Origin of the sequence: Nocardia sp. CA-136227, assembly GCF_050955695.1 — a bacterium.
Lineage (GTDB): Bacteria > Actinomycetota > Actinomycetes > Mycobacteriales > Mycobacteriaceae > Nocardia.
Map to the genome: position 1 here is coordinate 5981885 of NZ_CP192081.1, position 55425 is coordinate 6037309.

59 protein-coding genes, 1 tRNA gene and 2 pseudogenes (1 of these 62 running past the window's edge) are annotated in these 55425 nt (G+C 67.2%); 29 read left to right on the forward strand and 33 right to left on the reverse strand.

Annotation, left to right across the window (positions count from 1 at the left end):
- Positions 1-37, forward strand: the end of a protein-coding gene (locus ACQP06_RS27700; protein ID WP_357086616.1) for a putative quinol monooxygenase. It extends 248 nt beyond the left edge of the window; 37 of the gene's 285 nt are visible here — the last part of the coding sequence; the start codon falls outside the window, past its left edge; the stop codon is at positions 35-37.
- A gap of 9 nt (positions 38-46) precedes the next feature.
- Here ACQP06_RS27700 and ACQP06_RS27705 read toward each other — a convergent pair whose 3' ends face one another.
- From ACQP06_RS27705 to ACQP06_RS27755, 11 genes and pseudogenes are all read right to left on the reverse strand, one after another.
- A complete protein-coding gene (locus tag ACQP06_RS27705) occupies positions 47-580 on the reverse strand; it encodes an SRPBCC family protein (RefSeq protein ID WP_433667440.1) in 534 nt (177 codons plus the stop codon).
- Positions 581-629: 49 nt separating this feature from the next.
- Positions 630-1307, reverse strand: coding sequence for a slipin family protein (locus ACQP06_RS27710; RefSeq protein ID WP_433667442.1), 678 nt, complete (start codon positions 1305-1307; stop codon positions 630-632).
- Between the two features lie 362 nt (positions 1308-1669).
- Positions 1670-1742, reverse strand: a tRNA-Glu gene (locus ACQP06_RS27715).
- A gap of 115 nt (positions 1743-1857) precedes the next feature.
- Positions 1858-2178, reverse strand: coding sequence for a MazG nucleotide pyrophosphohydrolase domain-containing protein (locus ACQP06_RS27720; RefSeq protein WP_433667444.1), 321 nt, complete (start codon positions 2176-2178; stop codon positions 1858-1860).
- Positions 2179-2620: 442 nt separating this feature from the next.
- Positions 2621-4465, reverse strand: a pseudogene (gene recQ / locus ACQP06_RS27725) (DNA helicase RecQ); the annotation flags it as partial.
- A gap of 84 nt (positions 4466-4549) precedes the next feature.
- On the reverse strand, positions 4550-5455 hold the full coding sequence (gene ftsX / locus ACQP06_RS27730; RefSeq protein ID WP_433667446.1) for a permease-like cell division protein FtsX: 906 nt from the start codon (positions 5453-5455) through the stop codon (positions 4550-4552).
- On the reverse strand, positions 5455-6144 hold the full coding sequence (gene ftsE / locus ACQP06_RS27735; RefSeq protein ID WP_433667447.1) for a cell division ATP-binding protein FtsE: 690 nt from the start codon (positions 6142-6144) through the stop codon (positions 5455-5457). Before ftsE ends, ftsX begins: the two co-directional genes overlap by 1 nt.
- Before the next feature lie 57 nt (positions 6145-6201).
- A complete protein-coding gene (locus ACQP06_RS27740; protein WP_433667449.1) occupies positions 6202-6378 on the reverse strand; it encodes a hypothetical protein in 177 nt (58 codons plus the stop codon).
- A complete protein-coding gene (locus ACQP06_RS27745) occupies positions 6356-7204 on the reverse strand; it encodes a mechanosensitive ion channel family protein (RefSeq protein WP_433667451.1) in 849 nt (282 codons plus the stop codon). The genes ACQP06_RS27740 and ACQP06_RS27745 overlap by 23 nt, the downstream gene beginning before the upstream one ends.
- Before the next feature lie 138 nt (positions 7205-7342).
- Positions 7343-8461 carry a peptide chain release factor 2 gene (prfB, locus tag ACQP06_RS27750; RefSeq protein ID WP_433667453.1) on the reverse strand — a complete coding sequence of 373 codons (1119 nt, stop codon included), beginning with the start codon at positions 8459-8461 and terminating at the stop codon, positions 7343-7345.
- A 63-nt stretch (positions 8462-8524) separates the two neighbouring features.
- On the reverse strand, positions 8525-9382 hold the full coding sequence (locus tag ACQP06_RS27755) for a helix-turn-helix transcriptional regulator (RefSeq protein WP_433667455.1): 858 nt from the start codon (positions 9380-9382) through the stop codon (positions 8525-8527).
- Positions 9383-9527: 145 nt separating this feature from the next.
- Between ACQP06_RS27755 and ACQP06_RS27760 the strand changes: the two genes are divergently transcribed.
- Both ACQP06_RS27760 and hisN read left to right on the forward strand, forming a co-directional pair.
- Positions 9528-10124, forward strand: a complete 597-nt coding sequence (locus tag ACQP06_RS27760) for an NADPH-dependent FMN reductase (protein WP_433667457.1) — start codon at positions 9528-9530, stop codon at positions 10122-10124.
- Between the two features lie 116 nt (positions 10125-10240).
- On the forward strand, positions 10241-11026 hold the full coding sequence (gene hisN / locus ACQP06_RS27765; RefSeq protein ID WP_357086635.1) for a histidinol-phosphatase: 786 nt from the start codon (positions 10241-10243) through the stop codon (positions 11024-11026).
- Between the two features lie 97 nt (positions 11027-11123).
- On the opposite strand, the gene ACQP06_RS27770 is transcribed toward hisN, so the two are convergent.
- Positions 11124-11378 carry a hypothetical protein gene (locus ACQP06_RS27770; RefSeq protein WP_433667459.1) on the reverse strand — a complete coding sequence of 85 codons (255 nt, stop codon included), beginning with the start codon at positions 11376-11378 and terminating at the stop codon, positions 11124-11126.
- A 234-nt stretch (positions 11379-11612) separates the two neighbouring features.
- Between ACQP06_RS27770 and ACQP06_RS27775 the strand changes: the two genes are divergently transcribed.
- A complete protein-coding gene (locus ACQP06_RS27775; RefSeq protein WP_379094446.1) occupies positions 11613-13001 on the forward strand; it encodes an acyl-CoA dehydrogenase family protein in 1389 nt (462 codons plus the stop codon).
- A gap of 27 nt (positions 13002-13028) precedes the next feature.
- On the forward strand, positions 13029-14264 hold the full coding sequence (locus ACQP06_RS27780; RefSeq protein WP_357286757.1) for an acyl-CoA dehydrogenase family protein: 1236 nt from the start codon (positions 13029-13031) through the stop codon (positions 14262-14264).
- A gap of 92 nt (positions 14265-14356) precedes the next feature.
- On the opposite strand, the gene ACQP06_RS27785 is transcribed toward ACQP06_RS27780, so the two are convergent.
- Together ACQP06_RS27785 and ACQP06_RS27790 are read right to left on the reverse strand one after the other, a co-directional pair.
- Positions 14357-15601: a tyrosine-type recombinase/integrase gene (locus ACQP06_RS27785; protein WP_433667460.1), complete on the reverse strand. Its 1245-nt coding sequence runs from the start codon at positions 15599-15601 to the stop codon at positions 14357-14359.
- 118 nt (positions 15602-15719) lie between these two features.
- Positions 15720-15893, reverse strand: coding sequence for a hypothetical protein (locus ACQP06_RS27790; RefSeq protein ID WP_433667462.1), 174 nt, complete (start codon positions 15891-15893; stop codon positions 15720-15722).
- A gap of 3 nt (positions 15894-15896) precedes the next feature.
- Between ACQP06_RS27790 and ACQP06_RS27795 the strand changes: the two genes are divergently transcribed.
- Entirely contained in the window at positions 15897-16091 is a 195-nt protein-coding gene (locus ACQP06_RS27795) for a hypothetical protein (protein ID WP_433667464.1), read from the forward strand.
- 394 nt (positions 16092-16485) lie between these two features.
- Here ACQP06_RS27795 and ACQP06_RS27800 read toward each other — a convergent pair whose 3' ends face one another.
- A complete protein-coding gene (locus ACQP06_RS27800; protein ID WP_433667466.1) occupies positions 16486-17025 on the reverse strand; it encodes a uracil-DNA glycosylase in 540 nt (179 codons plus the stop codon).
- Between the two features lie 567 nt (positions 17026-17592).
- Between ACQP06_RS27800 and ACQP06_RS27805 the strand changes: the two are divergent.
- The 3 genes and pseudogenes from ACQP06_RS27805 to ACQP06_RS27815 form a co-directional block, all read left to right on the forward strand.
- Positions 17593-17691: pseudogene (locus ACQP06_RS27805) on the forward strand (hypothetical protein); the annotation flags it as partial.
- A gap of 138 nt (positions 17692-17829) precedes the next feature.
- A complete protein-coding gene (locus ACQP06_RS27810) occupies positions 17830-18537 on the forward strand; it encodes a methyltransferase domain-containing protein (RefSeq protein ID WP_433667468.1) in 708 nt (235 codons plus the stop codon).
- 86 nt (positions 18538-18623) lie between these two features.
- Positions 18624-19145, forward strand: a complete 522-nt coding sequence (locus ACQP06_RS27815) for an O-acetyl-ADP-ribose deacetylase (protein WP_433667470.1) — start codon at positions 18624-18626, stop codon at positions 19143-19145.
- Between the two features lie 41 nt (positions 19146-19186).
- Here the strand turns inward: ACQP06_RS27815 and ACQP06_RS27820 are convergent, their stop codons facing one another.
- The 3 genes from ACQP06_RS27820 to ACQP06_RS27830 are packed head-to-tail and all read right to left on the reverse strand — an operon-like array spanning position 19187 to position 20721.
- Positions 19187-19549 (reverse strand): VOC family protein, encoded by a 363-nt coding sequence (locus tag ACQP06_RS27820; protein WP_433667472.1) that lies wholly within the window; start codon positions 19547-19549, stop codon positions 19187-19189.
- Positions 19550-19557: 8 nt separating this feature from the next.
- Positions 19558-20154, reverse strand: coding sequence for a GNAT family N-acetyltransferase (locus tag ACQP06_RS27825; protein ID WP_433667474.1), 597 nt, complete (start codon positions 20152-20154; stop codon positions 19558-19560).
- A gap of 54 nt (positions 20155-20208) precedes the next feature.
- Positions 20209-20721: a hypothetical protein gene (locus ACQP06_RS27830; RefSeq protein ID WP_433667475.1), complete on the reverse strand. Its 513-nt coding sequence runs from the start codon at positions 20719-20721 to the stop codon at positions 20209-20211.
- A gap of 221 nt (positions 20722-20942) precedes the next feature.
- Here ACQP06_RS27830 and ACQP06_RS27835 point away from each other — a divergent pair, with 221 nt between their 5' ends.
- The gene (locus ACQP06_RS27835) at positions 20943-21890 is read left to right on the forward strand and encodes a serine hydrolase (RefSeq protein WP_433667476.1); all 948 of its coding nucleotides are present in this window, start codon (positions 20943-20945) and stop codon (positions 21888-21890) included.
- Positions 21891-21899: 9 nt separating this feature from the next.
- On the opposite strand, the gene ACQP06_RS27840 is transcribed toward ACQP06_RS27835, so the two are convergent.
- Both ACQP06_RS27840 and ACQP06_RS27845 read right to left on the reverse strand, forming a co-directional pair.
- Complete coding sequence (locus tag ACQP06_RS27840) at positions 21900-22706, reverse strand: SDR family oxidoreductase (RefSeq protein ID WP_433667478.1); 807 nt, start codon at positions 22704-22706, stop codon at positions 21900-21902.
- Positions 22707-22876: 170 nt separating this feature from the next.
- Positions 22877-23671, reverse strand: coding sequence for a helix-turn-helix transcriptional regulator (locus ACQP06_RS27845; RefSeq protein ID WP_433667480.1), 795 nt, complete (start codon positions 23669-23671; stop codon positions 22877-22879).
- A 99-nt stretch (positions 23672-23770) separates the two neighbouring features.
- On the opposite strand from ACQP06_RS27845, the gene ACQP06_RS27850 reads away from it, so the two are divergent.
- The 6 genes from ACQP06_RS27850 (at position 23771) to ACQP06_RS27875 (ending at position 31681) form a co-directional block, all read left to right on the forward strand.
- Entirely contained in the window at positions 23771-24607 is an 837-nt protein-coding gene (locus ACQP06_RS27850; protein ID WP_433667481.1) for an SDR family NAD(P)-dependent oxidoreductase, read from the forward strand.
- Positions 24608-24957: 350 nt separating this feature from the next.
- Positions 24958-26613 carry an acyl-CoA synthetase gene (locus ACQP06_RS27855; protein WP_433667483.1) on the forward strand — a complete coding sequence of 552 codons (1656 nt, stop codon included), beginning with the start codon at positions 24958-24960 and terminating at the stop codon, positions 26611-26613.
- A 228-nt stretch (positions 26614-26841) separates the two neighbouring features.
- Complete coding sequence (locus ACQP06_RS27860) at positions 26842-28497, forward strand: acyl-CoA synthetase (RefSeq protein WP_433667484.1); 1656 nt, start codon at positions 26842-26844, stop codon at positions 28495-28497.
- Positions 28498-28573: 76 nt separating this feature from the next.
- On the forward strand, positions 28574-29149 hold the full coding sequence (locus tag ACQP06_RS27865; protein WP_433667486.1) for a hypothetical protein: 576 nt from the start codon (positions 28574-28576) through the stop codon (positions 29147-29149).
- Between the two features lie 230 nt (positions 29150-29379).
- Positions 29380-30852 carry a PepSY-associated TM helix domain-containing protein gene (locus ACQP06_RS27870; RefSeq protein ID WP_433667487.1) on the forward strand — a complete coding sequence of 491 codons (1473 nt, stop codon included), beginning with the start codon at positions 29380-29382 and terminating at the stop codon, positions 30850-30852.
- Between the two features lie 133 nt (positions 30853-30985).
- Positions 30986-31681 carry a hypothetical protein gene (locus ACQP06_RS27875; protein WP_433667489.1) on the forward strand — a complete coding sequence of 232 codons (696 nt, stop codon included), beginning with the start codon at positions 30986-30988 and terminating at the stop codon, positions 31679-31681.
- Between the two features lie 59 nt (positions 31682-31740).
- On the opposite strand, the gene ACQP06_RS27880 is transcribed toward ACQP06_RS27875, so the two are convergent.
- The 3 genes from ACQP06_RS27880 to galK form a co-directional block, all read right to left on the reverse strand.
- Positions 31741-33030 (reverse strand): MFS transporter, encoded by a 1290-nt coding sequence (locus tag ACQP06_RS27880; protein WP_433667491.1) that lies wholly within the window; start codon positions 33028-33030, stop codon positions 31741-31743.
- A 134-nt stretch (positions 33031-33164) separates the two neighbouring features.
- Positions 33165-33644, reverse strand: coding sequence for a hypothetical protein (locus ACQP06_RS27885; protein WP_433667492.1), 480 nt, complete (start codon positions 33642-33644; stop codon positions 33165-33167).
- A 43-nt stretch (positions 33645-33687) separates the two neighbouring features.
- Complete coding sequence (galK, locus tag ACQP06_RS27890) at positions 33688-34791, reverse strand: galactokinase (protein WP_433673444.1); 1104 nt, start codon at positions 34789-34791, stop codon at positions 33688-33690.
- A gap of 282 nt (positions 34792-35073) precedes the next feature.
- Between galK and ACQP06_RS27895 the strand changes: the two genes are divergently transcribed.
- Positions 35074-36591, forward strand: coding sequence for a diguanylate cyclase domain-containing protein (locus ACQP06_RS27895; protein WP_433667494.1), 1518 nt, complete (start codon positions 35074-35076; stop codon positions 36589-36591).
- A 76-nt stretch (positions 36592-36667) separates the two neighbouring features.
- Here the strand turns inward: ACQP06_RS27895 and ACQP06_RS27900 are convergent, their stop codons facing one another.
- Together ACQP06_RS27900 and ACQP06_RS27905 are read right to left on the reverse strand one after the other, a co-directional pair.
- Positions 36668-37336, reverse strand: a complete 669-nt coding sequence (locus tag ACQP06_RS27900; protein WP_433667496.1) for a DUF6319 family protein — start codon at positions 37334-37336, stop codon at positions 36668-36670.
- 324 nt (positions 37337-37660) lie between these two features.
- Entirely contained in the window at positions 37661-38038 is a 378-nt protein-coding gene (locus ACQP06_RS27905; RefSeq protein ID WP_433667498.1) for a hypothetical protein, read from the reverse strand.
- A 215-nt stretch (positions 38039-38253) separates the two neighbouring features.
- Between ACQP06_RS27905 and ACQP06_RS27910 the strand changes: the two genes are divergently transcribed.
- Entirely contained in the window at positions 38254-40218 is a 1965-nt protein-coding gene (locus ACQP06_RS27910) for a molybdopterin-containing oxidoreductase family protein (protein ID WP_433667499.1), read from the forward strand.
- Positions 40219-40222: 4 nt separating this feature from the next.
- Here ACQP06_RS27910 and ACQP06_RS27915 read toward each other — a convergent pair whose 3' ends face one another.
- Together ACQP06_RS27915 and ACQP06_RS27920 are read right to left on the reverse strand one after the other, a co-directional pair.
- Positions 40223-41107 carry an SGNH/GDSL hydrolase family protein gene (locus ACQP06_RS27915; protein ID WP_433667500.1) on the reverse strand — a complete coding sequence of 295 codons (885 nt, stop codon included), beginning with the start codon at positions 41105-41107 and terminating at the stop codon, positions 40223-40225.
- A gap of 94 nt (positions 41108-41201) precedes the next feature.
- Entirely contained in the window at positions 41202-43658 is a 2457-nt protein-coding gene (locus ACQP06_RS27920) for an MFS transporter (RefSeq protein ID WP_433667502.1), read from the reverse strand.
- Between ACQP06_RS27920 and ACQP06_RS27925 the strand changes: the two genes are divergently transcribed.
- Positions 43651-43866: a hypothetical protein gene (locus ACQP06_RS27925; RefSeq protein ID WP_433667504.1), complete on the forward strand. Its 216-nt coding sequence runs from the start codon at positions 43651-43653 to the stop codon at positions 43864-43866. The two genes, ACQP06_RS27920 and ACQP06_RS27925, sit on opposite strands and share 8 nt — an antisense overlap.
- Before the next feature lie 54 nt (positions 43867-43920).
- On the opposite strand, the gene ACQP06_RS27930 is transcribed toward ACQP06_RS27925, so the two are convergent.
- Complete coding sequence (locus ACQP06_RS27930) at positions 43921-44580, reverse strand: phosphate signaling complex PhoU family protein (protein WP_433667505.1); 660 nt, start codon at positions 44578-44580, stop codon at positions 43921-43923.
- Between the two features lie 195 nt (positions 44581-44775).
- Between ACQP06_RS27930 and ACQP06_RS27935 the strand changes: the two genes are divergently transcribed.
- Entirely contained in the window at positions 44776-45936 is a 1161-nt protein-coding gene (locus ACQP06_RS27935) for an AI-2E family transporter (RefSeq protein WP_433667507.1), read from the forward strand.
- On the opposite strand, the gene ACQP06_RS27940 is transcribed toward ACQP06_RS27935, so the two are convergent.
- A complete protein-coding gene (locus tag ACQP06_RS27940; protein ID WP_433667509.1) occupies positions 45933-46811 on the reverse strand; it encodes a DMT family transporter in 879 nt (292 codons plus the stop codon). The two genes, ACQP06_RS27935 and ACQP06_RS27940, sit on opposite strands and share 4 nt — an antisense overlap.
- Before the next feature lie 442 nt (positions 46812-47253).
- On the opposite strand from ACQP06_RS27940, the gene ACQP06_RS27945 reads away from it, so the two are divergent.
- Complete coding sequence (locus ACQP06_RS27945; RefSeq protein ID WP_433667511.1) at positions 47254-47838, forward strand: esterase/lipase family protein; 585 nt, start codon at positions 47254-47256, stop codon at positions 47836-47838.
- A gap of 24 nt (positions 47839-47862) precedes the next feature.
- On the opposite strand, the gene ACQP06_RS27950 is transcribed toward ACQP06_RS27945, so the two are convergent.
- Positions 47863-48282, reverse strand: a complete 420-nt coding sequence (locus ACQP06_RS27950) for a MarR family transcriptional regulator (protein ID WP_433667513.1) — start codon at positions 48280-48282, stop codon at positions 47863-47865.
- Positions 48283-48475: 193 nt separating this feature from the next.
- Between ACQP06_RS27950 and ACQP06_RS27955 the strand changes: the two genes are divergently transcribed.
- The 4 genes from ACQP06_RS27955 to ACQP06_RS27970 are packed head-to-tail and all read left to right on the forward strand — an operon-like array spanning position 48476 to position 50442.
- Positions 48476-49366, forward strand: coding sequence for a helix-turn-helix domain-containing protein (locus tag ACQP06_RS27955; protein ID WP_433667515.1), 891 nt, complete (start codon positions 48476-48478; stop codon positions 49364-49366).
- Positions 49359-49565 carry a DUF397 domain-containing protein gene (locus ACQP06_RS27960; protein WP_433667517.1) on the forward strand — a complete coding sequence of 69 codons (207 nt, stop codon included), beginning with the start codon at positions 49359-49361 and terminating at the stop codon, positions 49563-49565. Before ACQP06_RS27955 ends, ACQP06_RS27960 begins: the two co-directional genes overlap by 8 nt.
- A 50-nt stretch (positions 49566-49615) precedes the next feature.
- Positions 49616-50077, forward strand: a complete 462-nt coding sequence (locus ACQP06_RS27965) for a hypothetical protein (RefSeq protein WP_433667519.1) — start codon at positions 49616-49618, stop codon at positions 50075-50077.
- Between the two features lie 29 nt (positions 50078-50106).
- Positions 50107-50442 (forward strand): DUF4265 domain-containing protein, encoded by a 336-nt coding sequence (locus tag ACQP06_RS27970; protein ID WP_433667520.1) that lies wholly within the window; start codon positions 50107-50109, stop codon positions 50440-50442.
- 18 nt (positions 50443-50460) lie between these two features.
- On the opposite strand, the gene ACQP06_RS27975 is transcribed toward ACQP06_RS27970, so the two are convergent.
- Both ACQP06_RS27975 and ACQP06_RS27980 read right to left on the reverse strand, forming a co-directional pair.
- Positions 50461-50727, reverse strand: a complete 267-nt coding sequence (locus ACQP06_RS27975) for a hypothetical protein (RefSeq protein ID WP_433667522.1) — start codon at positions 50725-50727, stop codon at positions 50461-50463.
- An 8-nt stretch (positions 50728-50735) separates the two neighbouring features.
- Positions 50736-50915, reverse strand: coding sequence for a hypothetical protein (locus ACQP06_RS27980; protein ID WP_433667524.1), 180 nt, complete (start codon positions 50913-50915; stop codon positions 50736-50738).
- A gap of 103 nt (positions 50916-51018) precedes the next feature.
- On the opposite strand from ACQP06_RS27980, the gene ACQP06_RS27985 reads away from it, so the two are divergent.
- From ACQP06_RS27985 to ACQP06_RS28000, 4 genes are all read left to right on the forward strand, one after another.
- Positions 51019-51417, forward strand: coding sequence for a hypothetical protein (locus ACQP06_RS27985; protein WP_433667525.1), 399 nt, complete (start codon positions 51019-51021; stop codon positions 51415-51417).
- 5 nt (positions 51418-51422) lie between these two features.
- The gene (locus tag ACQP06_RS27990; RefSeq protein ID WP_433667527.1) at positions 51423-52094 is read left to right on the forward strand and encodes a TetR family transcriptional regulator; all 672 of its coding nucleotides are present in this window, start codon (positions 51423-51425) and stop codon (positions 52092-52094) included.
- Between the two features lie 267 nt (positions 52095-52361).
- Positions 52362-53486 (forward strand): hypothetical protein, encoded by a 1125-nt coding sequence (locus tag ACQP06_RS27995; RefSeq protein WP_433667529.1) that lies wholly within the window; start codon positions 52362-52364, stop codon positions 53484-53486.
- Positions 53487-53876: 390 nt separating this feature from the next.
- On the forward strand, positions 53877-54824 hold the full coding sequence (locus tag ACQP06_RS28000) for a hypothetical protein (protein WP_433667530.1): 948 nt from the start codon (positions 53877-53879) through the stop codon (positions 54822-54824).
- A 165-nt stretch (positions 54825-54989) separates the two neighbouring features.
- Here ACQP06_RS28000 and ACQP06_RS28005 read toward each other — a convergent pair whose 3' ends face one another.
- A complete protein-coding gene (locus tag ACQP06_RS28005) occupies positions 54990-55193 on the reverse strand; it encodes a cold-shock protein (RefSeq protein ID WP_433667531.1) in 204 nt (67 codons plus the stop codon).
- Between the last annotated feature and the right edge of the window lie 232 nt (positions 55194-55425).

The following is a 55425-nucleotide window of genomic DNA, read 5'->3' on the forward strand; positions in this document are numbered from 1 at the left end:
GGTGTGGGAACAGAACCACACCACAGCCCTGGCCTGATCCCCCGCTCTACCCGGACCGGCCGTCGAGTGCGCGTTCGGCACGCAACTCGGAGGCCGCGTCCTGGTGGGACGGGGCGGCGCCGCCCGCTGCCGGGTTGGGCTGTCCCGTACCGGTATTGATCAGGTTACGGAGGCTGCCGCCGAGGTACCCGCCCCAGGCGTTCGAGCACACGTCGTAGCACTCGTACTGCGGCACCAGGCCGATGTGGGTGAAGTGAACCTCTGCCCCGCCGCCCTTCTCGGTGATCTCGAAGATGATCTCGGTGCCTTTCCATTCGGCCTGGTCTTCGATGAAATTGAAGTAGTTGTCCACGACGAGCCAGGCCACCCTGCGGCCCGGCACCAATTCCGTGACGCGGACCGTGCAGCGATGCACGTCCTGATAGCGGTGGACGAACTCGCCGCCGACCCGATCGGTGACGCCCTCGGCATCCTCGGACCACCAGCCTCGGACATTGACGATGCCCTCGAAGGCTTCCTGAGGAGACCGATCCACCGAGAACGTGGTGGTGAAGTTGCGCGCCGATTCTGCTTGCATCATGAAAGTGAGCTTAAGCGCATTCGATTTCATGATGCAAGCAAAATCACCGTCAGGCTTCCTCACGCACGTCGAGAACGACCTTCGCGCCCGGCGATGCCGCGACCTGCAGGGTGCGCAGGCGCAGCAGGACGGGGTTGTCGGCGAGCAGCTTGGCCGTGTTGGCCAGCGACCGCAGTGCGGCCGCCTCGGCGCGGGCTCGCTCCAGCTCGGCGCGGCCGCGCTCACGGGCCAGGACCGTCTCGAGGGCGGCCTTGCGGAGCTCGCCCGGGAGCATGAGGTCCTTGGCGCGCACGGCGTCGACCCGGATGCCGAGCCGCTCGACCGCGGCCGCGACCGTCGCCGTCCCGGAACCGAGCAGTGCGCGATCGGCGACCAGCTCGTCGAGGGTGTGCGCGGCCACCAGGTCGCGCGCGACCTCCTGGACCGCGCCGTACAGCACCACTTCGGCACTCTGCGCCGCGACCGTGAACGCCACCGGATCGGTGACCGCCCAGTCCGCGGCGAAGCTGACGCGCAGCGACAGGCCGTCCGAGGTCAGCAACTCCTGGCCGACGACCTGGAGCATGCGCGGGCGCATATCGACGGTGACGAGCTTGCAGCGCTTCTCGTCGTAGCGGTGGCGGCCCGGCTCCAGCGTCCGCTCCAGGACACCGTCGCGGTACAGCAGGGTGCGCTGCCAATCCATGACAGTCGCATACGTCTTCGTGAACATCGTCTTCGTGAACATCCCAATCTCCTTCCCTCGCTTGGCATCGGGCACGACCGGACACGCCCTGACCGATCACGGCACGCGGCGGGAGCCTCCCCCGTCCGGGGACGGAGAGCTCGCAGAGCCGCGATACCGCCCACGACCGGTCAGGGCGCATCACGTCAAGGAGTCGAACCTCGGCAGATGGAATCTGCGTCACCAGTGAGTAGCCACCCCCGATGCGGGGAACGCGGTCCGGAGATTCCGGTGCGCCCCTGAGTAGCGGCCGAGATAAAGGTAGCCAGCGCATCGCGATGCGCGCCAACGATTTTCCGGCGGCGGGAAGAACGGCCGTGAAATGCGAAAAGGCCCTTCAGTTTTCACTGAAGGGCCTTTCACAGTAGTCCCGACGGGATTTGAACCCGCGCTACCGCCTTGAGAGGGCGGCGTCCTAGGCCGCTAGACGACGGGACCAGGTCGCTCGCTGCGATCCGTGGACCGCGGCAGCTCCGAAAGCTTATCGTGCCGCCGCCCAGCAACCAAATCGCCTGTTGACAGGCCTGCGGAGCGCTACGGGGCCCGCCCGGGATCAGCTCTCCGGGACCTCGTCACGCCAACCGCGATCGAAGATCACCGCGAGCTTGTCCGCGATCGCGGCGTCGAGATCGATGCCCAGCTCCTCGGCGGTCAGCCACGCGCAGATGACCACGTCCGCCAGCTCGGCCCGCATCTCCTCGAATGTGCCTGTGCGGCGGGCCTGTCCGGACCAGCGGCGGTACGCGCCGACGAACTCGCCTGTCTCCTCGGCCAGGGCGAGCACTTGCCGGTTCTGCGAGCCCTCGGCCGGGAAGCCGGCCGCCCGCAGGTGCGCGAGGATCTCTGCCGCGACCTGCGGCATGTCGTGTCTCATCGGAACGCCCGCCCGATCAGTAGTCCGGCGGCAGGTCGTCGAAGTCCGGCGGGGCCTCATCGGGCCAGGGGATGTCGTCGACCGGAGCGAAGGCGGACGGCGCGGGATTCGAGCCCCTACCCGCGCCGGACGGCGCACCGGAGCCGGACGTACGCCGCGATTCAGGCGTGGTCGAGCGCTGCGCGGGGCCGCGGGTGGCCGCCCCGGCCTGGCGCGTGCCACTGCTGCCCCGTGAACCGGTGTCCGGCGTGGATCCCGTGGCGAACCTCGAACCGCTTGCCGCCGCCTTGGAAGCCGTTGCAGAACTTGCCGTTCCCGTCACGCCCGAGGAACGACCATCCGCGACAGCACCCGTCGCGCCGCCCCCGGCCGAGGCATCGGCGGCGATCCTCGGCGAATCACCTTGTGCGGCACCGGCAGAGCCGCTCGCGCCACCATCGCCTGCCACCACCTCGAGCACGCCCTCGCCGTACTTGGCGCGCTTGTTCTCACCGATGCCGGAGATGCTCGCGAGATCGGACATCGTCGCGGGCTTGCGGGTGGCGATGTCGCGCAATGTCGCGTCGTGGAAGACGACGTAGGCGGGCACGCCCTGTTCCTTGGCGGTGGCCGCACGCCACGCCCGCAGCTTCTCGAACAGGTCCGTATCGGACTTGCTGAGGTCGCCGGCGGCGAGGCGGGAACCCTTGGCGGGCTTCGAAGTTCGGGCCGCCTTGCTGCGTTCGGGCTCGCGCCGCAGCATGACCTGCCGCTTCTCGAACAACACCTGGTTGCTGGATTCGGTGAGCGTCAGGACCCCGTAGTCGCCGTGTACGGCGAGCAGCCCCTGCGCCAGCAGCTGGCGGATCACTCCGCGCCATTCGATATCGCGCAGCTCGGTGCCGATGCCGAAGACCTTCAGCTCGTGATGGGCGTGCTGCTCCACCTTGGGATTGCGCTTGCCGATCAGGATGTCCACGATGTGCCCCGCGCCGAAGCTCTGCCCGCGTTCCCGCTTGAGCCGCAGCACGGCGGAGAGCACCTTCTGCGCGGACACGGTGCCGTCCCACGCCTCGGGCGCGTTGAGGCAGGTGTCGCAGTTGCCGCAGCGCTCCCCCTGCTGCCCGAAGTAGGCGAGCAGCTGGACCCGGCGGCACTGGACGGTCTCGCACAGCGCGAGCATGGCCTCCAGGTGCAGTTGCAGTTGACGGCGGTGCATGGCGTCGCCGTCGGAGGAGTCGATCATCTTGCGTTGCTGCACAACGTCACTGAGGCCGTACACCATCCACGCGGTGGACGGCTGCCCGTCACGCCCGGCGCGGCCGGTCTCCTGGTAGTAGCCCTCCACCGATTTGGGCAGGTCCAGGTGGGCGACGAACCGCACGTCCGGCTTGTCGATACCCATGCCGAAGGCGATGGTGGCGACCACGACCAGGCCGTCCTCGCGCAGGAACCGCGACTGGTTGGTCGCGCGGGTCCGGTTGTCCAGACCGGCGTGGTACGGCACCGCTTCGACACCGTTGGCGGTCAGGAACGCCGCGGTCTTCTCCACCGAATTGCGCGACAGGCAGTAGACGATGCCCGCGTCGCCGGCGTGCTCGTTCTGGATGAACGAGAGCAGCTGATGCTCGGCCCGGTTCTTGCCCTCGATCCGGTACTGGATATTGGGCCGGTCGAAGCTGGCCACGAAGTGTTTGGCCCCGCGCCCCTCGAGCAGGTCCAGCCGTTCGGCGATCTCCTTGCGGGTGGCCTCGGTGGCGGTGGCGGTGAGCGCGATGCGCGGCACGTCCGGCCAGCGTTCGTGCAGCATGGACAGGCCCAGATAGTCGGGCCGGAAGTCGTGGCCCCACTGCGACACACAGTGCGCCTCGTCGATGGCGAAGACCGAGATCTTGCCCCGGTCCAGCAGCTGGGCGGTGGATTCCAGCCGCAGCCGCTCGGGTGCGAGGTAGAGCACGTCCAGCTCCCCCGCCACGAATTGCGCCTCGACCGTGCGCCGTTCGTCGGGGAACTGCGTGGAGTTCAGGAACCCGGCCCGCACGCCCACCGCGGTGAGCGCGTCGACCTGGTCCTGCATGAGCGCGATGAGCGGCGAGACCACCACGCCGACGCCCGGGCGCACCAGCGCCGGGATCTGATAGCACAGCGACTTGCCGCCACCGGTGGGCATGAGCACCAGGGCGTCGCCGCCGGAGATCACCTGTTCGACGATCTCCCGCTGCGGCCCGCGAAAATTGTCGTACCCGAACGTCTTCCGCAAAACCTGGTGTGCCGGATCACTTCCGGCATCACCCAGGTTCCCGTCAATGGTCTCGACCTCCGGCGCACTCACGACGGCAATCCTACGGACACCATCCGACGACCAGTGCCCGCTCGAGAACTTCGCACCCCGTCACTCGCGCACGTAGTACCGCAAGGCGACATACGCGGTGAGAGCGGCGAATCCGATACCGATCGGTGTGACGACCATGGCCACGGCCGCGATGTCGTCGCCGGTGATCCGCGGCAGCACCTGATCGTTGAACAGCGACCCCAGCGCCCGGTTGATCACCAGCGGCTGCGCCACGAACAGACCGCCCACGGCCAGCACCGATCCCACCAGCGCCGCCAGCACGGCTTCCAGCAGGAACGGCAGCTGCGTGTACCAGCGCGTGGCGCCGACCAGTCGCATGATGCCCACCTCGGTCCGCCGGGCCAGCGCCGCGACCTGCACCATATTGGCGATCAGCATCAAAGCGGCCAGGGCCTGCAGCGCCGCCAACCCGAAGGCGGCATTGCGCAATCCGACGAAGAAGCTGACCAGCCGGTCCACGATGTCCATGTCATTGAGCACGGTCATGACGCCGGGCCGCTTGGAGAAGTCGTCGTAGATGGACCGGTACTTGGTGACGTCGTCGAGCTTCACCCGGAACGAGGCGGGCAGTCCGTCCTTGCTCACCTCGTCGGCGAGTCCCGGCTGATCCTTGAAGGTGGTCTCCTTGACCTCCTTCACCGCGTCCGCGCTATTGATGAACTGCACGTTCGCCACATAGTCGTGCTTCTTCAGATCCGCCATGAGCGAGGCGCACGGCTGCCCGGTGCAATCCGGGTCCGTCTTCGACACCTGGTCGTCGAGGTACAGCCGGATCTCCACGCGCTGGACGTAGTAGTCCTGGATCTTGTCCGCCATCCGGACCGCGAGCAGGCCGCCGCCGAGCATGGTCAGCGACACCGCGGTGGTGAGGATCATGGCGATGGTCATGGTGACGTTGCGGCGCAGGCCGGTGAAGACCTCGCTGAACAGGAATCCCGCGCGCATTATCGGCCCACCCCGTAGACGCCCATCTCGTCGTCGCGCACGATGCGTCCGCGATCGAGTTCGACCACGCGCCGGCGCATGGCGTCGACGATGGTGTTGTCGTGGGTGGCCATGACCACCGTGGTTCCGGTGCGGTTGATGCGTTCGAGCAGCATCATGATGTCCTGACTGGTCTCCGGGTCGAGGTTGCCGGTCGGTTCGTCCGCCAGCAGCACCAGCGGCCGGTTCACGAAGGCGCGGGCGAGCGCGACGCGCTGCTGCTCACCACCGGAGAGTTCACCGGGCAGGCGGTCGGCCTTGCCCGCGAGTCCCACCATGTCGAGCGCCTCGGGCACCGACCGATTGATGAATGCTCGCGATTTGCCGATCACCTCCAGCGCGAAGGCGACATTCTGTTCCACCGTCTTCTGCTGCAGCAGCCGGAAGTCCTGGAAGACGCACCCGATGCGCTGGCGCAGCTTGGGAACCTTGCGCCCCGGCAGCCGGTCGACCCGGAAGTCGGCGACCCACACCTCACCGGTGGTCGGTTTCTCATCCTTCAACAGCAGCCGCATGAACGTGGACTTTCCGGAGCCCGAGGGCCCGATAACGAAGACGAACTCGCCCTTTTCGATATCGACGGAGACATTGTCCAGCGCCGGCCGCGTCGAGGTCTGATACGACTTGGTGACGTTGCGCAGGGTTATCACGGGGAGCCAGTGTAGCCAGCACGACCGCGCGGCCGACTACACCGCGCGGACGCGGGGTCAGCGCTGGGTGTGCTCCGATGTGTTTGGCAGATAGTTGCTGAGCACGGTGTTCACCATCGGCGGGGCGTTCTTGGGCTCGTGTCCGGCGGGCTTGACGAGTACGTAGAGCGCGAAGGTGGCGACCCACACGGCCATCAGGATCGCGGTGGACTTACGGATTCGCTTGATCGGCACCGACACCCATACCCTCCCGGCGCAGTGCCGCGGCCACCCGCACACGGAGCTCACGCCCGACTTCGAACTGTTTGCCCGGGAGCGTCCGGGCCACCATCTTGATGTTCATCTGATTGACGGTGAGATCTTCGACACCCATCACGCTGGGCTGGTCCAGCAGCAGGGCCTTGAGCTTGCGATCGGAGAACGCCTTGGCCCCGACATCGCGCAGGACTTCGTTGACCTTGTTGATGTCGGATGTGGCGGGCACCGGCACATCGATGGCGGCGCGCGCCCAATCCTTGGACAGGTTGGTCACTTTCACGATCTGACCGTTGGGAACGATGACCACTTCGCCGTCCGCGCTGCGCAAGGTGGTGATGCGCAGCGTGACGTCCTCCACCGTACCCTCGGCCTCCGCGGAGTTCCCGCTGACCGCGATCCGCACGACATCGCCGAAGCCGTACTGCCTTTCGGTGATGAGGAAGAATCCCGCGAGCAGATCCTGCACGATGCGCTGCGCGCCGAAACCCAGCGCGGCACCCAGCACGGCGGCCGGGGCGACCAGTCCGCCCAGCTCGAAGCCCAAGCGCCGCAACACTTCCAGCGAGACCAGGAAGTAGACGATGGACAGCACCACCCAGGTGATCACCTGGGCCAGCGCGTGCCGATGCTTGGACGCCTCCGATCGCACCAGCGAGTCACTGCTGCGGAATCCGGCGTCGATGCGCCGGGTGATCCGGTCCCGCACGTAGTTCGCGCCGCGGCTGAAGAGCATGGTGCCCACGATGAGCAGCACGATCTCCAAACCGCTGGACCGCAGCCAATTCCCGAATTCTGTGTCCAATTTGCCTCCGCTCCGCTCCGGCGGTTCGCGGCCCTCGTAACCCCGGTCTTCCCTCCTCCGCTCCTCCGCTTCGCTCCCCCGCTCCGTCAGTCCAGACCGGGGCGGGCCGCGAACACCGAAGGAAGCAGCAGGATCGGCCTAATTCGCCGACTGCTCTCGCATGCGCCAACGAATTCCGGCTTCGATGAAAGCATCGATGTCGCCGTCGAGCACGGCGGAGGGGTTGTTGACCTCGTAGTTGGTGCGCAGATCCTTGACCATCTGGTACGGGTGCAGCACGTAGGAGCGCATCTGGTTGCCCCAGGACGCGCCCTCGTTGGTCTTGAGCGCGTCCATCTGGGCGCGCTCTTCCTGCCGCTTGCGCTCGAGCAGCTTGGCCTGCAGCACGCGCATGGCCGAGATCTTGTTCTGCAGCTGCGACTTCTCGTTCTGGCAGGTGACCACGATGCCGGTCGGGATGTGGGTCAGGCGGACCGCGGAGTCGGTGGTGTTGACCGACTGGCCGCCCGGGCCCGAGGAGCGGTACACGTCGACGCGGATCTCGCCCTCGGGGATCTCGATGTGGTCGGTGGTCTCGACGACGGGCAGCACCTCGACCTCGGCGAAGGAGGTCTGGCGGCGGCCCTGGTTGTCGAACGGGCTGATACGGACCAGTCGGTGCGTACCCATTTCGACCGACAGCGTGCCGTACGCGTAGGGCACCTTCACCGCGAAGGTCGCCGACTTGATGCCCGCTTCTTCCGCGTAAGAGGTGTCGTAGATCTCGACCGGGTACTTGTGCCCCTCGGCCCAGCGCACGTACATGCGCATCAGCATCTGCGCCCAGTCCGCGGCGTCCACGCCACCCGCGCCGGAACGGATATTGACCAGCGCCTCACGCTTGTCGTACTCGCCCGAGAGCAGGGTCCGGACTTCCATCGCCTCGATATCGGCGTGCAGGGAGGACCGCTCGGCATCGGCGTCGGCGAGCGCCGCGACCTGGTCCGCGCCCTCCTCGGCCTCGGCCAGCTCGTAGAGCACCGGCAGGTCCTCGAGCCGCTGCCGCAGATCCTTGACCCGCCGCATCTCGGCCTGCGCGTGCGACAACTCGCTGGTCACGCTCTGCGCGTGCTCCTGGTTGTTCCACAGCTCCGGGTCGGCCGCCTGGTGTTCCAGCTCGTCGATGCGGCGAGCCAGCTCGTCGATATCGAGCACCGACTCGATGGTCTTCAGAGTCGTGTCGAGTTCGGCCAGATCAGCGGAGACGTCAGGATGCACGGTGTTCCAATCTACCGGGGCGGTCCATTACTCCGAAACTTCGGCGGCTCGTGGCCGCGCTGCTCACCCCGCGACGGCGCGCAGGCCGCCGGGGCGACGGCCGACGAGGCGGTCCACGGCGGTCGCGGTGGCGTCGTCGGCGGGGAGGTAGACGATGAGGGTCTGGTCGTCGTCCGCGGAGAAGTGCAGGGTTTCGTAGGCCAGGCGCAGTGACCCGGCCTCGGGGTGTTCGAGGCGGCCGACGCCATTGGTGTCGGGCAGGCCGGGGATGGTGTCGAGCCGGTCGGTGAATTCGGGGCCGAGGGTTTCGGCGAGTTCGTCGAACAGGGCGTTCACGTGCGGGTCGGCGCGGCCGGGTCCCTGTTTGAGGGTGGCGACCACCTTGTCCGCCTTGTGTTCCCAGTCGGGGTAGAACTCCCGGGCGCGCGGATCGGACAGCACGTAGCGGGCATAGTTGCCGGGCAGTCCGTCGTCGAGCATGCCGATCGGCCCGAACAGGGCGCGGTAGCCGTCGGTCACGGCGAGGATCTCGGTGAGGCGGTTCATCACCGCCGCGGGCGCGGGCTCGAGCTGATCCAGCATGGCCTGCACGGCCGGGCGGATGCGGCGGTTGGGCCCGGATGCGCCGCGGCAGTTGAAGTTCGGATCCCCCGCCTTCGCGAAACCGAGCAGGTGCACGCGCTGCGCGGGGGTCAGTCGGAGCGCGTCGGACAGCGCGATCAGCACCGGCGAGGACGGATGCCGGTCGCGGCCCTGCTCGAGCCGGGTCAGGTATTCCACGGAAACACCCGCGAGCGTGGCCAATTCGGCCCGGCGCAGTCCGGGCGTGCGCCGCCGCGGACCGGTCGGCAGGCCCACCTCAGCGGGTGTGACGGCCTCGCGGCGCAGGCGCAGGAACAGTCCCAGCTCGTTCTCACTCACGTTTTCGACGGTAACAACCAAGGCGGCCGCTGAGGGTGTCCCTGCCACTACCACCCTCAGCGTGGTCTCCCTACCGGTCTTGCGAACTCGCAGAGTTGATCCCGAGCGGCCGACCGGCCGCACCGGATCCCCCAAGGAGACCCTCATGACCAGCACGTCCCTGCGCCTCGCGGTGATCATCGGCAGCGTCCGGGAGGGACGCTTCGGACCGGTGGTGGCCGACTGGTTCGCCGCGCGGACCCGCGTCCACGGCGCGTTCGAGGTGGATGTGATCGATCTGGCCGACTACAACCTGCCGCACGAACTGCCCGCGATCCCGATGGCGATGGAGCCGAATCCGGCCCGCCCCGGCAATGGCGACGAGCTGGCGGCGCGGCTGGCAGCGGCGGACGCGTTCGTGGTCGTCACGCCCGACATCAACCGCAGCTTCCCGTCGTCGCTCAAGACGGCTATCGACTGGCATGTCACCGAATGGGATCGCAAGACGGTCGGATTCGTCGGCTACAGCGGCGGGTCCGGCGGGCTGCTGGCGATCGAGGGGCTGCGCGCGGTGTTCAACGAGTTGAACGCCCACACGGTGCGGAACTACCTCTCGTTCTCCCGCTACTACCTGCTGTTCGACCAGTCGGGCACATTGATCGAACCCGCCGAGTACGAGGAGGCCGCCGACCGGCTGCTGACCCAGCTGCACTGGTGGGCAACCGCGCTCAGCACCGCCCGGCAGGACGCTGTCAGCGCCTGACCGACCGGGTGGCACACCGACCGGCGAATTCGCGGCCGCTCCCGGCACCGGTGTGCCACCGGTCGTTGGGGATGTGGGACACCCGGTGTTAACGGGGGAGGACTAACGTGCTCGGGGTGACCGGATACTCCGCTGACCTGGAACTTGCGCTGAGGCTGGCCGACGCGGCCGATGTGATCACCCGTGAGCGGTTCGGGGCGCTCGACTTGAAGATCGATTCGAAACCGGATCTGACGCCGGTGTCGGACGCGGATCTGGCGGTCGAGCGGATGGTGCGGGAGGTCCTCGCGGCCGAGCGTCCCGACGATCTGGTGCTCGGCGAGGAATTCGGCGGGGACGCCGAGTTCACCGGGCGGCAGTGGGTGATCGATCCGATCGACGGGACCAAGAACTTCGTGCGCGGCGTGCCGGTGTGGGCCTCGCTCATCTCACTGCTCGAGGACGGCGTGCCGGTGGTGGGCGTGGTGAGCGCGCCCGGCCTGTCGCGGCGCTGGTGGGCGGCGTCGGGCCACGGCGCGTGGAGCACCTTCGAAAAGGGTGAGCCCAAGGCGATTTCGGTGTCCGCGATCGCGGAGCTGGGGGCGTCCAGTCTGGCGATCTCGAGCCTGTCCGGCTGGCGGGCCATCGGCCGCCGCGCCAAGCTCATCGCGCTCACCGACGAGGTGTGGCGGGTGCGCGGATACGGCGACTTCTACGGCTACGCGCTGCTGGCCGAGGGTGCGGTGGACATCGTCACCGAGCCGGAGCTGTCGCTGTGGGACATGGCCGCGCTCGACATTCTGATTCGCGAGGCGGGCGGCACCTTCACGTCGCTCGACGGCAATCCGGGGCCGCACGGCGGTAGCGCGGTGGCGACCAATTCGCATCTGCAGGACCAGGTTCTGGCGGCACTGCAGGCCTGATTCGAAGTTCTTCGAGGGGTACCCGGCGCGGGCTGCGGTCCCGCTACCGGGCGCGTCACTGCGCCTGCTCATGCCGGCGTGGCGACGCCTGGGGGTATCAGCCCAGCGGAACGCAGACCGAACCGAGGTCGAGGAACGGGCCGCCGGGGATGGACGAGCCGACGCCGACCGAGCCGAGGCCGATCTCGGTGCCGACGCCGGTGCTGCACCCGCTGGTGCCCGAGCCGGTGCCGATGCCAGAGCCGGTGATGCCGATGTCGATGTTCTGCAGCGGCACTTCGGCATTCGCGGCGGGGGCGGTGAGGAAGAGACCGGCGGCGACGAAGCCGACCGTTCCGAGCGCGATCTTCATTATGTACGAGCCTCCATCAGGATCGGGTTATGCGCCGACACCTTAGCCCAGCTCGCCGTCGTTTGAAGTGTGTTTGTTTCACTAGATTCGGGTTACGTCATCGGCACGTTCGAGCCACCGCTCTGACCTCGCGATTCGACAACACTCGACGACAGTTCTTACTCTGAAGTAAGATAGTCTTACTCAGGAGTAAGATTGCTGGGCGGGATCACCCACCTCCTCGATAGAAACTTGGTGATTATGAGCACTCGAGACACCGCAACGAAGCGGGATACCTCCGCCGTTGGCCTCAACCCGGTCAAACGCGACTGGATGGGCGCGGCGATGCGGGTCATGACGACCATCACGGGGTCCGACCTGGCCGAGAAGTACAACCTGCGCAAGCCGATCGAGCGTCTCACCTATGAGGGCACCAAGACCGGATTCCGCACCCTCGGTGCCGCGACCCGCGCGTTCGAGAAGGTCGCCGGCGGTGGCGCTCCGAAGCGTCTGCCCGCCAACGAGTCTCGTAAGAAGGACTACTTCGACCTGACCCCGACCGACGAGCAGCAGATGATCGTCGAGACGGTGCGCGACTTCGCCGGCGAGATCCTGCGCCCGGCCGCGTACGAGGCTGACAACTCGGCCAAGGCGCCGCGCGACCTGCTGGAGCGGGCCGCCGAGCTGGGCGTCACGCTGATCAACGTGCCCGAGGAGCTCGAGGGCGCGGCCTCCGAGCGCGGCGCGGTCACCAACTCGCTGGTCGCCGAGGCGCTGGCGTACGGCGACATGGGCCTGGCGCTGCCGATCCTGGCGCCGAGCGGTGTCGCGGTCGCGCTGTCGCAGTGGGGCACCGACGCGCAGCAGAAGAGCTACCTGGGCGCCTACGCGGGCGAGAACGTGCCGCAGTCCTCGGTGGTCATCGCCGAGCCGCAGGCGCTGTTCGACCCGTTCGCGCTGAAGACCAAGGCCACCCGCTCCCCCAGCGGCTTCCGCCTCAACGGTGTGAAGACCCTGGTCCCGGCCGCCGGTGACGCCGAGCTGTTCATCGTCGCCGCCGAGCTGGACGGCCGCCCGACCTTCTTCATCGTCGAGTCCGACACCGAGGGCCTGGTCATCGAGGCGGACCCGAGCATGGGTATGCGGGCCGCGGGCCTGGGTCGCCTGATCCTGAACAATGTCGCGGTTCCGGCCACCGCCCTGCTGGGCGACTCCGAGGGCGCGGTGCGCGCCGAGGAGTACGCCGACGCGGTGCGGCTGGCCCGTCTGGGCTGGGCCTCGCTGGCCATCGGCACCGGTCAGGCCGTGCTGGACTACGTGATTCCGTACGTGAAGGAGCGGGAGGCGTTCGGTGAGCCGATCGCGCACCGGCAGGCGGTCGCGTTCATGGTCGCGAACATGGCGATCGAGCTGGACGGTCTTCGTCTCGTGACGCTGCGGGGTGCGTCTCGCGCCGAGCAGGGTCTGTCCTTCGCCCGCGAGGCCGCGCTGGCCAAGAAGCTGGCCACCGACAAGGGCATGCAGATCGGCCTCGACGGCGTGCAGCTGCTCGGCGGCCACGGCTTCACCAAGGAACACCCGGTCGAGCGCTGGTACCGCGATCTGCGCGGTGTGGGCGTCGCCGAGGGCGTCGTCCTCCTCTGACCCGACTTCTCAACGGAGAGACCACTCATGATCAATCTCGAACTCCCCAAGAAGCTGCGGGCCAGCGCCAACCAGGCCCACCAGGTCGCGCAGGAGATCTTCCGTCCCGCGTCGCGCAAGTACGACCTGGCCGAGCACGAATACCCGGTCGAGCTGGACACCATGGCCGCCATGGTCGAGGGCCTGTCCGACTCGGGTTCCGCCGACGTCTCCGGCGCCACCGGCGGCCGTAAGGCCGGCGAGTCCACCGAGGGCGACAAGCACGCCACCGAGCTGCTCGGAAACACCAACGGCGGCAATATGTCCGCGCTGATGAATGCCCTCGAGACCTCCTGGGGCGACGTCGGCCTGATGCTGTCGATCCCCTACCAGGGTCTCGGCAACGCCGCCATCGCCGCGGTCGCCACCGACGAGCAGCTGTCGCGTTTCGGCAAGGTGTGGGCCGCCATGGCCATCACCGAGCCGTCCTTCGGCTCCGACTCCGCGGCGGTCACCGCCACCGCCACCCTCGACGGTGACGAGTGGGTCCTCAACGGCACCAAGATCTTCGTGACCGCCGGCTCGCGCGCCACCCACATCGTGGTGTGGGCGTCGGTGGACCGGTCCCTGGGCCGCGCCGCCATCAAGTCCTTCGTGGTTCCCCGCGACGCCAAGGGCCTCACCGTGTCCCGCCTCGAGCACAAGCTCGGCATCAAGGCGTCCGACACCGCCGAGATCCGCTTCGAGGACTGCCGCATCCCGAAGGACAACATCCTCGGTTCCCCGGAAGTCAACGTGGAGAAGGGTTTCGCGGGCGTCATGCAGACGTTCGACAACACCCGCCCCCTCGTGGCCGCCATGGCGGTCGGCGTCGGCCGCGCCGCCCTCGAGGAACTCCGCACGGTGCTGACCGACGCGGGCGTCGAGATCTCCTACGACACCCCCGCCAACAACCAGCACGCCGCCGCCGCGGAATTCCTCCGCCTGGAAGCGGATTGGGAAGCGGCCTACCTCCTCTCCCTCCGCGCCGCGTGGATGGCCGACAACAAGAAGCCCAACTCCCTCGAGGCTTCGATGTCCAAGGCCAAGGCCGGCCGCATGGGCACCGACGTCACCCTCAAGGCCGTCGAGCTGGCCGGCGCCACGGGTTACTCCCAGCGCACCCTCCTGGAGAAGTGGGGCCGCGACTCGAAGATTCTCGACATCTTCGAAGGCACCCAGCAGATCCAGCAGCTCATCGTGGCCCGCCGCGTCCTCGGCCTGGGCAGCGACAAGCTGAAGTAAGTTCCGGCACAACGGAAAACCGGTGCGAGCAGTACTCCTGCCTCGCACCGGTTCTTCGTCTCCAGATAGCCCACCTCGATCATTTCCGTGCCTCAGGCCGCCGTCAGGCTGTCATCGAGCAGTTCCCACGCCGAGGCCGCCGCATCCACGGCGAGACGCGCCCGTTCATGGCTGTCGTCGAGCAGACGAACGTAGGTGCGGAGCGTGAAGCCCGGGTCCGCATGCCCGAGGTACTCCGCGAGCTCTTTGATCGATACCCCGCGGGCCAGCAAGGTCGAGGCGTACAGATGCCGAAGCGCGTGCATGCCGTCGATCCGCTTGCGGTACACCAGCCCCGCCCGACCGAAGGCCGGCAGCCACACGACCTTGCTGGACAGGTCCCCACTGAACGGGTTGCCCGCCGGATTGGTGATGAGGATTCGGACCGTCACGAGTTCACCGTCCGCACTCCCCCACGGCAAAGTAACCGCAGTGAGCGGAAACTCCTCGACGTAGCTGTCGATGTCGTTCAAGGTCGCCCGCGACAACGGCACGAATCGGGTCTTTCCACCCTTGGGCAACGCGAACATCAGCACGCCGTCGACCAACTTCACCTGGCGTTGAACGTGGACCACCATGCCGTCTCGGTCGATATCCTGCTCGGGCGAGAGGGCCAGGATCTCGCTCTGTTGACAGCCCAGGCCGGCTCCCATCGGCGCAGCGATCCGGTACCGCTTGTGCAATCCCCCACGGATCTGCCGTACCCGTTCGTCCTGCCAGATCACGACCTTCGGACTCTTCTTCACCGGGCGCCGGACCGACTTTGCCTTGCACGGGTTCTCGCGAATCAGCTTGTCGTCCACGGCCGAGTCGAAAATGCCCGACACGATATCGAACAGCATGGCCTTGTAGTTCTCGGAATACTTCCGCACATCGAGCCCGTCGACCCAGTCCCGAATCTTCGCCGGCCCGATCCAACCCATGGACTGGTGGCCGAAAGTGGGATAGATCCTCGATCCCAGCCGACTCCGGAGCGCCGATCGGGTGGCCGGGTCCGGTGACTGCGCCTTGACCCAGCTTTCCCCTTGTTGCCGAAAGGTCTTCCGCGCGGCGCGAGGATCGACGTACTTGCCCTCGCGCTTGTCGGACTCCACTTCGATCAGAAAGTCATCGGCACGCTTCTTCTGCCTGTCGGGGAACGACTTCGACCGCTCATCACCCTCGGGGTTGATACAGCGGACTCGATACCGAAGTCCCTTGCCGTACAGCTCGGTCGGCTCTATAACCGGCTTCCCGCGGCCGTTGAGAACGAGCTTGTCGTCACCATCCCGCTTCGGCCGGTACCAGCGATCTTCCACGTGGCCATGTCAGGCGGCCTCGAAATCCGTTGCAGCGAAAGACTTCACCTTCGTCGGGCGATAGCGCAGCCGTCGACCGATCACCGTCACCGGCGGCCCTTGACCGAGCCATTTCCATTCAGCGGCGGCTCGTGGCGGCGGCCATGCCACCACCGGCGACCACCAGCCCGCCGACGATCAGGATCAAGCCCAGCGGCCGCATCCAATTGACGTCCGACGCGGCGGACGCGGCGCGTTGGTCACGGCTCTGCGCGCCCGAACGCGACGACAGACACGTATCACCCGAGGACATCTGATGACCATCACAGCGCGGATGCTGCGCATTATGGGCCGCAGCGAAACTGAGCCCCAAGAACAGCGCGCCGACCAACACCACGACAATCCCGAGACTAGCGATCCTCCTGGCAGGACTCTGATCCTGTGCAGCCATACTCAAGCCCCCCAAAAAATCACCGACACACGTTGCGCCAGTTCACAAATCGAAAGTTAGTGTAGCTGACAGAAGCGTCGGCGCAAGGCGGAGAAATCGCTCATAAATGTGCAACAGGCGAACCCACGCTTCTCGCCGTCCTGTGCGCTTCGCAACCTGGATCTGGGCAGCTTCCCATTCGACTTCTGCGGTATCGTCGGTGGCCCTACAACTGGCAGCTCGGCGGTCCCTCTGCGGTGGCAATCGACATTCCGACCACCGGAGTCCGCAGGCTCGAATGCACGAGCGATCCGGGAACCCGAAGCTAGCGACAGTCCCCAGCTCCATCCGCACGCCAGCGTTTTGCATCGCATTCCAGTTCCGAACTCCGCCAATACAGGATCAAGGGGCGGCGGTACAGCCGCGCCCGGCGACTCCGAGAACGGAATGAACCCCGTCACGGTCAACGTCAGCGTCATCCGAGCCTTCCAGCGAGGTCGAGGATCGCGTCCTCGAAGATCGGCTGCCTGCCGCCACCCAGCCCGCGCCGGCTGGGATGCGGCACCCTCCGATCCGCGAAGTCGTACAGACCGGTGATCCCGGCGCGTTTCCACCCGTCGCGGGCGTTCCCGCCCAGCGGCAACACTGTCCGCACATACGGCAGCAGCGCGACGAGCCGCCGCGTCCACTGCGCACCGATCTGCCGTTCCTCGGTTGTCGACTGCCCGTCGGGGTCACTCGTGGGGAACGGGCACACATTCCAGTGCACTACATCCTTCCAGTCCACTCCACGGAGGGCATACTCCTTGCGCAGACAGGCTGCGGTGGGGTCGTCGTTATCGAGACTCAGCAGTCCGGACCCGGAGTCCATCTTCGCTTTCGGGCCGGGGGTGTCGAGCAGGATCAGAGCGCGGGCGTGGATACCACCCTGGTCGGGGTCGAGGTAGGGGACAGCGCCGCGGGGAAGGTCGTAGCGGTCGGCGATCTCGTCGGCGAGGGCGTTGATCGGCGCCACATGCAGTTCCCGGATACGAGACCGGCGTTCTTGCACAACGGCGCGGGAGCTGTTATGGCCGAGACTCATCAGCGCATCACGTTCCTCTGGTTGTGGTGGGTTGCAACTTGTTGAAATTCAGTCGCCCCGAGCGGGATCCCGACAGGGCGCCGGAGAAAACCGGTTGTGTGTATCGTCCCTCATTCGTGCCAGATACCCCGGTCACCCACGGTCATTCGTGGCACGCACCGGGCACAGCGAAACGCAGGTCAGCAGCGCCGACCCGCGTGATCTTCTGATTCCTGAGCTGAGTGTGTCGCACCGCCTCGGTGTCACCACACTGTCACATGTGACACGGATACCCCGGACAGCCGCAGACCCGAGCGCAGTCTTTCGCCAGCTCAGCCACCACTATCCGATCCCGGCAGACGGACCCGGGCTGCCTCCGGAGCAGAAGATCGACAACAGCCCCAGGCCGTCCACAGGCCGTCACGGTCCCCAAACGACAGTGAACTGGGTAGAAGTCGGGAGAGACCACTCCGCAGGTCAACACCGGGTTTTCGAATGTTTCTGGAGGTCAACGAAATTGACCGCGAGATCCTCGACATCTTTGAAGGCACCCAGCAGATCCAGCAGCTCATCGTGGCCCGCCGCGTCCTCGGGCTGTCCAGCGACAAGCTGAAGTAAGTTCCAGCACAACGGAAAACCGGTGCGCGCCACGCAAGTGGCCCGCACCGGTTTTTTCGTTTCAGCGCGATGGGCCATGTCGGCTAGGTTGATTCCGAACGCTGCAGGCGTTGCAGCCTCCCGGGTCGAGGAGCGGACATGAGCGGTGAGCCGAACGTCATCGGCGAGATCCTGGTGACCTCCCGATCGCTCGCCGAGTACCAAGCCATGTTCGGGTTGTCCGACGCCGACTTGCGCGCGTCGATCCTGGACTGCCCTGCCGGAGCCGCTGGATTCGTGGCGGAAATCAATTCCCGTGGAGGCGATGCGCTCGCGTGCGATCCCGTCTACGCCGAGCGCGACCCTGCGGAAACTACCGCGCTCGCGCTCTCGGACATCGACCGCGCGAACCAATACCTGCGCAGCCATGCCGACCAGTACGCGTGGACCTTCTTCACCGACCCCGACCATCATCGGCAGTCCCGCTCCGAGGCCGCGCGCCGCTTCGGCACCGACATCGCCGCCCACCCGGCCCGCTACATCGCGGCCGCCCTCCCCAGCCTCCCCTTCGCCGACGCCAGCTTCGATCTGGTCCTCAGCTCCCACTTCCTGTTCAGCTACGCAGACCGTTTCGACCTGAACTTCCACCTGCGCGCGATCCTCGAGCTGATCCGAGTAAGCCGCCGCGAGGTCCGCATCTTCCCCCTCACCCCCATGGGCGCTCCCCACACCTACCGAGAACTCCCCGCCCTGATCGACAGCTTGACCAACGCCGGAATCACAACGGCGATAAAGGATGTCGACTACGAATTCCAGCGCTTCGGAACCCAAATGCTCGTCTGCACTCGCGAAGTCATGACTGACTGACGTCACGACATCAGTGGGCCTGTATCCGAATCACAGCCACGTTGATCGACCCTTGCCGCCTCGGTGGAGGTGGGGACAATGGGGGCATGGTCGAACTCGTGCTGGTTCGGGGGGATATCACCGAGCAGGAGGTTGATGCCGTGGTGAATGCGGCGAATTCTTCGCTGCTCGGGGGTGGGGGTGTTGACGGGGCCATTCATCGGAAGGGGGGTCCGGCGATTCTGGCTGCGTGTCGGGAATTGCGGGCGTCGCGGTATGGGAAGGGGCTGGCGACCGGGGCGGCTGTTGCGACGACCGGTGGGAATCTGCCGGCGCGGTGGGTGATTCACACGGTGGGGCCGGTGTGGTCGGCGCAGGACGACCGATCGGAGCTGCTGGCGTCGTGCTATCGCGAATCGCTTCGGGTGGCCGATGAGCTGGGTGCGCGGACGGTGGCGTTCCCGGCTATCTCGACCGGCATTTTCGGGTGGCCGATGGATGACGGTGCCCGGATCGCGATCGAGACGGTGCGAGCGGCCGACACCGCGGTGCGGGAAGTGCGTTTCGTGCTGTTCAGCCAGGATGCTCACGACTCGTTCGCCAGCGCACGCGGGTCATCGGCCGGGTAGCCCGGCGAGCGGAGCCACGGCTGGTCTTTCGCTCGCGAAGCTCAGTCGAGGCAGAACTCGTTGCCCTCTATGTCCTGCATGACCAGGCACGACTCATTGACGCCGTCGGCGCGCAGCAAGTGCAGACGTCGAGCGCCGAGGGCGACCAGCCGTGCGCATTCGGCCTCGAGGGCGGCTACGCGCTCCTCGCCCAGGCCGGTACCGACTCGCACGTCGAGGTGAAGACGATTCTTGACGACCTTTTCCTCGGGCACACGTTGGAAGTACAGGCGCGGGCCTACGCCTGCGGGGTCGACACAGGCTGAACCCTGCGACTCGTATCCCAGTACCGCGCACCAGAAATGGGCGAGCCGCGCGGGGTCCGCGCAGTCGAAGGTGACCTGGATGGTTCTGACGGACGCCATCGGCGCTCCTAACGGGGGTCTCGGCGCATGCACCAGGTGCGGAGGCCGTTGTCGGCGAGCATGATGTCGGCGGTTACCTCGAAGCCCAGGTGTTGGTAGAAGCGGACGTTGGCTTCGCTGGAGGTTTCGAGGAAGGCCGGGTAGCCGGCTCGGGCGGCTGCTTCGAGCCCGGGGCGGAGGACGGCGGTGCCGAGGCCTCGGCTCTGGTACTCGGGGTCTACGGCGATGGTGTGGAGCATCCATGCCGGATCGTGGGGGCGGTAGGGCTCGATGGCGGCTTCGGAGGCTGCGGCTGCTTCGGATCGGTTGCCGATGAGGTCGGACAGTTCGGCGGCGAGGTCGGCGAACGCGGGGGCGGGGTCCCGGTCGGGGGTGGACCAGGCGGCGACGGCGCGGCCGCCGTCGGCGATCCAGACCTTGCCGTAGGGCATCGCTATGCGGGTGAGGCATAGTTCCTGGTAGCGGCGGATTCGTTCCAGGTGGTTGTCGGCGTCGATCACGTACCGGGTGTAGGGGTAGTCGGCGAACGCGCGGGCCAGGGTGTCCACGGCGGTAGGGACGTCGGCGTCGGTGATCAGCCGTACCGTGTTCGTCGATGAGGGCATGTCCCGCCAACGAGCGCCTCGGCGATCTCGTTCCGACTGCCGGCCGAGGGGTGATCAGATTCCGGAGCCGGTGATTCGGAGTTGCGAGTTCACGTACTCGACTCGGAGCCACCGTTTCTCGGTCTGGGTTTTGCCGGTCGTATAGGTGTAGGTGAGGGTGGCGGTGCTGGTTCGGTAGTCGGTGTTGGTGATGGAGCCGACTTGGACCGTGGTGACGGTCGACCAGAATTTGGTGTATCCGGAGTAGCCACCACTCTGGGATTGGTAGGACGAGGAGAGCTGAGCCCAAGCGGATTCGGTGCCTGACGGGAGTTGGGCGTAGTAGCTGCGGATGAAGCTGGCCATCTGGTCCGCGGAGGGACCCTTCGAATCCTGTTTGCCTACGTCTTTTCCGGATCCCGTTTCATTGCCGTTGCCGGTTACGACGATGGTGGTGTCCGCCGGCTTGTCGGAACCGGTGCCGAAGTGGATGTTGCCGAACGCTCCCGCCGCGATGAATGCCGCGGCGATGGTGGCGGCGGCTCCGATGACGGCTACCGCGATCGCTACGCCTGCCCGTTCGGACATGCGCGCCTCCCCTGGTCGATCACGCACGATGGCCGCTCGCCCGGAGACGGCAGGATCAGGATACTGCTGGGATTCTGGGAATCACAGGCAATTCTCGAGGTTGGCCGACGGGTGGGCTACCAGCTGATTCGGCCGGCGCGGGCGGGGTGGTCACGGAGCGTCGGTTGCCGAAATATGATCTGCGCGGATAAGTTTCGGCGGTGCGCGGATTCAGTAGGCGAATGCTATTGGGGGCGGGGGCTCTTACGGCGGGTGCGTTGCTCCCGGCGGCGGTCGGCCGGGCCGGGGTGCCGGTGGCGGGGCCCGCGTTCGACGTGCAGTACCGGGCGATCACCAGAGTGGCCGGTGGGCGCTGGCATTGCCTGGTGACCGATCTGGGGTCGGGGACGCCGGTGCCGGTCGTGGAGGAGGACGCCGACTTCGTGATCGAGGGCGCCAGCGTGCAGAAGCTGGCGGTGATGACGGCCCTCATGAGCGAGGTCGACGCGGGTCGGGTGAAGCTGTCGGACACCACGACGCTGGACGCCGATATCATCGCCGAGGGCAGCGGGCTGTATCTGAACCAGGCCGCGTTCGGAGATCAGCTGACCGTCGCGAATCTGCTGACCACCATGTTGCAGGTGTCGGACAACACCGCGGTGCGGCTGCTGTCGCGGTTCGTATCAGGTGACCAGGTCAACGAGACGCTGGATCGCCTGGGGTTCAAGCAGACCCGCGTGGAGCCACTGCCCGGGGAGAGCCGCTTCTATCTGGGCGTCACCACGGCGCGCGAGAACAATGACCTGCTGTACCGGCTGGCCTCGGGGACGCTGCTGTCGAAGGAGTCGACGCAGGCGGTGCTGCGGATCATGTCGTGGTCCTCGGTCGGCTACACCGACGGCGTCCGGCGCAATATGTCCTCGGACGAGCGGGCCCGTTTCGCCGTCAAACACGGTGCGTCCGACGACAAACGGCACGAAACGGGCGTCATGTTCGACCCGGCCGGGGCCCCGTCGGTGGTGTTCTCGTTCCTCGCCGATCAGGCTCCCGACGCCGACAACTACGGGGCCACGAATCCGGTGGTGGAAGCGCACGCCGCGCTGGGACGGGCGCTGCTCGACACGTACACGCATCTGTCGCCGTTGCAGTCGTTCATCGATCCGAAGAAGATCGCGGCGGGCGGGCACTGAGCGGGATACTCAGCCCGCCAACATGTTTCGCATGGCGGTGAACACCTCGGACGCGCCGCCCAGGGACCAGCCCCCGTCGACGGGGATGATCGCGCCATTGACGTAGGCGGCATAGGGCGAGGCCAGCCACAGGCAGCAGTCGGCGATCTCCTGGGCGGTGCCGTAACGGCCCATGGGCACCGATCCGGTCACCATGTCGGCCATTTGGGGCGTGGGCGCCAGCCGCGCCATGCCCTCGGTGTCCTCGATCGGCCCCGGCACCACCGCGTTGACCCGGATGCCGTGGTGCCCCCATTCGAGCGCCGCGCATCGGGTGAGCATGTCGACGCCCGCCTTGGCCGCGCACGCGTGCGCCTGCATCGCCATCGGAAGGGTCGACTGCGGCGCGGAGATGGTGATGACCGACGCCCCGGGCGCGCGCAGATGCTCGCGGCCGGCACGCAGCACATTGAAGGTGCCCTTCAGATCGATGTCCACGACCGCCGCGAACGCGCCCGCCGACATGGTGTCCGCCGCGGCGGGAAAGTTCCCGGCGGCCCCGGACACCAGCACGTCCAGCTCCCCGAGTTCCCCGCAGATGGCGGCGATCCCCTGCTCCACCCCCTCGTAGTCGCGGACGTCCGCCGCGAAGCCGAGCACGGTGCCCCCACTCTCCCCGATCGAGTCGACGGCGGCGCGCACCTTGTCCGGTGAACGCGACAGCACCCCGACCGAGGCCCCCGCCCGCGCGAACGCTCGAGCCACGCCGAGATTGATACCGCTGGTGCCACCGGCCACGAATACCGTCTGGCCGGAGTAATCGAAGAGGTCGCTCATCTCCTGATTCTGCGGCGATTCCCCCGCCCCGGGGTCGGGTTCACGCGGTTCGATGCAGGCTCGCGACCGGTTCGGGCCGAGACGCCGAGACGCCGGGCGCCGACACGCGGCGACATCCGGGCGCGGGCATCGACCGCCACGCCGGAGACCAGGCGAACCACGCGGTCCGGTCAGGCGGCGGCGAAGCGGACGGCCAGTTGGGTGCGGCTGGTGCACGCCGTCTCGGCCAGCACCCGGCTGAGGTGTTTCTTCACGGTATCCACACCGATGAACAGCCGTTCGGCGATCTGCCGGTTGGTCAGCCCGCGCGCGGCCAGGTCGGCGACCTCCCATTCGCGCGGGGTGAGCTGCCAGGTGGCGGTGGCGGCCCGCCGTTCGCGGTCGCGGGCGAGCTGTTCGCCGACCAGCGGCGCGAGGTGGCGGCGCAGCGCGTGCAGCAGCGCCACATCGCGTTCGGGCACGCTCGGCGACTCCGCGACCGCCATGCCCACGCACAGCACCCCCGCGGGTCCGCCGTCGACCAGCATGGCAGCTTTGTCGGTGATTCCGTTGGGGTGCAGGAACTCCGCGCGGAACGCGTCGGACCCGGGCACCTCGCTGAGCCGAATGACGCCGCGAGCGCGCAGCAGGTCGGGGACCAGCGGGTTGCGCAGCGGGTCCACCGCCGCCCAGCGTTCGGCGTAGTCGGCCATGAATTCCGCGGTGTATCCGCCCTGCACGCCGCAGCCCTCACGGATCGCCTCGTCGAGCGTATCCCCGTGCAGCACAGCGACTCCGACGAACCCGAACCAGCTCTGCAGGGCGAGCACCAACCGCTCCCGGAACTCGCTCAGGTCCACGGCCCGATCGACGGCCTCCAGAACGCCGATCAGCCGCCGGTGATCCTCGGCGGTCAGCGGTTCGCCGTCGGGCAGCGGCCGGGGGCGGCGGTGCGGATCGCGCAGGGCTCCAGTCACTCCAGCCATTTTCCACCTTTGGGCCATACCGGGCGATGCCGCGCGCCACGACACTGGACGCGACCGCCCCCGGTGAATTCGCCGGGGGCACAGCGACGAAGGAATGGAATGAGTGCACAGAACCCCCGCCGCTGGCTGATCACCGGCGCGAACAGTGGTTTCGGCGCGGCCATCACCGCGGCCGTGCTGGCCACCGGGGACGAGGTGGTGGCCGCGGTGCGCCGCCCCGAGACGATGGCGGAAGTCATTGCGACGCACCCGGATCAGGTGCAGGTGGTGACGCTGGACGTGCGCGACGGCGAGGCCGCCGAGCGCGCGATCAAGGAGGCCGGTCGTATCGACGTACTGGTCAACAATGCCGGGTACGGCATCATCGGCGCGATCGAGGAGACCAGCGAGGCCGATCTGCGCGATGCCATGGAGGTCATGTTCTTCGGCCCGCTGCGCCTGACCCAGCTGGTGCTGCCGCAGTTGCGGGAGCGTCGCTCCGGCACAATCGTGCAGCTGACCAGCATGGGTGGCTTTATGTCCTTCGCGGGCGTGGGCGCGTACAGCGCCGCGAAGGGCGCGCTGGAGCTGGCCAGCGAAGCCCTGGCGGCCGAGGTGAATACGCTCGGCATCCAGGTCCTGATCGTCGAACCGGGTGAGTTCCGTACCGGTTTCGCCCGGCCCGCCGCCCTCACCTTCGGTTCGTCGATCCCCGACTACGCCGGGACCGTCGGCGCGATCCGCGACGGTCTGCCCGCCTCCGATCAGCAGCAGACCGGTGATCCGGCCAAGGCCGCGGCCGCGGTGCTGGCCACGGTCGGTCAGCCGGACGCCCCGCTGCGCCTGGCCCTGGGTCCGGACGCCGTGGGCGCGATCCGCGCCAAGCTGGCCACCGTCGCCGCGGAACTCGACGCCACCGCGGCGCTCGGTCTGAACACCGCCTTCGACGAGGCCTGAGCACCCCGGAAACGCGAACAGCCCGCCGGTCCCCTCGGCGGGCTGTTTCATGCGTTCTGCCTACAGCGCGGTCAGCGCGGCACTCCCGGTGCCCATGGCGGTGACGATGTTGGCAAGCACGGCGAGAAGTTCCATTTGAGTTCCTCATCAATTCGGGAGCGGGAAACACGCAGCCTGGGCGATGAGAGTGACGTCCGCGCGACGGCAGGGTTAACAATCCGGGGACTTTCGCGAATCATACCGATGCCCGATGTGACCGAAAATGTGTAACCGGCGTCACATGCCCCTGTTACGGTGGCGCTACCGTCGTCGGGTGGGCGGCGAGCGTCTCGTCAACGGAGGTGGTCCGCATGGCCTCGGTTCTGCATTCGACTCGGCAGCGCATGGCGCACACCGGCGAGGCGCTCAGGGGATTGCGGCGGTTGCGAGAATTGGGGTTGAGCGACCCGTCGGATCCGGTGGAGACGGTGCGATTACTCAGGGACGCACGGGTTTTCGGTCCGCCCGCCACGGCGGTGCGCCGCGCGGCCCGCATGTTCCCGGATCAGCCCGCCCTGGCCGACGAGCGGGGTGAGCTCACCTACCGCGAGCTGGATCATCAGTCCAACGCGCTGGCTCGCGGCCTGCAGCGCAATGGCGTCCGCCCCGGCACCGTGGTGGGCGTGCTGGCCCGCGACCACCGGGGACTGATTCTCACCATGGCCGCCCTGGGCAAACTCGGGGCACGGCTGGCGCTGATGAACACCGGTTTCGCCAAACCCCAGTTCGCGCAGGTGTGTGAGCGCGAGAACGTGCGAGTCGTCTTGCACGACAGCGAATTCCTCGGCCTGCTCGACGCCCTGCCCGAGGACCTGCCCCGCATCCTGACCTGGGTCGACGAGGGTGCCCAAATACCTTCCGATGCAAAGACTCTGGACGAGCTGATCGAGTCCAACGCGAAGACGCCGCTGCCCGCGCCGAAGAAACCGGGCGGCTTCATCATCCTCACCTCCGGCACCACCGGCCTGCCCAAGGGCGCGCCGCGCGACCGCACCGGGCCGCTGTCGACCGTGCAGATGGTGGACCGCATCGACTTCCCGCAGCGGGGCACCATGGTGATCGTCTCCCCCATCTTCCATTCCACCGGCTTCGCGACCTGGTTGACCGGGTGCGCGTTCGGCAACAAGGTGGTGACCGCCCGCCGCTTCGACGCCGAGCGCACGCTGCGCCTGATCGCCGAGCACAAGGCGGACATGCTGGTGGCGGTGCCGACCATGCTGCATCGAATGGTGGAGTTGGACAAGGAGATTCGCCAGAAGTACGACACGTCCTCGCTGAAGGGGATCGTGCTGGCCGGGTCGGCGTTGTCGCCGGAGCTGTCGACGCGCACGGCCGAGGTGTTCGGCCCGGTGCTCTACAACCTCTACGGCTCCACCGAGTGCGCGATCGCGTCGGTGGCGCGGCCGGAGGATCTGACCGTGGCCCCGGGCACCGCCGGGAAAGCTCCGCTCACCTGCGAGGTGGCGTTGTTCGACGACGACGGCCGCCGCGTGCTGGCCAAGAATGTCACCGGCCGCGTCTTCATACGCTCCGGTTCCCCGTTCAAGGGCTACACCGACGGCCGTAAGAAGGAGGTCATCGACGGCTACATGTCCAGCGGCGACGTCGGGCACTTCGACGACCGCGGACTGCTGTTCATCGATGGCCGCGACGACGACATGATCGTCTCCGGCGGCGAGAACGTCTTCCCGCAGGAGGTCGAGAACCTGCTGCTGGAGCGGCCCGACATCTTCGACGCGGCCGTGGTCGGCGTGGACGACGTCGAGTTCGGCAAGCGGCTGCGCGCGTTCGTGGTTCCCGAGCCGGGCGTGCGACTCGACGCCGAGGAGATCAAGGCGCACGTGAAGGCGAATCTGGCCCGCTACAAGGTGCCCCGCGACGTCTTCTTCCTCGACGATCTCCCCCGCAACGCGACCGGCAAACTGCTGCGCCGCGTCCTGGTCGAATACGAGCCGCCCGCGGCCTGAATCACGGGCGGCGCCTACACACACCTTCCCGGTCCCGATCACCGCGACACGGTGGCAATCCTGGGATTCGCACCACGAGCTGCGAGGTTTATTCGTAACCGCGAGTAACGGAGACCTCGGCCACATCCTCGCTGCCTGCGCTTGCTAGGGTTAGCACCGCACTGGATCTCGATGTTGTGGTCCGTCGGCGGACTCGTCCGGCCAGGGGGATCGCGGAAGGTTGTACCCATGTCACTTCCATCGGCGGGCACGGTTCTACGCAAGGCCGGCGATACCGCACTGAGCGTCAACGCGATGGTCCGAGGGGGACTCTTCAATCCGCTACGCCCCGATCACGCGGTGCGCTCGGCGATCAACGTGTTGAAGTTCGGCCCCTTCGCGGGCGCGGTCGTGCACGCCGCCAACACCAATCCGAAGTCCGCGGCCATCGTCGACGAGCGCGGCGAACTCACCTTCGAGCAGCTCGACAAGCAGTCGACCGCGCTGGCCCGCGGCCTCGCCGCGCGGGGCCTGGGCCCCGGTGACGTGATCGGCGTGCTGGCCCGCGACCACCGCGGCATGGTGCTGAGCCTGGTCGCCGCCGGCAAGCTGGGCGTGCGCGCGGTACTGATGAACACCGGCTTCGCCAAGCCGCAGTTCACCGATGTCGCCGCCCGCGAGCACGTCAAGGCGGTACTGCACGACAGCGAGTTCTTCGACCTCATGTCGGCCATCCCGGCCGAGATTCCGCGCATCCTGACCTGGGTCGACGAGAAGGACGATGCCGACCCGTCGATCCCGACCATCGAGTCGGTCGCGGCCGGTCAGTCCACCGCGCCGCTGGCGCCGCCGGAGAAGCCGGGCGGCATGGTCATCCTGACCTCGGGCACCACCGGCACCCCCAAGGGCGCGCCGCGCGACAAGGTGTCGCCGTTCATCACGGCCCAGTTCCTGGATCGAATCCCGTTGCCGCGCAACAGCACCGTGGTGATGGCCGCCCCGATCTTCCACGCCACCGGCCTGTCGCAGTTCACGCTGTCGATCGCGCTGGGCAACCGGGTGGTGTTCCAGCAGCGCCGCTTCGACCCGGAGACCACCCTCGCCAACCTGGTGAAGTACCGGGCGCAGGGCCTGACCGTGGTGCCGACCATGCTGCAGCGCATCCTCGACCTGCCGCCGGAGACCCTGGCCAAGTACGACCCGAAGCGGACCCTGCGCGTCATCTTCGCCGCCGGCTCGGCCATCCCGCCGGACGTCGTCACCCGCACCCTCGACTACTTCGGCGAGACCCTCTACAACGTGTACGGCTCCACCGAGTGCGCGGTCATGACCGTGGCCACCCCGAGCGAGCTGCGCAAGGCCCCGACCACCGCGGGCAAGGCGCCGGTCGGCATTCGCGTCGCGCTGTACGACGAGAACCGCAAGCGCATCAGCGCCCCGAACGTGACCGGCACGATCTTCATCGAGAACGGGCACTCGTTCAAGCAGTACACCGACGGCCGCACCAAGGAGTACGTCGACGGCCTCATGTCCTCCGGCGACGTCGGCCACTTCGACACCGACGGGCTGCTGTTCATCGACGGCCGCGACGACGACATGATCGTCTCCGGCGGCGAGAACGTCTTCCCTCAGGAGGTCGAGAACCTGCTGTCCAACCGCCACGACATCCTCGAGGCCGCCGTGGTCGGCGTCGACGACCGCGACTTCGGCAAGCGACTGCGCGCCATCGTGGTCCCCGGCCCGGAGTCCAAGCGCGACGTGCAGGAGATCAAGGACTACGTGAAGGAGAACCTGGCCCGGTACAAGGTGCCGCGCGAGGTCATCTTCCTCGACGAGCTGCCGCGCAATGCCACCGGCAAGCTGCTGCGCAAGCCGCTCATCGAGATGGAGGTCACAGAGAGCTAGCCGAATCCCCGCGTGCCCCGGCCGCTTTCGCCCGGGGCTGGGAATTCGCTGGGAATCCTGTGGCTATTATCAGCGCGTGAGTTTCGAATCCGGCCGCCGTACGGCGCAAATCCGCAGCGACGCTGCGGTGCTGCGCGGTGCGGCGGCCGGTTCGGTTTCCGGGGCGCTCGCGATGGCCGCGCACGGCTGGATCTCGGGGGCCGCGCCCCTGGAATCGGGGCCGTTGACGCTGCTGGTCGCCGCCTCGGCCGCGGTCGGCGCGGCGGTGGCGAGCGTGCACGCGCTGCGCTCCACCGTCGCGGGCCTGGTGGTCGCGTTGATCGGCGGACAGCTGCTCGGGCACTTCGCCATGATGTGGGGTTCGCCGGGGAGCATGCACCACATGCATCGCACCGCCTCGATGTGGAGTCCGGCCATGCTGGCCGCGCACATCACGGCCGCGTGTGTGGCGGCGGTGGTCATTCTCGGTGCGGAGGCGGCCTATCGGATCGGCACCACGGTGCTGGCCCGGGTGCTGCCGCTGCCTGTTTCACTGCCGGTGCTGTCGGGGCCGCCGCGGCTGCCCATCGCGCACCGGGATCTGGTCGTGCTGCGCGTCTTCGCGGCCGACGTCTTCCGTACGCGTGGTCCACCCGCGCTCGTTCGAGGCTGATTCCTTACTTTCATCCGGGCACACGGACTTTCGCGTCCGTGTGACATCGCTGTGTTCCCGCGACCGTCGCGGTGATGACATCCGCGTCCCGGTATCCCATGACCGGTGTGCGCCGCGGTGGCAGTCGCGTGCGCGCTACGAGGGGGTCATGGGCTGCCCGGACCGGCGCCGCATCGACGTGTCCAGGTTCTCCGCAGCCCGGGTGTTCACTCGAACCCGAAAGACCACTGGTGACAATCACTGACAGCGGTGTCGAGACGACACCGCCGCCCTCCCCTGCCCCGACGCCGGAACCGGCGTCCGGGAAGTCCCCGAAACGCGGCGCGGGGAATGCCTTCCAGGCGCTCATGCTGCGGCTGCATTTCTACGCGGGCGTCTTCGTGGCGCCGTTCATCCTGATCGCGGCCGTGACCGGCGCGCTGTACGCGATCTCGCCGACCCTGGAGAACATCACCTCCAGCGGTCTGCTGCATACCGATTCGACGGGCCCGGCCAAGCCGTTGAAGGAGCAGATCGCGGCCGCGCAGGCGGTCGAGCCCTCGCTCGCGCTGGTGGCCGTCGCTCCCGGCCAGAACGCCGGTGACACCACGCGCGTCATCTTCAGCGATCCGTCGCTGGGAGAATCCGAGCGTCGTGCTGTTTTCGTCGATCCGGTCACCGCGCAGACGGTCGGCGATGATGTCGTGTACGGCAGCTCCGGCGCGCTGCCGATGCGCACCTGGATCGACAAGCTGCACAAGGACCTGCACCTGGGCAAGGTCGGCCGCTTCTACAGCGAGATCGCGGCCTCCTGGATGTGGCTGGTCGCGCTGGCCGGACTGGTGCTCTGGTACCGGCGGGTGCGGGCGCGGCGCGAGAAGCGCTCGGCCGGTTGGCTGGTGCGCCCGGATCGGTCGCGGCCCCGTGCGCGCACGCTGAATTGGCATGCGGTGGTGGGCGTCTGGATCCTGCCGGTGATCCTGCTGCTGTCGGCTACCGGTATGACCTGGTCGAAGTACGCGGGCGAGAACGTGACCGAGCTGCGCAAGGCGATGAGCTGGCAGACCCCCGCGGTGAACGCGAAGCTGCCGGGATCGACCGGTCCCGCCAAGCCCGCGGGCGGCGAGCACGACGGGCACGGCAACGCGCCCGCGGCGACGCCCCCGGCGGGCAAGGCGGCGCTGGCCGACACCGTGTACGGCGTCGCCCGTGCCAACGGCCTGAACGGGCCGCTGGAGATCAGCATTCCGGCCAAGGACGGCATGGCTTTCGTCGCGCAGGAACTGCGGCGGCCGGGCCAGTACACCCGCGACGCCATCGCGGTGGACGGCCCGACCGGCAATGTCACCGCCAAGCTGCCCTACGCCGACTGGCCGCTGATGGCCAAGCTCACCAACTGGGGCATCCAGTTCCACATGGGCCTGCTGTTCGGTCTGGTCAATCAGCTGTTGCTGCTGGCCGTGATGATCGGGCTGGGCACGGTGATCGTGCGCGGTTACCTCATGTGGTGGCGCCGTCGCCCGACCAAGGAATCGAAGCTCGCCATGGGCAAGGCTCCGCGCCGCGCGTTCGCGCAGGCTCCGGTGGTCGTGCTGCTGCCGCTGGCGGCCGCCGCCGCGGTGGTCGGCTGGTTCGCGCCGATGATCGGCCTCCCGCTGCTGGCGTTCCTGGTGATCGATGTGCTCGTGGGTGTGGGAGCCCGCGTGCGCGCCAAGACCGCCTAGTCACCGAAATCCACTGAGCGACACGGCCTCCGGGCCGTGCCGCCGACCCCTGACACCCTTTCGCAGCGCTCGCGAACGCGACCTGCGCCTCCCGTGCGGCCTCTGACCCGCACCGACGAAAGATCGAAAACTGATGAAGCTCAACAAGTTCGCCGTGTCCGCCGCCCTCGTGACCACCGCCCTGGGTGTCACCGCCGGAACCGTGAACGCCGCACCCGCCCCCGCGGACGCCGCCATCAACTACACCGCCACTGCCGGTGAGAAGGACGTGGTCATCCGCACCGACGCCGGTTCCATGGGCGTCGAGAACGGCGTGTTCACCATCAAGGCCGCTGACGGCACCACGGTCGCCGGAACCGAGCTGTCGCTGCGCGTGGACGATTTCGTCTTCCCCGTCGCCACCGAGATCCACGACCGCGTCGCCACCCTGACGCCGCAGATCGACCTCGCGCACGCCACCTACAAGCCGGTCGCCCTCCCGTTCGAGAACAGCGCCCCCTGGAAGACCGACTACGAGCGCGAGCAGGCCGCCTGGAGCCGCATGACCAGCACCCTGTCCATGGGCGCCACCATCGGCACCCTGACCGGTGGTCTCGGCGGCGCGGCCCTGGGCTGCCTGATCGGCGGCGTCGCCGGCACCGCTCTCACCGGCGCCCTGCTGACCATGTTCGGCGCGGGCCCCCTCGCCGGCTGCATCGCAGGCGCCGCCGCGGTCGGCTTCCTCGGCACCATTGCCGGCCAGGTCTTCGTCACCGCCCCGTTCGCCATCGCCGCCGCCGTCCAGTACTTCACGACGATCAACCAGCCGTCGATCCAGTCGGTGAAGTAACCCGAAACCCGCTGTCGCCTTTCGAATCTCGGTTCCGGGATCCGAAAGGCGGCAGCGCGTCAGCTGTTCTGTGTGTCCCCCACGGGGGACACGCGTGTGATGACCAGGCTCACCAGCACGCCGAGCAGGCAGAACATCGCGCCGACCCAGATCGGCGCGGTCGCGCCCGAGGTATCGATCGCGAAGCCGCCGAGCAGCGCCCCCAACGCGATAGAGCAGTTGAACACCAGCACATACGCGGACGTGGCGGCCTGGCCGCTGTCGCCCCCACTGCGCAGCACCAGAGTCTGCAGGGCGACAGGCAATCCCGAGTACGTTTCGCCCCACACCATCAGCAGCACGATCACGGCATTCCGAGAGTCGAGCAACGGCAGCAGCACCAGCGCACACACCACCACGAACCCGAATACGCCGAGCACCTTCGCCGGGGATCCCAGCCGGTCGAGCGCGAATCCGGACATGAAATTCCCTGCTACCCCAGCGATTCCGTAGGCCAGTAGGTACGGACCGACCATCGAGGGCAGGATGTGTCGCTCATCCAGCATGAACGGCGCGACATAGGTATAGGCGGCGTAGTTGCCCACCACGACGACACAGGTGACGATGAGCGCGGCGAGCAGCGGACGCGCTCGGACCAAGCGCCGGAAATCCGACCATGCGACCGCCTCGACCATAGGCAACCGCGGGACGAATGCGAATACGACCAACGAACAGAGCAGGCTGAGGATCGCCAGCGCACCGAAGGCCGCTCGCCACCCGCTGTAACTGCCGATCAAGCTGCCGAGCGGGACACCCAGCACCAGGGCGACGGAGATCCCGGAAAACGCTATCGCGGTGGCTCGTACACCATCCCTCGGCCGAACCAGCCGGATGGCGATCGCCGCGACGATCGACCACATCAGGCCGTGAATGACTCCCGTAGCGAGCCGCGAGAATATGAACAGCCCATAGTTCGAGGACATGGCGGACAACAGATTCCCAGCGGTGAACACAGCCAGAATCGCGATGAGCAGAGCACGCCTATCGAACCGCCCGCTGACCACGGTGCTCACCGGTGCGAGCAGACCGGCGATCAAACCGAAGGCCGTCACAGCGATGCCCGCGGTCCCAGAACTGACATCCAGATCGCGGGCGATCTCGGGCAACAACCCCACCGGCGCCATCTCCGTCGTGGTGACGACGAACACCGAGAACCCCACCGCCCACACCGCGACCCAAGCCCGCCAACTGGTGGATTCGAGCTCCAGCTCGGCCGAACCCGATTTCACACCGACCCCATCAGCCATTCTTCCCCGCCAGCTCTTGTGAACTCCAATGAGCATCATCTCTATTGCGGCATTGCGACGCAACGACGGACAGGGATCATGTCCGTGGGGCGAACCGTTCGATCCGCGATGCCGTCGGCCAGTACTTCCACCCTCGCCCATTCATGTTGGCGGCGAGAGCCCCTTCCCGACAAACGCACGCCCGATGAACAAAGGAGTCACGACCTCGAGGACTGGAGACAGTTGTAGACGTGGACCACCACGAAGGTCTCCGCGCCGGTCCGAATCCTGTCGAGCTGCTCGGGGGTCAGGTTCCAGCCCGGCTCAGCGGGATCAGAGACGGGTGGGTTGAGGTAGGACACCGATGCGGCGCACTGATCCGGGCGCTTTCCACGTGCGACGACGGCATTGCCGATTGCCGGAGCGACGATCGGCGGAGTGATCGCTGCAAGATCGATCGTCGGCACCGTGACCACCGCCAGCGGATCGGGAGCCGGCGCGGGACCGATGAAATACGCTTCGGCGAAAGTCACGTCGTCGTAGTTGTACGGCATATCGATCACAGCCGTTCGGACGAAGCCGGTAACGGTGACGGACTCGGCAATACGTCTCGCGGGAGTCTGGGCAGCTGAGGGGACCGGCGAGAAATCGCACCGGCTGGCAATGAACCACGGAGCACCCCCGATCAGCACCAGCACGAGGGCGAAGCGGGCCCACCGATATCGGCGACTCCGGCCCCGGTCAGCCAAGGCGACGGGCACCGGCGGCGGGGATGGCGGCAAAGATGTGGCGGGCGGTGAATCCCTTGGCGGTCAAGGCTTCTCGAATCCTTTTGGAGGCTGCGCTCGCGCGGTTCTCGTCGATGAGGGCGAGGATGCTGCCGCCGAAGCCGGCGCCGGTGAGGCGGGCGCCGTGGGCGCCGGCGGTGAGGGCTGCGGCTACGGCTGTTTCGAGGGGTGGGGCGGAGACTTCGAAGTCGTCTCGGAGGGAGGTGTGGCCGGCGGTGAGGAAGGGGGCGATGGTGCGGGGGTCGGCTCCGGCGCGCAATTGTTCGGCTATTCGCAGGACACGGGCGTTTTCGGTGATCACGTGGCGGGCGCGGCGGCGGAGGACCGGGTCGGGGAGGCGGTCGATCTCGGCGGCGGTGGGGACGTCGCGGAGGGTGGGGACGTCCAGTTGGGCTGCGGCGGCGGCGCATTCGGCGCGGCGGGTGGCGTAGGCGCTGTCCATGAGGCGGTGCGGGGCGCCGGTGTCGACGATGAGCAGGGTGAGGCCGTAGCGGGCGAGGTCGAACGGGATGTGTTCGGTCTTGCCGGTGCGGGTGTCGAGGAAGAGGAGGTGCCCGGGGATGCAGAGCAGGGAGGCGGATTGGTCGAGGGCGCCGGTGGGGACGCCCGCGTAGATGTTCTCGGCGGTGCGGGTGATGTCGACGAGGTCGGCGGTGGAGACGCTGGGGGCGAACAGGTCCCGCACGGCGATGGCGACCGAACAGGTCAGGGCGGCCGAGGAGGACAGGCCCGCGCCGATCGGGACGGTGCTGTCGAGGTCGATGTCCAGGCCGGGAATCTCGTGGCCACGGCGCTCGAATTCGCGGATCACGCCCAAGGGGTAGCGGGACCACGCCGGGAAGTGGGACCAGCCCGCGGTGGACAGGTCCGCGGTTGTCGTGTCGACCGTGTCGCCGGGCGCCTGCGCAGATCTCAGGCGCAGCACGCCATCCGGTCTGGCCCGCGCGGTGCAGGTCGTACCCAGCGGCAGCGCGAGAGGCAGGACATATCCGTCGTTGTAGTCGGTGTGCTCGCCGATCAGGTTGACCCGCCCGGGTGCCCACCAGCGTCCCGCCATCGATTCCACGTGTCGGGCTCCTCTTCACCGGGGCGTGCGGGGCGTACGGTTCGATCTGCGGGGAGCATAGCGAGTCTCCCGAAAGCGGCCCTGCGGGTTCGCCGAACTCCCATCCGGACCGCCCGCTTTCATGTCATGATCGGTTCGGTTGCCCAATAAGTGGCAGCGCCTTTCTCGACCGGGCACTCTGCCACCGCAGTGCGGGGACCTATGCTCGTACCGCAACACACACGGTTGATGATCGGCGGTGTCTTTTCGAGTACTGCTCGGACAGGGGGGCTGGTGGGAACAGAAATACAACCGGCCGAACGGCCGCGACGCTTCAACATCTGCTGGCGCACGGTCCTGTTCATCTGCGGCGTACTGATTCTCGGCCTACCCCTGGTGATCAATTCCAAGGCGGTGGCGCTGGGCACGCTGTTCGTGTCGGTGGCCATCAGCCTCACCATGATCGGCATGGGGGTGCGCAAGTTCCTGCCCCGTCATCCGCTGCCGTGGTACCTGCTCTCCGCGGCCGCCGTGCAATTCGCCATCGGCACCGCGCTGCGTCACGTCTCCGACTCCCAGCGGCACCCGTTCGACGACCTGTTCACCCTCAGCGGCTATTGCTGTGTCGGGGTGGCCGCGGTGCTGTGGTTGCGCCCGCGCCAGAACAGCACCGACCATGATCTGCTGCTCGATTCCGGGCTGATCGGACTGGGCGCGCTGCTGCTGTCGTGGACCTTCCTCATCTCGCCGGTGCTGCACATGTCCCGGGACCTGGACTTCACCACCGTCACCTGCGTCGCTGACCCGATCGTGGACGCGCTGCTGCTCACGGTGATCGTGCATTCCGTGATCACCTCGGCGCGTTCGGAGACCTCACTGCGCCTGGTGCATCTGGCCATGCTGGTCATCCTCGCCGGTGACCTGGCCTACAACCTGGAGACCGCGGGCTCGGCGGTGATCGGCCGCCAGATCCAATTGCTGCCGCTGCAGCTGGGATTCACGCTGATCGGCGCGGCCGCGCTGCACCCCAGCATGGTGGTGCTCGGCGGGCCGCGCGACATCCACCCGCACCGGTCCCGGCAGCGGGCCAGCATCATCGCCATCGTCATGATCGTGGCCTCGCTGGTGCCGGTGGTCGGCTCCAGCCTGGACGCCCTGGACCGCATCGTGGTCTCGTCGCTGTTCGCGCTACTACTAGCCGGAGTGCTGCTACGCAGCGAGCGCGCCATCGAACGCAGCGCCCGCAGCGAGCGGCGCGCGCAGTATCAGGCAGACCACGACATGCTCACCGGACTCCTGAACCGCGCCGCCCTGCTGCGGGCGCTGCATCGTAATCGGGACCGGTGGGCCGGACAGCCCCTGGCGCTGCTGTTCATCGACCTGGACGGGTTCAAGCGGGTCAACGACAACTATGGGCACGCGGTGGGTGACGAGCTCATCGCCAATGCGGCGGCCCGGATCCGCCGGGTGATCCGCCGCGACGACGCGGCCGCCCGCTACGGCGGAGACGAATTCGTGGTGCTGGCCCCGCTGGCCCGGCCGCACGCTCTACAGCTGGCCGAACGCCTGCTGGCCACGCTGGGCGAACCGTTCGAGTTGAGTGCGGCCGAGGTGCGCATCGCGGCCAGCATCGGCATCGCGTGCTCCAAACCGCGCGAGACCGAGACCACCGTCTACGAGCTACTGCGCGAGGCGGATTCGGCCATGTACCACGCCAAGGAATACTCCCTCGGCTACATCTTCCACGACGACTTGCGCCGCAACCGCCCGGAGGCGGGCCCTCGCACCTGGCAACGCGAATCCGCGGTGTGAGCAAGCGGTAGGAGTTGTGGCCCAACCCACACGAAAAGGGTTGGGCCGTCAGCCCTCAGGCTGGAACGCCTCGTCCTCAGGCCAGGTCTTCCAGTAACCGACGCGCCGACTCCAGCTCGGCCTGCAGCTGCTCGACCTTGGCGAGCTGGGAGGCACGCACCGAGTCCAGGATGGAATCCACGACCTCCGACACCTCGGGGTGCAGGATCTTGGCGGCCTGGGAGACAGCCGAACTGGGCACGGCCAGGCCGCGGATGGTGCGCTTCTTGCCGTTGACGACATCGAGGGTCCACTCGCCCTCGGCGGTGCCGCTGAGGGTGACCGTGACCTCGGGAGCCTTGGGCTTGCGGGCGGCCGACGCGGTGGCGGCGGCATTGCGGGCCGGGCGCGAGGCCTTCTTGGCCTCGGCGGCGGGCTCGGCCGCCGGCTGCGGGGTGGCTTCCGGAGCGGGCGGGGTGCTCGGCGCGGCGGCCGGCATCGTCGCGGGGGACGACATCGTCACGGTCGGTTCCTTCCTGGTTGCCGTTCTGGGGGTTGCACTCGCCGGTTTGGCGGCGGCCGGTTTGGCCGGGTTCTGCCGGGCCGGCTTGGACAGGGTCACCTCGGTGGGACCGAAGGACAGCACGTCCTTCGAGCCCGTCGGCTTCACCTGCAGGAAATCGCCCTCGGACGGATCGCCGAGGGACATCACCTTGCCGGAACGACCTTCCGGGACACCGACCGCCGCCGCGGTGAACCACACCATAGGCGGTCTGCCAGCGTCGATTTCCGCGGCGATCTCCCGAATTTCGGTATCCGACAAGGGCTGTGGCTTGGTACGGGTCGACATGGGCACTCCGGGGCGGACGGGGCGGACAGCTGCGTGCCAAGAGCATGCACCATGGCACCGACAAATCCACATCCGGAGAACGCGCCTGGTCACCCACGCACGGTCAGTGATCCTTCAGCTATTCCTACTGGTGCGGCCCACGGAGCATGGCCGGCGCTGGTGATCCTAGGCGTCCGCCCCTGTCCCCGCGCAACTTTCGTGACGGACCCATCCGTCCCGCGCCCGAATAGCGAGTATCGATCAGAACTGTTCGACACCGCGCAGCACACACCGCACGGTCTGTGGCCGGGCCACCGGATCCAGCAGCGTCTCGGTGGTGAAGTCCTGGGTCGCGCCGGGCGCCACCAATACCTCGGTGCGCGTGCGTTCCAGATCCGCGGACTCGGGTGTCTGGAAGCTGATCACCACCAGATACCGGTGCTCCACCACATCCCGGTTGCTGACCACGGCGGTCGCCTGCCAGCCCGCGGAGGTGCCCGCGCAGGCGGTGACGAAGGCGCTGCGCTGCATTTCGGCGGTATCGCCGACCGACTGCTCGGCATTGGCTTGGTGCGCGTGCGCGGGTTCACCGTGTCCGCCGTGCGCGCAGCCGGTCAGCAGCGCCGCGCATCCTGACACGACACCGACTAGACCTCGGCCGGGGGTGATCATGAATCTCCCATTCCACCGCGCACTTCCGCCCCCGCACTCCTGTTGCGGCTGATTAGCCGCGGGCCGAGACTACCCCAGCTCGACCGCGTGTCGTCACATGACGGCATAGGCGTGTCGCAGTGGAAAACCGGCCGTATCCTCGCCTTTCGCGGGTGTCGGAGCACCTGCATACGATCTAGTACGTGAAGGTACTGGGAGCATGCCCCCTCGACTGCCCCGACGCCTGCTCCTGGGTGGTGGACGTCCAGGACGGCAAGGCCGCCGGCCTGCGCGGCAACAAGGAGCATCCGGTCACCCGGGGCGCGCTGTGCGTCAAGGTGAACCGCTACCTCGAGCAGGTCCACTCCCCTGAACGTCTCACCCTGCCGCTGCGCCGCGTCGGCCGCAAGGGCGAGGGCCGCTTCGAGCCGATCAGCTGGGACGAGGCGCTCGACGAGATCGCCACCCGCCTCACCGCGATCATCGCCGAGCACGGCGGGGAGGCGGTGTGGCCGTTCCACGGCACCGGCAGCCTCGGTTTCATCCAAGGGCTGGAGGGTCTTTCCGGGCGGCGCTTCTTCAATGCGCTGGGCGCGTCCGGGCACGACCCGACCATCTGCTCGGTGGCGGGCACGGTCGGGTTGCGGTACACGCTGGGCACGTCGGGCGGCATGGATCCCGAGGACCTGGCGAAGTCGAAGCTGATCCTGTTGTGGGGCACCAATCCGCTCACCTCCGGCCATCATGTGTGGAAGTTCATCCAGGACAGCGGCGCGTACACCGTCGCCATCGACCCGGTGCGCACCAAGACCGCCGAACGCTGTGACGAACATCTGGCGCCGCTGCCGGGCACAGATGCCGCGCTCGCGCTCGGCCTCATGCACGTGATCGTCGGGCTGGGCGCGCAGGACGAGGAGTTCCTGGCCGACCACACCGAGGGCTGGCCCGAATTCCGGGCCCGCATCGCCGAGTACCCGCCCGAGCGGGCCGCCGCCATCACCGGCGTGCCGGTCGAGCGCATCATGGCGCTCGGTGAACGGATCGCCACCACTCGCCCCACCGCCATCCGCGCCTCGCAGGGCATGCAGCGGCACGCGGGCGGCGGTATGGCGCTGCGCACCCTGGCCTGTCTGCCCGGCGTCACCGGCGACTGGGCGATCCCCGGTGGCGGGCTGCACTATTCGACCAGCGGCCACTTCCGCCTGGACATCGACGCCCTGACCCGTTTCGATCTGCTGCCGCATCCCGTGCGCACGCTGTCGATGACCCGGATGGGTGAGGCGCTGCTGGACCCGGACGGTCCGCCGGTGCACGCGTTGTTCGTGATCGGCGCGAATCCGGTGGGCTCCAACCCCGATCAGCTCCGGGTGGTCGAGGGCCTGTCGCGCGAGGATCTGTTCACCGTCGTGCTGGAACACTTCCCGACCGACACGGTCGACTACGCCGATATCGTCCTCCCGGCCACCATGCAGCCCGAGCACCTCGATGTGCTGGCCGCCTACGGCAATCTGTATCTGGTCTGGAACGAGCCCGCCGTGGCCCCGCCCGGCGAATGCCTGCCCACCACCGAGACCTTCCGGCGGCTGGCCCGGCGCATGGGGCTGACCGAGCCGGCGCTCTACGAGTCCGATGAGGAGTTGGCGAACCAGCTGCTGAAACAGTACGACGTGGACCGGCTACGCGCGGACGGGTTCCTGAAGATCGAGCCGGGCCCGGTGCCCGACAGCAAGCTCCGCTTCGTCTCGGACCAGGTGGCGGCGGTGGGACACGATCCGGTGGCCGGATACACCCCGCCCGCGGATCCCGGCGACGGCCTGGTGCTCATCTCGGCGGCGTCACACTATTTCCTCAATACCGGGTTCGGTTCGAATCCCGAATTACGCCGCCGCGCAGGCGAGCTCCGCGTCACCATCCATCCGGACGACGCGGCCGCGCGCGGTATCACCGACGGTGATCCGGTGACGGTCGGCAATGATCGCGGCAGTTTCGAGGCCCTCGCCGAGGTCTCGGACATGGTCCGCCCGGGTGTGGCCGCGACCCCGAAGGGCCGCTGGGCCAAGCATTCCGGCGGCGCGACCGTCAACGCCACCGTCGCCGAACGGGATTCGGATTTCGGCGGTGGCGCGGTCTTCCACGACAACCGGGTGTGGATCCGCCCTAGGAACTGAGCGGTCAGGACGCGGCGAGCTGCTCCAGCACCCGCCGGGCCTGATAGTCCGCGCCCAGCTGGTTGGGGTGGAAGGGGACGGCGAGCCCGACCGGGTTGCCGGAGAACGGCAGCAGCCCCTCCACCCACCGGGTGCCGACGGGCTTGCAGGCGTCGTGGCCCGCGCTGCCCGCGTAGGTGTCGACGAATTCGACTCCCGTGCTCGAGGCGACCCGTTCGAGCATGGTGTGCAGTTCGATCAGCTTCTGCCCCAGCCACACCGCGTCGCCGTCGGAGATCGGGATGACCGGCCAGCAGCCGCCGTCGAGGCCGATGCCCTCGAAGTAGTCGAGCAGCAGGATGCGGGCGTGCGGCGCGCGTTCGCGAATGCCCGCGATGGTGGCGGTCACGCGCGGCTCGGTCCGGGCGATGTTCTGCGACATCCGGTCGGCGCCGTCGGCGACCATCGAGTTCAGGCAGGGGCTGATGGCGGGGTCGAGGGTGATGCAGTCGGTGACGATGGCCGCCAGATTCGCGTCGTTGCCACCGATTTCGAGGGTGACCAGGTCGGTGGATTCGGTCAGCGAGTCGAACTGCGGCGCGTTGGACCCGAGCACGGTCTGCTGCGGCTGGGTCATATTGGCGGTGACCGCACCGCCGCAGGTGGCGTCGCGGAAGACCGGCACGGCCAGCGCCGCGGCCACCTGTTTGGCGTAGTTGTGCGCGCTCTGCGCGCAGGGCGCGGGGGTGAACGCGGTGCTGAGCTGGCTCAGGGTGGCGTCGGCGGCCCAGGAGTCACCCAGGGCCACATACTCGTTGACCGTGGTGGCGGGTGGTTCGGCGGACCCGGCCCCCGCAGGCAGGACGGCGGCGAGGGCGGCGGCGGTGAGCAGTGCGCGCGAGGTCTTCATGTCTGGTCTCCCCTGGATCAGTCCCAATACCGAAGAGGGGACTGTTTTCAGTGCGGAACCTAGCAGTTGGACCCTCGTCCTGCTCGCCGAAATCTCAAACCCGGTCCGCCACCTCCCGCAGGTCCGCGCCCGCCACCTCCCGCAGGTCCGCGCCCACCATCTCCCGGCGGTCGACGCTGGCCGCCTCCATCCGCTCGTACCCGAGCAGGACATCGTGCGCCACTTCGCCGTCCGCCACGGTGACCCGGCTGAAGGCGGCCGGATAGCCTCGGGCCATCACGGTGTAGCGGCCCTCGACGAGATCCGGCACCACGTAGCGGCCGGTGTCGTCGGTGCGGGTGACGGCGATCAGGTCTCCGGCCTCGTCGAGCACGGTGATCTGGGCGTCGGGGATGCCGTCACCGCGCTCGTTGCAGGCCGATCCGGCCAGGACCGCGCGCGGCGCGAGTTCGATGTCGTGGCGCAGCATTCCGCTGTCGGGCACGGTGAGGGTGACCGCGGACGGCCGCATGTGCTCGGCCACCGCGACCAGCGTGTAGGTCCCGGCCAGCACGCCGCGGCAGATGAAGTCGCCGTCGGCGGTGGTGACGGCCGAGCCGACAACGTCACCGAAGTGGTCGGTCAGGGTGATGGTCGCGTCGCCGAGCGGCGCGCCCCGGCCCGCCGACCGCACCACGCCCGACACCTCGCCGGAGCCGAGCAGGGCGACATCGAGCCGATGCGGGCGGTTGCCGACCGAAATGCTCACCGCGGCGGGCTGATAGCCGTAGGCGGACACGATCAGCACGTACCCGCCCGTCCGCGGCGCACCGATCAGGTACTCCCCGTCCGCGTCGCCGACGGCCCGCGAGACCTGGCGTCCGCGCTGGTCGATCAGGGTCAGCACGGTGTCGGGCACCGACTGCCCGTCCTCCCGGTGCACTCGGCCCGACACCGACAGCCCCGGCGCCTCCTCGAGCACGAACTCCGGCTCCGCGTCGAACTCCGGCTCCGGTTCGAGCTCCGGCTCCGGCTCGAGCTCCGGCTCGACCAACTCCTCCTCGGGCACCACGACCGGTACCGGAGTGTCCTGCAGCGGAATCTCTTTCATGAACAGCAGTACGACCGCCGCCACCACCGCGACCGCGGCGGCTACCGCGAACACCCCGCCCATGGCGTGGGTGAATCCGGTCAGAATGGGTGTGCGCACCTGCTCCGGCAGATCCGCGATGCCGCTGGTATTGGCCTCGATCCGCCCGAGTTGCGCGGCGTCGAAGCCCGGCGGCAGCTGACCGCCGAAGGCCGCCATGATCTTTCGCGGCAGCAGGTTGAACAGGATGGTGAGGAACACCGCGACCCCGAGGGTGCCGCCCATCTGCCGGAAGAACGTGGCCGACGCCGTGGACACCCCCATGTCGGCGCGCGGTCCGGCGTTCTGGGCGGCGATGATCAGCGTCTGCATGCAGCCGCCCAGGCCGAAACCGATGACGCCGCAGTACAGCAGCGGCTGCCACAGCGGGCTGTCGAAGCGGACCAGCGCGAACAGCACCGATCCGGCGGCGATGATCAGCGAGCCCAGGATCGGCAGCGCCTTGTACCGTCCGGTGAACTTGGTGACCAGCCCGGACAGTTGCGCGCCCAGCATGATGCCCAGCACCAGCGGCAGCATGAAAAGACCGGAGCGCGTGGGCGAGTATCCGCGCACCACCTGGAAGTACAACGGCACCAGCACGATCGCGCCGAACATGGCGACGCCGACGATGAACCCGCCCAGGATGGCGATGCTGAAGGTGCGACTGCGGAACAGCCGCAAGGGAATCAGCGCGGAGTCCTTCATGAGCAGTTCGACGATGAGGAAGGCGGTCAGCCCGGCGGCCGCGATGCCGTAGCAGACCAGCGCGTGCTGCGACCTCCACCCCCATTCGCGTCCCTGCTGGGCGACGATGAGCAGCGGAACCGTGCCCGCCGCAAGGGTTATCGCCCCGAGCCAGTCGGTGCGGTGGCGGTGCCGTTCGAACGGCACGTCGAGCACCTTGCCGACCACCACCAGCGCGAGCGCGCCGATCGGGACGTTCACCAGGAACACCCAGCGCCAGCCGGACAGTCCGAGGATGTGGTCGGCGTTGGAGAAGAAGCCGCCCAGGACGGGGCCCAGCACCGTGGCGATGCCGAAGACCATCATGAAATAGCCCTGGTACCTGACCCTTTCGCGGGGCGGCACGATATCGCCGATGATGGTGAAGGCCAGCGACATGAGCCCGCCCGCGCCGACGCCCTGCAGCGCGCGGAATCCCGCCAGCTGGTACATGGAGGTGGCGAAGGTGCAGGCCACCGAGCCGAGCACGAAGACGCCGATGGCGATGAGGTAGCAGGGTTTCCGGCCGTAGATGTCGGCCAGCTTGCCGTAGAGCGGCGTCGAGATGGTGGCGGTGATCAGGTAGGCGGTGGTGGCCCAGGCCTGTTTGTCGAAGCCGTGCAGGCTGTTGGCGATGCGGACGATCGCCACGCTGACGATGTTCTGGTCCAGCGCCGCGAGGAACACCCCGAGCAGCAGACCGGACAGGATGGTCATGATCTGGCGGTGCGAGAGCGTTCTCTCGGCCGGCGCCGAGGGTTCGCTCGGCGCTGATTTCTCGATGGACGGTGCGACCCGGACCGGTGCTGCCACCCGCGACGGGGTGGATACCGATGCCTGGGTAGAGCTGTTTGGCATGTTTGGGGCCCTTGTCGGATTTCGGCTTGCCGTGCGTGCGGTGCTACTCGAAAAGACCTCGCCATGAAGCAATTCGGGCAGCTTACTCCCGCCGATCGGGGCCCCTCACAGGAGGTGGTGGTTACGCCTCCGTTTGCGCATAGAGCGGAATGCCGGTGTGGAAGAAGCGAATGAGACGGCCGATGCGCACGCAGTGGTCGGCCGCGCGCTCGAAGTGGTGGGCCAGCAGGGCGATGTCGATGGCCATGGCCGAGCCGTGCGCCCAGCCGTCGTCGGCCGCGAGCTCAACCAGGCGGCCGCGCAGGCGCTCCAGGTTCTCGTCGCGCGGGATCAGCACCCGGTCGCGCGGCGGGTTCTGCGCCGCAATGACTCTCACCGAGCTGGCGGCGAGATGCGTGACCGCGCCGGACATTTCCACCAGTAGGTCCAGGACCTGCTCGGGGGCCACCGGGTTCGGGTAGCGGCGCACCACTACGTCGGCGACGCGGCTCAGCGATCGGCTCACGGCCAGCAGGTCGTCGGCGATCTGCATGGCGGTGATGACCTGGCGCAGGTCACGCGCCACCGGGGCTTCCAGGGCCAGCAGGATGACCGACCGGTCCTCGCATTTGGCGTGCTCGATCTCCACTTGTTCCTCGAGCGCGAACACCTCGTACGCGGCCGTCAGGTCGGCGCCGAGGAGCGCTGTCGTGGCCCGCTCGGAGGCCTCCTGTGTCAGCTGCGCCATATGCGCGAGCTCCTCGGTCAGCGCCATCAGTTCGCTGGAGAATTTCGTGCGCACTCGCATATCTTGGCCGCCCTCCCGCATGCCTGCACACTATCGCGGGAAAACCTTTCTCTCCGAATGGGTCTCGTTTCCGTTCACCAGAAGTAAACAGACCGTCCAGATTTGTCTGATTTGGCCACCCGTTGTTCGATTTGATCTGCTTCGGTGGGTCGTAACCGGAAAGACCCGCCGGTAACCGAGACTGGCCCCGTGGCCGCCGACAACCCAGACTCGCCGCAGCGGACCGCCATGCCCGCGTGGCTCCCCCGCGCCATGGTGCTCGCACTGGCCCTGCTCGGACTGTTCGAACTCGCCAATTGGGCGGCCCACCAGCTCATCGGGATCGCGATCATGATGACGGTGGCGTTCTTCGTGTCGCTCGCCATGGAGCCGGCGGTGGACGGGCTCGCCGGGCGCGGCGTGAATCGCGGGCTGGCCACCGGGCTGGTGTTCATCATCGTGTTCGCGTGCACCGCGGGATTCCTCGCGACGCTGGGCGTGCTCCTGGTCGAGACCGTCTCCCATGTGGTGAGCGAACTGCCGCGACTGGTCGGCGAATTGGTGGATTGGGTCAATCGCGTATTCCACCAGAATTTCACCTTGGATCAGTTGCGCGATCGGCTGTTCAAGGACTCGGACATCATCAGTTCCTATGCCGAGCGGGCGGCGAACAATGTGTGGGGGCTGTCGAGCACGGTGCTGGGCGGGCTGGCGCAGTTCATCACCATCGCACTGTTCAGCGTGTACATGACCGCTGACGGGCCCAAGCTGCGGCGCTCGGTGTGCTCGCTGCTGCCGCCCGCGAAACAGGGTGCGGTGCTGCATGCCTGGGACCTGGCCATCGACAAGACCGGTGGGTACTTGTATTCGCGGGCGTTGCTGGCGGTCATCTCGGCGGTCGCGCACGGGGCGTTCCTGGCGCTGCTCGGCATACCGAACGCGCTGGCTCTGGGCATCTGGTTCGGTGTGGTGGCCTCGTTCGTGCCGACCATCGGCACCTATATCGCGGGCGTGCTGCCGATCCTGGTGGCGCTCACCATCAGACCGCTCGACGCGGTGTGGATTCTGCTGTTCGTGGTGGTCTACCAGTGGATTCAGGACTATGTGCTGCAGCCGCGGATCACCGCGCGGACGGTGGACGTGAATCCGGCGGTGGCGCTGCTGTCGGTGATCATGGGCGGGGCGCTGCTGGGGGCGGTGGGCGCGCTGCTGGCCATTCCGGCGACCGCCACCTTGCAGGCGTTCCTCGGGGAGTACGTGAAGCGGTACGAGGTCAGCGAGGATCCGCGGATCGAGCGGAAGGGCGGGGCGCGCAAGCAGCGCAAGCTGGACGAGGCCGCGGCGAAGGACTCCGAGGAGTCCGAGGACTAGGCGCGGACCGGGACGGCGTCCTCGGGCCGCTTGGCCCGCGCGGTGCCCAGGATCGAGCCCAGGATCACCAGTGGGAAGCCGATCGCCATGCCAGCGGTCAGCGGCTCGTTCAGCAGCGAGACGCCGATCAGCAGGGCCACGGCCGGATTGATGTAGGTGATGACGGTCGCGCGGGACGGGCCGACCTCGCCGATGAGGGCGAAGAAGACCACGAACGCCAGCGCGGTGCACAGCAGTCCCAGCCCGACCACCGACCAGGTCGCGCCGGCCGGGAAATGGGACGGCATGCGCCACAGCGTGAACGGCAGGTACAGGGTGGCCGCGAAGACCAGCGACGCGGTGACCACGCCGATCGGCGGCAGCTCTTTCAGCTTGCGGTCGATGATGATCGGGCCCAGGGCGTAGCCGATCACGCTCACCCCGATGGCGACCAGCGCGCCCAGATTCGACATATCGATATCCAGACCGACCAGTGCGGTCACACCCGCGAAGCCGATCACCAGGCCGAGGATCCGGCGCGGATCGAGACCCTCGTGCCCGAGGCGGGTGGTGATCACGATCGCGATCAACGGGACCGCGGCGATGAGCAGCCCCACCGTCGAACTGGTGAGCCGGGTCTCCGCGTGCCCGATGAGCAACCACGGCCCGGTGATCTCCACCAGCGTGTAGACCAGCACCCACCGCCACTCCCGCAACACGGGCCACAGCACCTTCGTGAACAGCGCGACCGGCAGCAGCACCAGCGCACCCAGCAGGGTCCGCCCGAACGCCACGAACACCGGATCGAACTCCCCCACCGCCACCCGGATCATCGCGTACGGCACGCCCCAGATAACGCCCATACCCAGGAACAACAGCCATCCGCGCTTGCTCACCGCACACTCCTTCCGATCCCCGGGAGCGTAGGGCACGCCGCCGACACGCTGAACCAGTCGTCCGAACGCGGCCGCCCGCCGAAGTATTTCGGTGAGGAATGCGAGACCGGCAGCGCCGAGGGCGAACGGGGCGCCGAGAGCGAGACAGACGTGGATTCGAGTCGGCGCCGTCGCGGTCACGGCGGCCGCGATCGGCCTGAGCGCCGCGCCCGCCGGGGCATCGCCCGGACCCGCACCGATCGACGTGATCATGTCCGGGCCGGCCCAGCACAGCGGGACAGGGCAACTCGCCGAGCCGCGACATCGCCTCGGAGCCGCCCGGACCTCGACCACACTCGAACCAGCACTGGACTGTGTTCCATCACCGGAACAACCGAATCCCGTTGTGGTGCTGGGCGGATTCGGGGCAGTAGGAGACATCGGCGGCACACTGGAAACGCAAATGTCCGGAATCACCACCGGCATAAGAGATCTCGGCGGATGCCCCTTCATCTTCGGCTACGGCATCATCGGCCCGATCCAGGCAGCGGCACCCGTAGCGGAGTCAGCAAGCCAACTGGAGTCGTTCGTCACGAAACTGCTCGCCACCACCGGAGCGACCCACGTCGACATCGTTGCCCATTCCTCGGGCGCCCTGGTAGCGAACTACTACCTGAAATTCCTCCATGGCGGCCCCCACGTCGACCGCGCAACGTATCTCGCACCGGTCACCACAGGCACAACCGCCGCCACCCCGATCGGCGCCCTCGACCTCCCCGGCGCCCTCGACTGCCTCGCCGGATCCCAAGTCACCCAAGCCCTCCTCGCCGACGGAGTAACCGTCCCCGGCGTCATCTACGCGGTCCTCGCCACCCACGGCGACCAGGTCCTCACCCCACCCGGCCCAGCCTCCTTCATCAACGACCCCCGCGTCGAAAACGACTACTTCGAAGACCTGTACCCCCAAGCGGGCCTGTCCAGCCACGCCACCCTCCCCATGCAACCCGAAGCGGCGCAATGGGTGATCAAACAGCTCCTCGCCGAGTAGCCGAATCCTCTCCCCACTGAACATTCACCCGAACTGCCTCCGCTTGATAGCCACCGCCAGCCGACCACGCTCACTGATCAGCCAAACACCGTGGCGACCGCCACGCACGACAAGTCCGCGAGCCACCAACTGCGCCAGCGCATTCCGCGTACTCCACCCGGTCAGGGCCGCCGCCCGCTGAATCTCCACAGCCGACATCCGCCCCTCAGCTCCGCTCAAAACCCTCAACACAGCGAACTCCGCACTAGTCATGCCGCCCGATGCCTCCCCTGATGCCACCATCCGGCCTGCCCCCTGGCCGGGAGCTCGAGGTGTCCTCCACCTCCGAGCAGCGCGACCCGAAGAAACCGGGCACCACCACCCGGATGAATATCGCGATAGAAGCCCCAGACCGCCCACGCGATGACGCCGAGGCAGAGCCCGAGGATCGACAACAACGCCCATATGTCCCAATGCATTACGACACCTCCAGAGGTTTCCGGATCGGTGCTCAAAGCTTGAGACGCGGGCGACGGAGAGTCACGGCATTTCGGAAGATGCGAACTGAAACTTCCGAAACCCCATGACACCTCCCGTTTTACGTGCGACCATCGTTCCAGAACGAAGCAAGCGCCCTTTCGAAACGGAAGGAAGCACCATGCCGAGCGTGGGCCAGACGCTGCCACTCCATCAACTCGGGCGACGGCTCAGACAATGGCGCGAGGACGCCGGCTACAGCCTGGAGAAGGCCGCTGCGAAGGTGCCCGGAATGAGTCAGACCGCCCTGTATCGACTGGAGAAGGGGATGAAGGCAAAGCCGAATCCCCGTGATGTCAGGGCGATTTGCGAACTCTACGGTCTTCACGACGACCTCATCGACGGTGCGGTCGGACTCGCCATGCAGGCCGCCCAGAAGGACTGGTGGTGGCACGCGTACGGCGACCTGATTCCTGAAGGGTTCGACGTCTATGTCGCGCAGGAAACCGCGGCCGAGGCGATCAGCTCGCACCAACCCAACCTGATCCCCGGCCTACTCCAAACTCCCAGCTACGTCCTGGCTCTCATCCAGCGGGCGCTACCGAACGCCGGGCCGGACGAGTGGGAACGCCGCGTCGAGATCAAGACACACCGCAAGGCGATTCTGACCCGCCCCGATCCTGTCGCGATGGACGTCGTCATCGGCCAAGCCGCACTGCACCACCGAGTCGGCAGCCCCGCGATCATGGCTGCTCAGCTTCGGCACCTGACCGAGATGTGCGCACTCCATCCCAACATCAATCTGCGAATCCTCCCTTTCGAGGCGGGATTTCCCTGCGGCGCGAGCATGCCACCCTTCGTGATCCTCGACTTCGGCACGACCACCGACGGCTCCCCCGTTGAGCCGCGCACGGTATTCCTCGAGAATGTGGTCGGCGGGATCTACCTCCGCAAGCCCGACGACGTGGAGTTCCACGAACGCGCCTACAGCACCATCACCCAAGCAAGCCTCGACGCCAAAGCAAGCCAGATCCTGGTGACGCGATTGGCAAAGGAGTACGAGCGTGAATAGTGAACTACCCGTGCCGAACTGGTTCAAGAGCAGCTACAGCCAGCCCCAGGGCGAATGCGTCGAAGTCGCCTTCCTCCACTCCGGCAACATCGGCGTCCGCGACTCCAAAAACCCCACCGGCCCTGCCCTGACCTTCAGCCCGAGGCAATGGGATGCCTTCACCCTGGGAGTCAAAGACGGCGAGTTCGACCACCCGTAAGCCGCCGCCGACTCAGGCCAACAGGCCGGTCACCACTTGTAAGGGGCTCAATGATCATCTTCGAGTTCTCGCGCCACGAAGACGATCCCGACGAACTGGGGCCGACCGGGTTCGATTTCGGCGACATGGACGTCGTCGGTGATCTGGGTGATGCCTCGTCCAGAGACGAGGGCGCCGGGTCCATGATGATCTTCCTATCTGTCTCGATGTTGCTCGACGAGCTGAGCTCGCTGATCGACCGGAGACGTGGCGGATTCGACTACCTGGGAATATCCTCGGGATTCCGGCTCAACTTCTCACTCATGAAACGGAGGATGCGCGTTCGCGCTCGCCGCATCGAGATCACCGACACGGACGCCAGGCAGGTCCTGGACGCTGTCTGGCAAGCCGTCACCGAGTTCGCCGCCCAACAGCTGCCACTACTCGCCGCGGATGACCTCGGACGAACCGACTTGGAGTACTCCATGGCGCAGTATTCACGGGCACTCCAGCGATACACAGAAGCCGAGTAGACCCCCACGTCCGGGTGTGGGATGTCGTAATGACCTTCATGGACAGTGCTGTCGACAAGATCAAGGTCTGGTTCCGATTCACGCCTCGTGAGGGATGGCTCCCGCAGGACACCGAGGGCCTGTGGACGATACGGGTCGGCGAGGATACGGCCCTCGTGCAGAATGTCCCCTTCCTGCAGGACGGTGTGGCGGAGGGTGACGTCGTGCGATTCGTGACGAACTCGGACGGGCTCCACTGGGCCGTCGGGCGTGTCAGTTCCTCCGCCGACTTTGCCGGGATCAAGACGCTGTTGACCCGAGGTGTGGAAGAGGGATGGTGGTTCTTCGAAGTCGGCTGCGGCACTGCCGAATGGTGGAACGCCTGACCACGTGGGCAATTCCGCTTACGGCTCAACCTCGTGCTGACTTGCCGCCGCGTCCCTCGCGATGCGGCGCATCCGATCGACGACATCCGGACGACGTTCGACGATCGTCGCCTCCCACTCCCCGAGCACATCGAACAGATCGATCTCGAGTCCACGCAGAGGGCGATCTTTCGTGATGGCCTGCACGGCAGCGTGGAAGTCGCCGCGGAAATCCAAGACCGAGGTCCGTCCTTGAAGGAACGGCAGGGCCGCATCCCTGATCCGCGGGTCGACGGACTCATCCATGGACGGGATCATCGCAGCCCCTCCTCGTCGTCGATGACGTCCTGGATCGCGTCGATCTGGTCCTGAACGATCTCGGCGCGCGCCACCAACTCGACCCGGTCGGGCTCGGTGAGGCTCTCGGCGCCGAGCTTCTCGAAAACGCATGAGAGCACTGACCGTAAGTCCTCCAGCTTGCCGTCCGACTCCACGGACCCACCCTACGTCCTTGTCGCGACACTCACTCTTGAACACGTTCAATAAATGACCTAGCCTCAAAGTTGAACACGTTCAAATCAGCGAGGAGCTGGGGAAATGAACCTTGTCGTCATCACATACGCGACCTACACGATCGTCAGTCTGGCGGTCACCTTCTGGGTGGCACGGGTCCTGCATCGCACCGGCGCCCGGTTTCTGGTGGATGTCATGAATGGGGACACCGACCTCGCCGAGGCCGTGAATCATCTGCTGGTCATCGGGTTCTGGCTCGTCAACGCGGGATTCGTGGCACTGGCCTTGCGCATCGATGTCCCGGTCGACGACGCGCGCGTCGCGATCGAGGAACTCGCCATGAAACTCGGCCGGGTCCTGCTCGTACTCGGCGCCATGCACTTCGCGAACTTGATCGCCTTGAACAAGATCCGTCGCAGCCGGCACAAGGAGCAGCAGGCCGGTGTCCCGCCGGTTGCGTTCGACGCCGCCCAACTAGCCTGAGCCCCATGCCCCGCCCCGAGCCCGCGACCGCGCGCGGCGAGGAAACTCGCCAGCAGATCATCGACGCCGCCCTGCGCCTGTTCGAGCAGAACGGCTATACGAAGACCACCATGCGCGCGATCGCGGGCGAAGCCGGTGTCAGCGTCGGCAACGCCTACTACTACTTCGCATCCAAAGAGCACCTGGTCCAGGGGTTCTACCAGCACATCCAGGCCCTCCACCAGCAGCGGGTCGAGCAGACCCCCCGCAGCGACTCCCTCGCCGACCGATGGCAAGCGATGGAATCGGCCTTCGTCGACGTAGCCGCGCCCTACCACGAATTCGGCGGCAAGTTCTTCGCCATCGCCGCCGAACCCACCAGCCCGCTCAGCCCGTTCAGCGACGAAAGCCGGCCCGCCCGACAGACATCCACCGCCATCATGGGCGACCTGGTCATCGGCACGGACGTCAAGGGCGACAAGCGCCTGCTGGCCGAGCTGCCGAACCTGCTGTGGCTGGCCCACATGGGCATCGTCCTGTTCTGGGTCCACGACCGCAGCCCCGACCAGCAACGCACCCGACTGCTGATCCGCCGCACCGCCCCCCTCGTCGAACGCATCGTGGCGTTGTCGAGACTCCGCCCACTGCGCCCCGTCCTCTACCCGGCCCTGGATCTCATCCAGGAACTCAGCGACTGATCAGGCGCACCGCGCTCACGAAGCAGCGCGGCAGTCGCCGCCCCGGCTACCGGCCGACACCGACGATTCCTCCCGCCGTCGACTGAAACAGGGTGGGCCAACACCACTCTGCCGTGACGAGGACCGGGGTCGAACGGGTTTGACAGGCCCCTCGCCTCCAGACACACTCGACATCTTGTCGCTCAGGGGCGGCTCAGCCGGGGAGGGCCTTCAATTATGTGGATACGTCGCGGTCGCGCTGTGCCAGTATTGCTTTCGCTACTTCTGATGGTCGGGGTGACCGGCTGTTCTTCGGGCGCCAAGCAACAGTCCACGGTGGGGTTCTCGGAGCTGCCCACTCGCTGCTCGGAAGCGTTGAAACATGCCGAACAAGAACTGAAGACGTTCGCGGGCGAGGCCTACGGTTCCCTCGTCGAATCGGCGGACGCCGATCGAGATGCCACGGCTGCCAGTCAGTATCTGGGCTGTGTCGTGAAGTTCGGTAGCTCGATTCAGCGTGAGCCCGTCACGGCGTACCGAACACCGATGTGGCGCAACGTTTCGATTTCTTACTACCTGTCTTTGGATACCTTCGGCACGAGCAGGACTGCTCGACGCCTGATGGACTCCGTGCCTGGATCGACTGTGCAGGGACGTCCGCAACCCACACCCATCGACGGTGTCGGGGACGCCGCGATCACCTGGGTCGATGAGAGCGCAGGGAAACCTCCCCAGGTCAGCGTGAAGTTCAGCATCGACAATCTCATCGTCACCGTCGGCACGTGGGGCAAGGATTGGTCCGGAGTCCCCGAGACGGACCCGATCATCGACTCACCGGAGTTGCGGTCGGACCTGCACACCGGCACCGAAGCGATCGCGAAATCCATTGCCCGGCAAGCTCCGTCGACTCTGCCGAGAGCGATGCTGACCAGACCCTCCTTGATCCATCACACCCCCACGCCCTCGACGACCAAGGTTGCCGCACCGGCATGGGATCCCTGCCAGATCTCCTACGGCAGCCTCACCGACGCCGGACTCGACGTGCGTTCGGCACGTCGTACCGACGACTCCGGTACCAGAGCAGCGTGCATGTGGAGTGGCGGCTGGTACCGCCTGCAGGTCTCCTCCAGCGTCGCCCCCTTCGAATGGTCGGCCTACGAAGACTCGGCCTATGTCGGGCCGAAGCCTGTGACCATCGGGGACCGCCACGGAGTCCAAGTGCGTTGGCGCGAAAGTAATCTCGTCTGCGCCCTCATGTTCGAACTGCCGGTCGAGGCCAATCAGCCCGACAGGGGAGGGCGAACACTGACCTTCGAGGCATGGTTGAGCGAAGACCGGACACAGACCGCGCTGTGTGACGAGTTGACCCGAGTTGTGCATGCGCTCGCAGGGTCGCTACCGGCAACCAGGTGACCGCAGAATCCGCTGGACCGGCCACCGCCGCCAGCATTGCAAACAGGTGCGAGGCAATACCGCGCTTCAGTCGGATTCGCCGATGAAGCTGCGGCGGCCGGACCCTGTTGCGGTGCAGAGCATCCGCTATCGCCGAATGCCGCACGACTCCAGCGTTAGACGCGGACGTGCATCAAGGTCACGGCCATACGTCGAAGCCTGTTCCGCAGTCGCCCATCGATGTTGGCGCCGATCCTGCTGCGCTCGCGGCACCCCTCTGAATGGGTTGGGGCTCTGCGACTTTGGATTCTCTACCTGACCGACACGATCTCTCCACACTTGGTCGACGGATCGGACACAACTGGTCGATACGGTGACCGCGTGTCTACTCGTGATACACCGTGGAATCGCTTGGACCTTCTCGCGGACATATTGCAGGGCGTTGCCGTCGGCGCGCTGGCTGTGGCATGGGCGGCGATCGCGTTCGGACTGTACTCGGAGCCGGCAGCCGATCCACGGTTCGATCTCGAAGCGGGCGGCCGCTTCGCGGCCAGCCTCATGGTCTATGGGCCGTTCCTGCTTGTGATCAGCCCGCTGTTGGCCGTCACTGCCATTTTCGGGCTGATGCCATACCGGTTCGCGCCTGGCGGCACCATCGCGGGTGGGATAGTTGCCAGTTTGTTCGCCCAGTGGGTGGGAACCGAGCTGTACCTGTCCGACTACAGGCCGGAGTTACCCGGACACCTCGACATCAGCCTCGTCGCGGCGTGCTTCGCACTTGCCGCAGCGTTCGCCGCAGCTTTCTTGCACTTGTATAGCAACCGATCCGGTCGGACGCGCGCCGCCTCGATGCGAGGCGGAGCAGTGCTGGTGGTTGCCATTATCGTCGGTGCGGCGGTTACGATTCCGCCGCTGATCGCGGGCACCGGCACTCCGGCCGGTGTCCTGGCTGGGCTCGTCACCGATCCCAATTGCGGGAGGAACTTGTCGGACTGGACCGACGAGGGACGGGCGACCGTCTACAAGGGCGACGCGACGACACAGTCGTATCCGCCGAAGGATATGCCCGACATTCGGTTCGGGGTCGTGGTCACACTGCGGAACGGCATAGGCAGCGTCGAAACCACCCCGCCGACCGCGATCTCGTTCCGAGACGAGCTGCCATTTCGGTCGGGTCGGCCAGCAACCGAGTTGCTGCTGTCTCGGGATGGTACAGGCAACCGGTTCGCGTTTACTCGCATACGCGATCCGAAGTGTGAGACCGGCAGTAGCCGGGTGGTTTCGGCGACCTACATCTATGACGACTACGGCAGAACGGACACGCCTCAGATTCGGGGCACGGTATCTCGTAGCGAGTAACGCGCTGGCAGGGGTGTTTGATAGGCGGCGCTGATCTGGATGTCCGCACATGCCGCGTACCGCGCTGACAGGATCTGCCAGCGCGTGTGGCCCGCAGCGAGACCGACTGCGACCCAAAGACATCCGCTACTGCCGATTCCAGGGCGCTCGACCAATCAAGAATCCTCACCGACGAATGACGTTCTCGGCTTGCGGACCTTTCGGCCCCTGGACCACATCGAAGGTCACTGCCTGGCCAACCTCGATCGGGCGGGGGTCCAACCCAAGGATGGCAGAGAAGTGCACGTAGACGTCGGGGCCCCCTCCGTCTTGCGAGAGCATTCCGAATCCCCTGTCGGCGTTGAAGAAGATCACGGTGCCGGTGGCCATACTGCCCTCCTTGGTCGTCGAATTCGCTCGAAGGGGCTCAGGTTCGAGCGGTCTTCGCTGGTCAGTGCGGTAGCGACACGCTATCACCGACCTCACGGCTTGGAGGGAATCCGCGGGCGTGCCGGCTGTGGAGAAGCCGCTCCATGAGCAGGGGATGTGTTGGCCCTGCGTCAGGGCAGGCGGCGCACTCTCCGCGACGCAGCCTGATCAGGCAAGGCGGGCGCTGCCGCGT

Bases quoted from the DNA above. Each gene is read 5' to 3' on its own strand.
- ACQP06_RS27705 (WP_433667440.1), bottom strand. From the start codon at position 580: ATGATGCAAGCAGAATCGGCGCGCAACTTCACCACCACGTTCTCGGTG.
- ACQP06_RS27710 (WP_433667442.1), bottom strand. From the start codon at position 1,307: ATGTTCACGAAGACGATGTTCACGAAGACGTATGCGACTGTCATGGAT.
- ACQP06_RS27720 (WP_433667444.1), bottom strand. From the start codon at position 2,178: ATGAGACACGACATGCCGCAGGTCGCGGCAGAGATCCTCGCGCACCTG.
- ftsX (WP_433667446.1), bottom strand. From the start codon at position 5,455: ATGCGCGCGGGATTCCTGTTCAGCGAGGTCTTCACCGGCCTGCGCCGC.
- ACQP06_RS27760 (WP_433667457.1), top strand. From the start codon at position 9,528: ATGACCAGCACGTCCCTGCGCCTCGCGGTGATCATCGGCAGCGTCCGG.
- ACQP06_RS27770 (WP_433667459.1), bottom strand. From the start codon at position 11,378: ATGAAGATCGCGCTCGGAACGGTCGGCTTCGTCGCCGCCGGTCTCTTC.
- ACQP06_RS27780 (WP_357286757.1), top strand. From the start codon at position 13,029: ATGATCAATCTCGAACTCCCCAAGAAGCTGCGGGCCAGCGCCAACCAG.
- ACQP06_RS27790 (WP_433667462.1), bottom strand. From the start codon at position 15,893: ATGTCCTCGGGTGATACGTGTCTGTCGTCGCGTTCGGGCGCGCAGAGC.
- ACQP06_RS27795 (WP_433667464.1), top strand. From the start codon at position 15,897: ATGACCATCACAGCGCGGATGCTGCGCATTATGGGCCGCAGCGAAACT.
- ACQP06_RS27810 (WP_433667468.1), top strand. From the start codon at position 17,830: ATGAGCGGTGAGCCGAACGTCATCGGCGAGATCCTGGTGACCTCCCGA.
- ACQP06_RS27815 (WP_433667470.1), top strand. From the start codon at position 18,624: ATGGTCGAACTCGTGCTGGTTCGGGGGGATATCACCGAGCAGGAGGTT.
- ACQP06_RS27820 (WP_433667472.1), bottom strand. From the start codon at position 19,549: ATGGCGTCCGTCAGAACCATCCAGGTCACCTTCGACTGCGCGGACCCC.
- ACQP06_RS27825 (WP_433667474.1), bottom strand. From the start codon at position 20,154: ATGCCCTCATCGACGAACACGGTACGGCTGATCACCGACGCCGACGTC.
- ACQP06_RS27830 (WP_433667475.1), bottom strand. From the start codon at position 20,721: ATGTCCGAACGGGCAGGCGTAGCGATCGCGGTAGCCGTCATCGGAGCC.
- ACQP06_RS27835 (WP_433667476.1), top strand. From the start codon at position 20,943: ATGCTATTGGGGGCGGGGGCTCTTACGGCGGGTGCGTTGCTCCCGGCG.
- ACQP06_RS27840 (WP_433667478.1), bottom strand. From the start codon at position 22,706: ATGAGCGACCTCTTCGATTACTCCGGCCAGACGGTATTCGTGGCCGGT.
- ACQP06_RS27845 (WP_433667480.1), bottom strand. From the start codon at position 23,671: ATGGCTGGAGTGACTGGAGCCCTGCGCGATCCGCACCGCCGCCCCCGG.
- ACQP06_RS27850 (WP_433667481.1), top strand. From the start codon at position 23,771: ATGAGTGCACAGAACCCCCGCCGCTGGCTGATCACCGGCGCGAACAGT.
- ACQP06_RS27855 (WP_433667483.1), top strand. From the start codon at position 24,958: ATGGCCTCGGTTCTGCATTCGACTCGGCAGCGCATGGCGCACACCGGC.
- ACQP06_RS27860 (WP_433667484.1), top strand. From the start codon at position 26,842: ATGTCACTTCCATCGGCGGGCACGGTTCTACGCAAGGCCGGCGATACC.
- ACQP06_RS27875 (WP_433667489.1), top strand. From the start codon at position 30,986: ATGAAGCTCAACAAGTTCGCCGTGTCCGCCGCCCTCGTGACCACCGCC.
- galK (WP_433673444.1), bottom strand. From the start codon at position 34,791: ATGGCGGGACGCTGGTGGGCACCCGGGCGGGTCAACCTGATCGGCGAG.
- ACQP06_RS27900 (WP_433667496.1), bottom strand. From the start codon at position 37,336: ATGGTGTGGTTCACCGCGGCGGCGGTCGGTGTCCCGGAAGGTCGTTCC.
- ACQP06_RS27915 (WP_433667500.1), bottom strand. From the start codon at position 41,107: ATGAAGACCTCGCGCGCACTGCTCACCGCCGCCGCCCTCGCCGCCGTC.
- ACQP06_RS27925 (WP_433667504.1), top strand. From the start codon at position 43,651: ATGGTCATGATCTGGCGGTGCGAGAGCGTTCTCTCGGCCGGCGCCGAG.
- ACQP06_RS27920 (WP_433667502.1), bottom strand. From the start codon at position 43,658: ATGACCATCCTGTCCGGTCTGCTGCTCGGGGTGTTCCTCGCGGCGCTG.
- ACQP06_RS27945 (WP_433667511.1), top strand. From the start codon at position 47,254: ATGTCCGGAATCACCACCGGCATAAGAGATCTCGGCGGATGCCCCTTC.
- ACQP06_RS27950 (WP_433667513.1), bottom strand. From the start codon at position 48,282: ATGGGCGTTGTTGTCGATCCTCGGGCTCTGCCTCGGCGTCATCGCGTG.
- ACQP06_RS27955 (WP_433667515.1), top strand. From the start codon at position 48,476: ATGCCGAGCGTGGGCCAGACGCTGCCACTCCATCAACTCGGGCGACGG.
- ACQP06_RS27965 (WP_433667519.1), top strand. From the start codon at position 49,616: ATGATCATCTTCGAGTTCTCGCGCCACGAAGACGATCCCGACGAACTG.
- ACQP06_RS27970 (WP_433667520.1), top strand. From the start codon at position 50,107: ATGACCTTCATGGACAGTGCTGTCGACAAGATCAAGGTCTGGTTCCGA.
- ACQP06_RS27975 (WP_433667522.1), bottom strand. From the start codon at position 50,727: ATGGATGAGTCCGTCGACCCGCGGATCAGGGATGCGGCCCTGCCGTTC.
- ACQP06_RS27985 (WP_433667525.1), top strand. From the start codon at position 51,019: ATGAACCTTGTCGTCATCACATACGCGACCTACACGATCGTCAGTCTG.
- ACQP06_RS27990 (WP_433667527.1), top strand. From the start codon at position 51,423: ATGCCCCGCCCCGAGCCCGCGACCGCGCGCGGCGAGGAAACTCGCCAG.
- ACQP06_RS27995 (WP_433667529.1), top strand. From the start codon at position 52,362: ATGGTCGGGGTGACCGGCTGTTCTTCGGGCGCCAAGCAACAGTCCACG.
- ACQP06_RS28005 (WP_433667531.1), bottom strand. From the start codon at position 55,193: ATGGCCACCGGCACCGTGATCTTCTTCAACGCCGACAGGGGATTCGGA.